Raw genomic sequence first — 57,671 nt, forward strand, 5'->3', positions numbered from 1 at the left:
ATGGAGAATATTGAGGATTTGTGGAATAAAGCGCTTGCCAGTATTGAAAAAAAGATCAGCAAGCCAAGCTTCGAAACATGGCTAAAGTCAACCAAAGCCCATGCGCTTCAAGGCAACACACTAATCATTATCGCTCCCAATGAATTTGCTAGGGATTGGCTCGAAGGACGCTATTCGCAATTAATTGCGGGAGTCATCTATGAGTTGATTGGCGAAGAACTCGATATTAAATTTATCATCCCTCAAAATCAGGAAGAAAATGATTATGACATACCCGTTCCCAAAAAAGTCCAATCTAAAGATGAAGAGTATGACTTTCCTCATAGCATGTTAAATCCGAAGTATACATTTGATACATTTGTTATTGGATCCGGAAACCGGTTTGCTCATGCCGCTTCTCTTGCAGTAGCGGAAGCGCCGGCTAAAGCATATAATCCTTTGTTTATCTATGGGGGAGTGGGGTTGGGAAAAACCCACTTAATGCATGCGATCGGACATTACGTTCAAGAGCATAATCCGTCAGCAAAAGTTCTTTACATTACATCCGAAAAATTTACAAATGAATTTATCAATTCCATTCGCGATAATAAATCTGATGAATTTCGCAATAAATATCGTAATGTCGACGTTCTTTTAATTGATGATATTCAGTTTTTAGCGAAAAAAGAACAAACACAAGAAGAATTTTTCCATACCTTTAATACATTGCATGAGGAAAGCAAACAAATTGTCATCTCCAGTGACCGTCCTCCTAAAGAGATCCCAACTTTGGAGGATCGGCTGCGATCGCGTTTTGAGTGGGGATTAATCACGGATATTACTCCGCCTGATTTGGAGACAAGAATTGCCATCCTCCGCAAAAAAGCGAAAGCAGAAGGATTGGACATCCCTAATGAAGCCATGCTTTATATAGCCAATCAAATAGATACAAATATTCGGGAGCTGGAAGGAGCTCTTATTCGTGTTGTTGCTTACTCTTCCCTTATCAATAAAGACATTAATGCTGATTTAGCGGCAGAAGCATTAAAAGACATTATTCCAAGTTCTAAGCCCAAAGTAATTACTATCCAGGAAATTCAGCGAGTAGTGGGCGAATACTATAATGTGAAGTTAGAAGACTTTAAAGCCAAAAAAAGAACAAAATCCATTGCGTTTCCTCGGCAAATTGCCATGTATTTGTCAAGGGAGCTCACGGATTCCTCTCTTCCAAAAATAGGGGAAGAGTTTGGCGGCCGCGACCATACAACCGTTATTCATGCGCATGAAAAAATTTCCAAGCTGCTGCAAACGGATGAGCAATTGAAAAGAAGCATTGCTGAAATTAAAAATAAACTTAAATCCTAAATGGGAGTACTGTGAATAACATGACTAGGGCTAGCCACAGTCTGTCCACATGTGGATAGGCTGTGTTTTCGTATAATTAACAGGTTTATCCACATATCCACAGCCACTATTATTACTACTACGACTTTTTAAAATAATAATATATGTTTTTGAACATAAAATTATTCTCATTGGAGGCAATGAAAATGAAATTTGTCATTCAAAAAGATCGTCTTGTTCAAAGCGTTCAAGATGTAATGAAAGCAGTATCTTCAAGAACAACGATCCCCATATTGACAGGAATTAAAATTGTGGCGGATGACCAAGGAGTTTCCTTAACTGGAAGTGATTCTGACATTTCGATTAAATCCTTTATTCCTACCGTTGAAGAAGATATTCAAATTGCAACCATCCAGGAGAGCGGCGCTGTTGTTCTACAAGCTAAATTTTTCAGTGAAATCGTCAAAAAGCTGCCGCTCGACACAGTGGAAATTGAAGTCACCAATAAAAGCAATTACCAAACTGTCATACGGTCAGGGCAAGCGAAGTTCAATTTAAACGGATTGGATCCTGATGAATACCCGCATTTGCCGCAAATCGAAGATGGGAAAGTCTTTCAATTGCCGGCGGATTTAATGAAAACCATTATTCGGCAAACTGTTTTTGCAGTGTCCACGTCAGAAACACGTCCAATCTTGACAGGTGTCAACTGGAAAGTGGAAGGAAATGAACTTATTTGCGTAGCCACGGATAGCCATAGGCTTGCGCTGAGAAAAGCGGCTGTAGAAACTGAATTTGAAGAAGCATACAGCGTGGTGATCCCGGGAAAAAGTTTAAGCGAATTAAGCAAAATTTTAGATGATTCATCGGATCCAGTAGAAATTGTGTTTATGGAGAATCAAGTTTTATTCAAAATGAAACATATTTTATTCTTTTCAAGATTGCTGGAAGGGAATTATCCGGATACATCTAGACTGATTCCTACCGAAAGCAAAACCACCATTGAATTAAATACAAAAGAGTTTTTGCAAGCTATTGACCGCGCTTCTCTCCTTGCAAGAGAAGGACGAAATAATGTTGTCAAGCTATCCACCGTAGAACAAAATGAAATTGAAATTTCTTCTAATTCTCCTGAAATCGGGAAGGTCATTGAATTGGTAAAAAGCCAGCGAATTGAAGGGGAAGAGCTAAAAATCTCATTTAGCGCCAAATATATGATGGATGCTTTAAAAGCGTTGGAAGGCACCGAAATTCGTATTCAATTTACGGGAGCTATGCGCCCCTTTGTGATAAGACCTATTATGGATGACTCAATTTTGCAGCTTATTTTGCCGGTGAGAACGTATTAATTTCGTAATTAAACTGTTTTCGATCCATTTGAAAGCTGTCCGCTTTGCGGTGCCTCAACGATTACCGCAAGGCGGATCTTTGTTTAAAGCATTATGCTATAGGGTGGCTTGAGATTAAATCACTGCAAACAAAATGTTTAAAGGTTTTGATACAGAGTTTTCACTATTTGCTGGTATCTGACTCTTAAGGTTCTTCCTTCTATAGTGGATTTTATGGCGAAGGCAGGCCTTTAAAAGGGTCAGTTTTTTATTGGATGATCGAAAGAGAAAATCAGTTGCGGCCATCTCTATTTAATTCCATTCTTGGATTTGGGTGTTTTGAGACAAGTATGATTTTGAATTTACCTGATTATTTTAGTAAAATTAAATTTTAGATACTAAAATCGGAAAGCAGTGAGCACGAATGGCAGAAAAGGTTTTTATCGATACAGACACCATTACTCTTGGACAATTTTTAAAATTGATCAATGTGATTTCTACGGGTGGAATGGCTAAATGGTTTTTGAGTGAAAACGAAGTGTATATAAACGGAGAACTGGACCAACGGAGAGGGAAAAAATTAAAACCAGGCGATACCGTTGTCATTCCTTCCGTCGGTGAATTTGTCATTACACGAACTTAAAAAGGGTGTCGCGTAAATGTACATGAAAGAGCTGGTATTGGAAAATTTTAGAAATTACGAATCTTTGCAATTAACTTTTGACAATAAGGTGAATGTGATACTCGGGGAAAATGCCCAAGGAAAAACAAATGTACTCGAAGCGATTTATGTATTGGCGATGGCTAAATCCCATCGCACGTCAAACGATAAAGATTTGATTCGCTGGGATGAAGAGTATGCTAAAATAGAAGGTAGAGTGGAAAAACGGCATACCTCGATTCCATTAGAATTAACGATTTCAAAAAAAGGGAAAAAAGCGAAATCCAATCATATTGAGCAGCAAAGATTAAGTCAATATGTTGGAAATTTGAATGTCGTGATGTTTGCTCCTGAGGATCTTCATTTAGTCAAAGGAAGCCCGCAAGTTAGACGCCGTTTTATTGATATGGAGATCGGACAAATCTCTCCTGTCTATTTACATGATATTAGTCAATATCAAAAAGTTTTACAGCAAAGAAATCATTATTTAAAACAGCTGCAGGCTAATAAGCAGCACGACAAAACGATGCTGGAAGTTTTGAATGAACAGTTAATTACGTTAGCGGTAAAGATTGTTCAAAAACGTTTTGAGTTTATCCGGCTTTTAGAAGAATGGGCTCAGCCGATTCATTCCGGAATCTCCAGAGGACTTGAAAAATTAAAAATCGATTATCGTCCGTCTATCGATGTATTAGAAGATGACGATTGGTCAAAAATGGTAGAAGTATTCGAAGAAAAAATTTCTTCTCAAAAGGAGCGGGAGATTGAGCGCGGGGTCACGTTGATAGGCCCTCACCGGGATGAATTGGTTTTTATGGTGAATGGAAAAAACGTTCATACCTTTGGATCGCAAGGACAGCAAAGAACGACAGCTCTTTCTGTAAAATTGGCGGAAATTGAGTTAATTTGCTCGGAAATCGGCGAATACCCTGTGCTGCTTTTGGATGACGTTTTATCGGAATTGGATGATTTTAGACAGTCGCATTTGCTGAACACCATTCGCGAAAAAGTTCAGACATTTGTCACTACAACTAGTACAGACGGCATTCATCATCAAACGTTGAAAGAAGCAGATACTTTTCATGTGATGGCCGGCAGGGTGTCAAAACAAGATGGAGGTTAAAAGAATGTATTTGCATGTAGGAGATGATTGCATAATACATGCAAAAGATATTGTGGCAATTTTGGATCGGAAAGGTTCGGATATTCCCAGCCTTTTGCAGTATTGGAATAGAACGGGGAAGATCCCGAAATCATCGGTTTTGCCTCCTGACTGTAAATCGATCGTCATTACAACGGAGCAAATCTATTTTTCACCGTTTGCCTCAGGTACTCTGAAAAAACATTTAACCCGCATAAATGGTCATTCAGTTTTTAATTTTTAATTTCCTTAACAAGAACGGATTCGGGATTTGCTGTCCGGAAAGGTATGTTCAACAAACTTCCGACTTCCGACGAAATGGAGAAATTTCCTCCTGATCCACTCGACCCGGCTCATTTATGCGAAGTATACAGATCTTTAGATCGTTTATATAAATCAACATTGGATGCCCGCTTATGTTGTGTCGGGCTTTTGCGGTTATTTCCCCGTTTTTTGACGGGGCTGTACGAGCAGTGAAAGCAGGAAAAGGCATTGAAGAAAGAGCAGGTGATTGAATTTGGCGATAGATAAGAACGAACAAAATTCTCAATCGTATGATGCTAGCCAAATCCAGGTATTAGAAGGTCTGGAAGCTGTAAGAAAACGACCTGGTATGTATATTGGATCAACAAGCAGCAAAGGTCTTCACCACTTAGTCTGGGAAATCGTTGATAATAGTATTGACGAAGCACTTGCCGGATATTGCAGTGAAATCAATGTCATTGTTGAAGAAGACAACAGTATAACGGTGATTGACAACGGCCGCGGTATCCCAGTGGACATTCAAGAAAAAATGGGCCGTCCGGCAGTAGAAGTCATTATGACCGTTCTTCATGCCGGCGGGAAATTCGGCGGAGGTGGGTATAAAGTATCCGGGGGCCTTCACGGAGTTGGTGCTTCCGTTGTTAATGCCTTATCCACTGAACTGGAAGTGTTTGTCCATCGGGATGGCAATATTTATTATCAAAAATACCGGCGCGGTGTCCCAGTAGAAGATTTGAAAACGATCGGTCATACCAATCGAACGGGAACAACCGTTCATTTTAAGCCAGACCCGGAAATTTTTACGGAAACCACCGTGTTTGATTATGACGTATTAGCGACAAGAATTCGTGAACTTGCTTTTTTAAACCGGAATATCAAGATTACCATCGAAGATCGCCGTGAAGGGCAAAAAAGAAAAAATGAATATCATTACGAAGGCGGAATCAAGTCTTATGTCGCTCATTTAAATCGTACCAAGGAAGTACTTCATGAAGAACCCATTTATGTTGAAGGTTTAAAAGATGATATTCAAGTAGAAATTGCCTTGCAATACAACGAAGGTTTTTCCAGCAATATTTATTCATTTGCCAACAACATTCATACGTATGAAGGCGGAACTCATGAATCTGGTTTTAAAACAGCCTTGACTCGAGTAATCAATGATTATGCCCGCAAAAACGGACTGATAAAAGATTCGGATCAAAATTTATCAGGAGAAGATGTCAGAGAAGGGCTGACCGCCATTGTTTCCATTAAACATCCAAATCCTCAATTTGAAGGTCAAACGAAAACAAAATTAGGAAATTCAGAAGCTCGCACCGTTACGGACGCTCTTTTCTCTGAGCATTTTGAAACCTACCTACTTGAAAACCCATCCGTGGCCAGAAAAATCGTAGAAAAAGGATTGATGGCGGCGAGAGCGCGGCTGGCAGCTAAAAAAGCACGTGAATTGACAAGAAGAAAAAGTGCATTGGAAGTTTCCAGTTTACCGGGAAAACTTGCCGACTGTTCTTCACGCGATCCATCCATCAGCGAATTGTTTATTGTGGAAGGGGACTCGGCAGGAGGATCTGCCAAGCAAGGCCGCGATCGTCATTTCCAAGCCATTTTGCCTTTGAGAGGAAAAATTTTGAACGTGGAAAAAGCGCGGTTGGATAAAATTTTATCCAACAATGAGATCAGAATGATCATTACCGCTTTAGGCACCGGAATCGGGGAAGAATTCGATATTTCAAAAGCCCGCTACCATAAGGTGGTCATCATGACGGATGCCGATGTAGACGGTGCTCATATCCGTACGTTATTATTAACCTTTTTTTATCGTTATATGCGCCAAATCATTGAAGCGGGCTATGTTTATATAGCACAGCCTCCTTTATATAAAGTTTCTCAAGGAAAGCGAATTGAGTATGCATATAATGATCGGCAATTGGACGAAATTTTATCCAGTCTTCCAGAAAGTCCAAAACCAGGCATTCAACGTTATAAAGGTTTAGGGGAAATGAATCCGGAACAATTATGGGAAACAACAATGGATCCTGAAACAAGAGCAATGCTTCAAGTTAGTTTGGAAGATGCCATAGAAGCTGACGAAACATTTGAAATGCTGATGGGAGACAAAGTAGAACCGCGCAGACAATTTATTGAAGAAAATGCTTTGCACGTAAAAAATCTAGATGTTTAATACAGCAGGATAGATGAAAAGTCTATCCTGCCTTCGTAAAGAAAACAGATTCTTACGGCTGACACGCCGGGAACTGTGTGTATGAAGGAGGTTCTTAATAAATGGCAGATATGCCTAGTTCTAGAGTACAAGAAGTGAATATCAGCCAGGAAATGCGTTCTTCCTTTCTTGATTATGCCATGAGCGTCATCGTCTCCCGTGCTATCCCCGATGTCCGCGATGGTCTTAAGCCGGTGCATCGCCGTATTTTATACGCGATGAACGATCTTGGAATGACGCCGGATAAAGCATATAAAAAATCGGCTCGTATTGTCGGCGAAGTCATTGGGAAGTACCATCCTCACGGTGATGCCGCCGTTTATGAAACGATGGTCCGTATGGCTCAAGATTTCAGCTACCGCTATATGCTTGTGGACGGACATGGAAATTTCGGTTCCATTGACGGTGATCCCGCTGCCGCTATGCGTTATACGGAAGCCCGTATGTCCAAAATTTCGATGGAATTATTAAGGGACATAAACAAAGACACGATTGACTATAAAGATAACTATGATGGATCTGAAAAAGAGCCTGAAGTGTTACCATCCCGATTCCCCAACCTGCTTGTAAACGGATCATCAGGAATTGCGGTTGGAATGGCAACCAATATCCCGCCTCATCAGTTGGGAGAAGTCATTGATGGCATTTTAGCATTAAGCAAAAACCCGGACATTACGATTTCAGAGTTAATGGAGTACATTCCGGGGCCTGATTTCCCAACAGCAGGACTTATTATGGGAAGAAGAGGCATTCGTAGAGCGTATGAAACCGGCAGAGGGTCGATTACACTACGGGCGAAAGCGGAAATTGAAACAAAATCCAACGGAAAAGAAGCCATTATCATCACTGAAATTCCTTATCAAGTCAATAAAGCCAAATTAATTGAAAAAATCGCAGAACTCGCTCGTGATAAAAGAATAGATGGCATTACGGATTTAAGAGATGAATCAGACCGTCGCGGTATGAGAATTGTCATCGAAGTGCGCAAAGATGCCAATGCCAATGTATTGCTTAATAATTTATATAAACATACAGCTTTGCAAACAAGTTTTGGCATCAATTTGTTGGCTCTTGTAGACGGTCAACCTAAAGTATTGAACTTGAAGCAATGCCTGCATTATTATCTCGAGCACCAAAAAGTTGTCATTCGCAGAAGAACGGAATTTGATTTGCGAAAAGCAGAAGCGCGTGCACATATTCTGGAAGGATTGCGCATTGCACTCGATCATATTGATGAAATTATTAATCTTATCCGCTCCTCTCAAACAACGGATATTGCCCGGCAAGGCTTAATGCAACGTTTTTCTTTGACCGAAAAACAAGCCCAAGCCATTCTTGATATGAGGCTGCAGCGGTTGACAGGTTTGGAACGGGAAAAAATTGAAGAAGAATATCAAAATCTGATTCGTTTAATCGCTGAACTAAAAGCGATTCTTGCCGATGAAGAGAAAGTACTGCAAATTATCCGCGACGAACTTTTAGAAATTAAAGAACGTTTTAATGATAAACGCCGTACAGCGATCATGGATAGCGGAGTCGACGAAATTGAAGATGAAGACCTGATTCCCGAGGAAAATATCGTGATTTCGCTCACTCATAACGGTTATATTAAACGCCTTCCACTTTCTACTTACAAAAGCCAAAAGCGCGGCGGCAGAGGCATTCAAGGCATGGGAACGAACGAAAATGATTTTGTGGAACATCTCATTACGACGTCGACCCATGACACGATTTTATTTTTCACTAACAAAGGAAAAGTGTATAAAACGAAAGGGTATGAGATACCGGAATTAGGAAGAACCGCAAAGGGAATTCCAATCATCAATGTGCTTGGAATTGAGAAAGATGAATGGATTAATACCATGATAGCCGTGGAAGAATATCATGAAAATTGGTATTTAGTCTTTACGACCAAGCATGGGATTACAAAACGAACGCCGCTGAGAGAGTATGCTCATATTCGTACGAACGGCTTGATTGCTTTGACATTAAGGGAAAATGACGAACTCATTTCGGTTAAATTGACAGATGGAAACCAAGATATTGTCATTGGAACAAAGAACGGCATGATGATTCGGTTTAAAGAAACGGAAGTTCGGTCGATGGGTAGAACTTCTACTGGTGTGAAAGGAATTACGTTGGATGATGACGATGAAGTTATTGGAATGGAATTGCTGCATGATGGCGAAGAAGTTCTGATCGTTACTCGAAACGGTTATGGAAAACGAACGCATGAAGCTGAATATCGAATTCAAGGGCGCGGAGGAAAAGGATTGCGCACTTGCAGAATCACTCCGAAAAACGGTCCTCTTGTCGCTATAAAAACGATTTCTGGTGAAGAAGACATCATGCTCATGACTGCTGGCGGTGTTTTAATTAGGATGGATGTTCAAGACATTTCTCGAACGGGAAGAAATGCACAAGGAGTAAAATTAATTCGCCTTGACGAAGATGAATATGTCGCCACCGTAGCCGTTGTTGAAAAAGAAGAAAGCGACAAAGAAGAAGATCAAGAAACGGAAGAATAGGTCAAATTTCTTCTTCAGGACACTTCATTAAATTTCCCGCTAACTGTAATGATGTGAGAAACATATAAGCTAATCGATTTATATATGTTCATTAGGTGGTCTTAAAAATGGTGTATCTTCTCTCTCAATTGAAGAAAGAGAAGATAGACCTTTTTCTTTTGTATAAATTCCTTGATACTGGGAGGCTAGTTGTATAATCAAATGCAACAAGCATAAAAAATGAAAAACCATAGATAAACCACGTATGATTAAGTCGACTAAAACAATATCGATACGGAGGATTTATCTATGGCAATTACTAATTCTACCATAGGAGCTCGGCATTTCAAACACTTAACGGCTTATGACCGTGGGAAAATTGCGGCCTTACACGCTGCTGGTAAGACTCAACAGGAGATTGCAGATTATGTTGGTTGTCACAAAAGCACCATCTCCCGTGAGTTAAGAAGAGGTACAGTGCCACAAAGAAAAAGCAACGGGAAAATTGTTCATGTCTATTTTCCAGACACAGGTCAACTTCTCTATGAGAGAAACAGGAAAGCCTGTGGCCGCAAGCTAAAACTAGACGATGCCATCGAGTTTATTAAGTATGCCGAAACTCAGATCCTTGATAAGAAATGGTCTCCTGATGCGGTATGTGGGAGAGCCAAACGTGATGGGAAATTCAAAGACAAAATGGTTTGCACCAAGACCCTTTATAACTATATTGATCTAGGACTTATAGGCGTTAAAAACATTGACCTACCTATGAAAATTACCCTGAACACCAAGAAAAAACGTAACCGGAAGAATAAGAAGATCTTAGGACGCAGTATCGATGAGCGACCAATTGAAGTCAATGAACGCCAAGAGTTTGGTCACTGGGAAATTGATACGGTTATAGGCAAGAAGACTAAAGATCAGGCCTTATTGACTCTTACTGAGCGCAAAACCCGTAAAGAAATAATTTTGAGAGTGACAGCCAAGGATAGTCTATCCGTTTCAGAAGTCATATCTCAGTTGAAAGTGTCTTATGGTAATCGGTTCTCTAAAGTGTTTAAAACCATTACGGCTGATAACGGTTCTGAATTTGCTGACCTCGGCCTTAGTGTTGAAAAAGATCTAACAGAGGTTTATTTTACACACCCTTACACATCCTGTGAACGAGGAACCAACGAGCGTCATAATGGCCTTATTAGGCGCTTCATACCAAAGGGGAGACCCATTTCCTCTGTGGCAGACGAAACCATTACCTATGTTGAAAATTGGTGTAACCATCTTCCAAGGAAGATCCTCAATTATCGTACACCTGAGGAGTGTTTCCAAATAGAGTTAGCTGGCTTAGCTTCTTAACCTTAAGCCAGCTAACCCAAAGGGTTGGTTTTTAGCAACTTGACAAAGAGCCTCTGCGGGCATGGCTACCAGCCATGAAGCCAGGTATACGGTACTGGCTGGGCCAACCAGGCTACCATGCCCGCCACTCCACGTCAAGTTGCGCAGAGTGTCCCGATTCTACTTAATCATGGGTTATCTGGTCTTTCAATACTTGTTGCATTTAATATTGCAATTTAAGCTTGATACTGGGATTAAAAAAAGAACTATTTTAGATTGATTAGAAATGAATGGAAAAATTGAAAAAATTGATAATTTTTTGCAATATTTTTTTTAATTCCCTCTTCATTTTGGAGTTTTTTTGGTAAATTGGTAATAGATAATGATGGAGGGATTCTTAATGGAGGTAAGAGTGGAAGAGCTGGAAGCGGGTCTGACTTTAAACAGCGATGTTTTAGGTCTTTCAGGCTACCCTATTATTCCTAAAAATACAGTACTAACAGATGAGCATATCGAGATCTTGAAAGCCTTTTCCGTATCATCTGTCGATGTAAAAGGCAAGGAACGGAAGAATTCATTCACTAAATCCAAAAATCAATCGCCAGTGTCAGCCGTTCGAACGCAAGAATTTGAAAAAAATACGAATAAGCAAACAAACCTTTTTGATTTGTATATGAATGGGGTAGTGTCGTACGAAAGAGAATTCAAAAAATGGCAGTCCGGATTGGGAATTGACATAAATGCTGTGAGAAAGATTATTCTGCCTTTAATAAAAACGATCGAATTTCAAAAAGATAAATTGATTGAAATTCTTGATTTTACCACAAAAGAGAAATATTTATTTCATCATGCAGTATCTGTAGGCATGATCAGCAGTTCCTTAGCCCAAGAAATGAAGCTTGGAAATGGGACGTCCATTCAAGTGGGACTGGCGGGTTTATTAGCGGATTGCGGCATGGCTAAAATCAATGGTACTCTTTTGAAGCCGGACAAACAATTATTTTCTCAATATAATGACATTAAGCAGCATGTCATGCATAGCTATAATATGGTCAAAAACATTAATCTATTGAGGACGGAAACGAAGCTTAGCATTCTCCAGCATCATGAAAGACTAGATGGAAGCGGTTATCCTCTTGGTGAAAAAGGTAAGAGAATCCATTTACTTTCACAAATAGTAGGTATTGCGGATCTTTTTCATCATATGGTTTCAGAAAGAGTTCATGAGAAAAAACAACCGTTATTTAAAGTGCTCGAAACGATTCGTCATGATTTGTTCGGACAATTTGATATTCAAGTTGTTAATGCTCTTTTAAGTGTTTTCGCTCGTCTATCGATTGGCACAAGAATCCAGCTGATGGATCAAAGGATCGCAACGGTTCTATTTGTAAATGACAATGAAAAAACAAGACCGATTATTAAAATAGAGGGTACAAACGAAGTGATTGACATGGCGGCTAAAAGAGATTTGGTCATTGATAAGGTTCTTTAAAAGAGTTTAAAGCTCAATCACGGAGGCCTATATTCTTTTATGTTATTTTAATCAAATTACATTTAATGGATGATTGAAATTCGAGCTGTTTCGCAGTTCATTGAAAATAGGAGTTTAACTATTGTTTTAAACTATACTTTTGAAAAAACAAAAAAACAAAAACAGACATTATACGAAAATAGGGGTTGAAATCTTTCAAGATCATTGTTATCATATCTAGCGGAAAGTTTTTTGGTCATGTTTTTTCTTTTAAAAAAATATTGACTCACTAATTTGAATGTGATAATATATAAAAGTCGCTTAATTGATCTTTGAAAACTGAACAAAACGAAGCGTAAACCAATGTTTCGATAGAAACAAGCCAAGTCAAATTTCTTTTTGGAGAGTTTGATCCTGGCTCAGGACGAACGCTGGCGGCGTGCCTAATACATGCAAGTCGAGCGGACTTTCAAGAAGCTTGCTTTTTGAAAGTTAGCGGCGGACGGGTGAGTAACACGTGGGCAACCTGCCTGCAAGACGGGGATAACTCCGGGAAACCGGGGCTAATACCGGATAATATCTTCCTTCGCATGAAGGAAGGTTGAAAGGCGGCGCAAGCTGCCGCTTGCAGATGGGCCCGCGGCGCATTAGCTAGTTGGTGAGGTAACGGCTCACCAAGGCGACGATGCGTAGCCGACCTGAGAGGGTGATCGGCCACACTGGGACTGAGACACGGCCCAGACTCCTACGGGAGGCAGCAGTAGGGAATCTTCCGCAATGGACGAAAGTCTGACGGAGCAACGCCGCGTGAGCGAAGAAGGTCTTCGGATCGTAAAGCTCTGTTGTCAGGGAAGAACAAGTACCGTTCGAACAGGGCGGTACCTTGACGGTACCTGACCAGAAAGCCACGGCTAACTACGTGCCAGCAGCCGCGGTAATACGTAGGTGGCAAGCGTTGTCCGGAATTATTGGGCGTAAAGCGCGCGCAGGCGGTCTCTTAAGTCTGATGTGAAAGCCCACGGCTCAACCGTGGAGGGTCATTGGAAACTGGGAGACTTGAGTGCAGAAGAGGAGAGCGGAATTCCACGTGTAGCGGTGAAATGCGTAGAGATGTGGAGGAACACCAGTGGCGAAGGCGGCTCTCTGGTCTGTAACTGACGCTGAGGCGCGAAAGCGTGGGGAGCGAACAGGATTAGATACCCTGGTAGTCCACGCCGTAAACGATGAGTGCTAAGTGTTAGAGGGCTTCCACCCTTTAGTGCTGCAGCTAACGCATTAAGCACTCCGCCTGGGGAGTACGGCCGCAAGGCTGAAACTCAAAGGAATTGACGGGGGCCCGCACAAGCGGTGGAGCATGTGGTTTAATTCGAAGCAACGCGAAGAACCTTACCAGGTCTTGACATCCTTCGCTACCTCTAGAGATAGAGGGTTCCCCTTCGGGGGACGGAGTGACAGGTGGTGCATGGTTGTCGTCAGCTCGTGTCGTGAGATGTTGGGTTAAGTCCCGCAACGAGCGCAACCCTTGACCTTAGTTGCCAGCATTCAGTTGGGCACTCTAAGGTGACTGCCGGTGACAAACCGGAGGAAGGTGGGGATGACGTCAAATCATCATGCCCCTTATGACCTGGGCTACACACGTGCTACAATGGATGGTACAAAGGGTCGCGAAACCGCGAGGTGGAGCTAATCCCAAAAAACCATTCTCAGTTCGGATTGCAGGCTGCAACTCGCCTGCATGAAGCCGGAATCGCTAGTAATCGCGGATCAGCATGCCGCGGTGAATACGTTCCCGGGCCTTGTACACACCGCCCGTCACACCACGAGAGTTTGCAACACCCGAAGTCGGTGAGGTAACCCTTACGGGAGCCAGCCGCCGAAGGTGGGGCAGATGATTGGGGTGAAGTCGTAACAAGGTAGCCGTATCGGAAGGTGCGGCTGGATCACCTCCTTTCTAAGGAAGAAGAAAAGCAGAGGCGACTGTTCAGGTGCGACAAGCACAAGACAGCTTGCGAGGAGGTAGTATTTCAACCACCGCAGCAAGATGGATTGTGACCTCGAGCACCTAGGAGCCGGAGCTGGACAGATATCAATTGTACGCTTTCGTTTTGTTCAGTTTTGAAGGATCAATCCTTCCTGGTGGGGGCCTGTAGCTCAGCTGGTTAGAGCGCACGCCTGATAAGCGTGAGGTCGATGGTTCAAGTCCATTCAGGCCCACCATGTGAAAACCCAATAGAAATGAAGGGGCCTTAGCTCAGCTGGGAGAGCGCCTGCTTTGCACGCAGGAGGTCAGCGGTTCGATCCCGCTAGGCTCCACCAAATCTGATTGTTCCTTGAAAACTAGATAGAAGAAAGAAGCAGCATAAACCGAGTATCGCCATCTAGGATAGAACCAACATGGTTAAGTTAGAAAGGGCGCACGGTGGATGCCTTGGCACTAGGAGCCGATGAAGGACGGGACTAACTCCGAAAAGCTCCGGGGAGCTGTACGTAAGCGTTGATCCGGAGATTTCCGAATGGGGAAACCCGCTGCCCGTAATGGGGCAGCATCCTTGCCTGAATCCATAGGGTAAGGAAGGCAACCCGGGGAACTGAAACATCTAAGTACCCGGAGGAAGAGAAAGCAACAGCGATTCCCTGAGTAGCGGCGAGCGAAACGGGAACAGCCCAAACCAGAAGGCTTGCCTTCTGGGGTTGTAGGACACCAATCGTGGAGTTACAAAGGAACGAGGTAGACGAAGAGGTCTGGAAAGGCCCGTCAGAGAAGGTAACAACCCTGTAGTCGAAACTTCGTTCCCTCCCTGGTGGATCCTGAGTACGGCGGGACACGAGGAATCCCGTCGGAAGCTGGGAGGACCATCTCCCAAGGCTAAATACTCCCTAGTGACCGATAGTGAACCAGTACCGTGAGGGAAAGGTGAAAAGCACCCCGGGAGGGGAGTGAAAGAGAACCTGAAACCGTGTGCCTACAAGTAGTCAGAGCCCGTTTACGGGTGATGGCGTGCCTTTTGTAGAATGAACCGGCGAGTTGCGATCTCATGCGAGGTTAAGTCGGAAAGACGGAGCCGTAGCGAAAGCGAGTCTGAACAGGGCGCATGAGTATGGGGTCGCAGACCCGAAACCAGGTGATCTACCCATGTCCAGGGTGAAGGTGAGGTAACACTTACTGGAGGCCCGAACCCACGCACGTTGAAAAGTGCGGGGATGAGGTGTGGGTAGGGGTGAAATTCCAATCGAACTTGGAGATAGCTGGTTCTCTCCGAAATAGCTTTAGGGCTAGCCTCAAGGGAAGAGTCTTGGAGGTAGAGCACTGTTTGGACTAGGGGCCCTCATCGGGTTACCGAATTCAGACAAACTCCGAATGCCAGTGACTTATCCTTGGGAGTCAGACTGCGAGTGATAAGATCCGTGGTCAAAAGGGAAACAGCCCAGACCGCCAGCTAAGGTCCCAAAGTATACGTTAAGTGGAAAAGGATGTGGAATTGCTTAGACAACCAGGATGTTGGCTTAGAAGCAGCCACCATTTAAAGAGTGCGTAATAGCTCACTGGTCGAGTGATTCTGCGCCGAAAATGTACCGGGGCTAAACGTATCACCGAAGCTGCGGGTGGACACCTTCGGGTGTCCGCGGTAGGAGAGCGTTCTAAGGGCAGAGAAGCCAGACCGGAAGGACTGGTGGAGCGCTTAGAAGTGAGAATGCCGGTATGAGTAGCGAAAGAAGGGTGAGAATCCCTTCCACCGAATGCCTAAGGTTTCCTGAGGAAGGCTCGTCCTCTCAGGGTTAGTCGGGACCTAAGCCGAGGCCGACAGGCGTAGGCGATGGACAACAGGTTGATATTCCTGTACCACCTCTTTTCCGTTTGAGCGATGGGGGGACGCAGGAGGATAGGGTAAGCGCACTGTTGGATGTGCGTCCAAGCAGTGAGAGGGGCAGCGAGGCAAATCCCGTTGCCACTAACCTCAAGCTGTGACGGCGAGGGAAATATAGTACCGAAGTTCCTGATTCCACACTGCCAAGAAAAGCCTCTAGCGAGGAAAAAGGTGCCCGTACCGCAAACCGACACAGGTAGGCGAGGAGAGAATCCTAAGGTGTGCGAGAGAACTCTCGTTAAGGAACTCGGCAAAATGACCCCGTAACTTCGGGAGAAGGGGTGCTTTTTGGGGTGCATAGCCCCGAGAAGCCGCAGTGAATAGGCCCAGGCGACTGTTTAGCAAAAACACAGGTCTCTGCGAAGCCGTAAGGCGAAGTATAGGGGCTGACGCCTGCCCGGTGCTGGAAGGTTAAGGGGAGCGCTTAAAGCTTTGCTTGAAGGTGCGAACCGAAGCCCCAGTAAACGGCGGCCGTAACTATAACGGTCCTAAGGTAGCGAAATTCCTTGTCAGGTAAGTTCTGACCCGCACGAAAGGCGTAACGATCTGGGCACTGTCTCAACGAGAGACTCGGTGAAATTATAGTACCTGTGAAGATGCAGGTTACCCGCGACAGGACGGAAAGACCCCGTGGAGCTTTACTGCAGCCTGATATTGAATTTTGGTACAGCTTGTACAGGATAGGTAGGAGCCTTGGAAACCGGAGCGCCAGCTTCGGTGGAGGCGCCGGTGGGATACTACCCTGGCTGTACTGAAATTCTAACCCGCACCCCTGATCGGGGTGGGAGACAGTGTCAGGTGGGCAGTTTGACTGGGGCGGTCGCCTCCTAAAAGGTAACGGAGGCGCCCAAAGGTTCCCTCAGAATGGTTGGAAATCATTCGCAGAGTGCAAAGGCAGAAGGGAGCTTGACTGCGAGACCTACAAGTCGAGCAGGGACGAAAGTCGGGCTTAGTGATCCGGTGGTTCCGTATGGAAGGGCCATCGCTCAACGGATAAAAGCTACCCCGGGGATAACAGGCTTATCTCCCCCAAGAGTCCACATCGACGGGGAGGTTTGGCACCTCGATGTCGGCTCATCGCATCCTGGGGCTGTAGTCGGTCCCAAGGGTTGGGCTGTTCGCCCATTAAAGCGGTACGCGAGCTGGGTTCAGAACGTCGTGAGACAGTTCGGTCCCTATCCGTCGCGGGCGCAGGAAATTTGAGAGGAGCTGTCCTTAGTACGAGAGGACCGGGATGGACGCACCGCTGGTGTACCAGTTGTCTCGCCAGAGGCATCGCTGGGTAGCTATGTGCGGAAGGGATAAGTGCTGAAAGCATCTAAGCATGAAGCCCCCCTCAAGATGAGATTTCCCATTTCTTCGGAAAGTAAGATCCCTGAAAGATGATCAGGTAGATAGGTCCGAGGTGGAAGCGTGGTGACACGTGGAGCTGACGGATACTAATCGATCGAGGACTTAACCAAAAGAAAGCGCGAAATCGGTGAAACTGCTTCTTCTATCTAGTTTTGAAGGAACAATCGTTCCGACAACTTCATACCGTCTGGTGGCGATGGCGAAGAGGTCACACCCGTTCCCATCCCGAACACGGAAGTTAAGCTCTTCAGCGCCGATGGTAGTGAGGGGATTCCCCTTGCGAGAGTAGGACGCTGCCAGGCAATAGAGAAGGACTTGTTGAACAGATCCCTGTTGATCAAGTCCTTTTTTGTTTGAAGAAAGCGATATACCGTTTTGGCTTGTTGTGATGCCGCTTGAATGAGAGGAACTAATGTGGCTCTTTTTCTAAATAAAACAATCGACTGCGTTTACTTTTGATCGACTGTTCCATTTTTTTAATCAGGCATGTTTCCCAAGTTGCTCGCACTTAGCATAGCGGGATTTCAAGGTGAAATTGAAAAAAGAAGAAATCGAGTAAAGATGTGAAAAAAAGAATGGTATGCTAAATATTTCAATAAAAAATCTTAAGAAGATAATCCTATTTTTCCATTGGCCATTGCTGCAAGTAGTGAGCAATAAAAATTGGCACCTTGTGAGAAGATACTGACATGAATTGGGTAATAAAGGGATAGTCTTCATTGGGGTTGGTTTTTATCAGTTCAAGCCACCACTCTGTTTCATATCTCGCGATCATACTAAGATTGTACAACAAGGCATAGTGAACCATTAGTTCTGGTAGAAAAAAGTTCCTTTTTTCTATAGGGAAGGCGAGTGTTTGATTTTCAAAGTGGTATCGCATCGGAGGATACTCTAATTTATTCCCTTGAAAGGTAAGCTGAAAATAATGGTCATCATGTTGTTCAATGTTCATTTCTTCTCTTATTTTACTGTTCAGGTAATCGATGAATCTTGTTTCGGTCATATGAAAACCGTTTAATATATTTTTTGTCAATAAGAAAGATTGGTGCTGTTTCTTTTCAAGAAGAATAAAGCTGTTTTTTCCGAAAAGAAATCTGAAGGCATTCGATAGTTCAGGTACTTCAAGCAATAGATGTTTCATAACAAACTTTTCTCCTTCTAGTTGTTTCACGTGAAACAATTTATTGGCAAAATGCATAAATAAACCGTTTTTTTGGATTTTCACTTCATCATCTAGAAATTGATAATTTTGTTTTTTTCTTTTTCTGGTGGAGAGGCCGTGTGCAAGCACAGATGTATTTTCCGGATAATAAGGGTCTACTGTTAATAAACAAGCTTTGATGAATTGAATGGTGCCGTAAAAAAGCAAAATAGGCTGCAAAGAAACAGGCGACTGTCGTACTTGTTGAAAATAGGATGTTCCATGTTCGATAAAGTGCATAAATCGGGTGCTATTATGAAAACTGAGGGCAGTGGCTTGTTCACGATTTAAGGATTTATAGCATTGATATAGATATTTTTGAGAGGTGGAAGCGGACTGAAAATAATTTAAAATTTGGAATGGATCAAAATGGTTCTCTATCATGATAAACTGCCTCCCAAAATGTTTGAAAAATCAAACTTATTGTGGATATCTTGACAGTATTTTATCCAATTGATAACCTACTAATAATATTTTGGACTAGGAGGGCGAGAAAAAATGTGGGAAACCAAATTTGTAAAAGAAGGACTAACTTTTGACGATGTTCTGTTGATGCCTGCAAAGTCGGATGTATTGCCAAGAGACGTGGATTTAAGTGTTTCTTTAACAGAAACATTGAAGTTAAATATTCCTATTATCAGCGCTGGTATGGATACCGTAACGGAAGCGGAAATGGCGATTGCCATGGCTCGTCAAGGCGGATTGGGGATTATTCATAAAAATATGAGCATTGAACAGCAGGCGGAGCAAGTTGACAAGGTGAAACGGTCAGAGAGCGGCGTCATTACGGATCCTTTCTTTTTAACGCCTGAACATCAAGTGTATGATGCTGAACATTTGATGGGCAAGTATAGAATTTCCGGGGTCCCGATTGTAAACAATGAACAAGAACAAAAATTAGTCGGCATTATTACGAACCGGGATTTACGGTTTGTACAAGATTATTCCATCAAGATTTCTGAAGTGATGACAAAAGAGAATTTAGTAACGGCTCCGGTTGGGACGACATTAGAAGAAGCTGAAAAAATCCTTCAGAAGCATAAAATTGAAAAACTGCCATTGATTGATGAGAACGGTGTATTAAAAGGATTAATTACGATTAAAGATATTGAAAAAGTGATTGAGTTTCCGAACTCTGCGAAAGATAAGAAAGGACGGCTTTTAGCGGGTGCTGCTGTAGGTGTTACGAAAGACACGATGAAACGTGTGGAGATGTTGGTAAAGGCGAATGTCGATGTCATTGTCATTGATACCGCGCATGGCCATTCGCAAGGAGTTATTAATACCGTGAAAGAAATACGGGCCGCTTATCCGACACTCAATATTATTGCCGGTAACGTTGCAACTGCAGAAGCGACAAGAGCTTTAATTGAAGCAGGGGCAGACATTGTGAAAGTTGGGATCGGACCTGGTTCGATTTGTACGACGCGCGTTGTGGCTGGAGTAGGCGTGCCGCAAATAACAGCGATATATGATTGTGCAACGGAAGCAAGAAAATACGGAAAAGCGATTATTGCGGACGGTGGAATCAAATATTCCGGAGACATTGTCAAGGCGTTGGCTGCCGGAGGGCATGCTGTTATGCTAGGAAGCTTGCTGGCTGGAACTTCCGAAAGCCCTGGAGAAACGGAAATTTATCAAGGACGACGTTTTAAAGTGTATCGAGGAATGGGTTCGATCGGTGCGATGGAAAGTGGTTCAAAAGACCGTTATTTCCAAGAAGATGCCAAAAAATTAGTTCCGGAAGGGATTGAAGGTCGTGTTCCTTATAAAGGACCGCTTGCTGACACGATTTATCAGCTGGTTGGCGGAATCCGTTCGGGCATGGGATACTGTGGAACCAAAAATTTGGAAGAATTGAGAGAAAATGCTCAATTTATCCGGATGACAGGTGCTGGATTAAGAGAAAGCCATCCGCATGATGTCCAAATTACGAAAGAAGCCCCAAATTATTCTTTGTCTTAATGATTGAAATCTGCTTTTGATGTCAACATGACAAATCTCGAGGCGGTAGGGAAATAGCCCTGCCGCCGTTTATTTTTTCTGGTCTAAAAGTAGGTCACAATGAAAGGGAGTCCTTTAGTAATCTAATAGAATTCAAGTTTTAAAAATCATAAAATCAGTTTTCATTCTTGCCGTAAAACGAAATGAACCAGATTACTTAATACATTTCAAATAAGCTGAAAGGAAAAAAGATTCTACGGATATAGTCATGCCTATGGGCCCATTGTGATCGTTTCGAAAATAAAAAGTAGTCCAATCCTCTGTCTACTTTTTGTCTTGAGAGTATGATAAAATATCGAAGGTGTACATATAAAGATGGAGGGCTATTGAGTGAGAAAGAAGAAGGTTTACAAAAGTATCGCCTGTTTAGTCAGCTTGTTGCTATTGACCGTTTTACTTCAATCTCCCGTTCAAGCTCAAGCGGAAGAAACTCCAAATATTAACGCTGCAGCTGCAATTCTAATAGATGGAGATACCGGGAAAATTTTATACGAAAAAAATGCTGATAAAATGTTGGGAATTGCAAGTATGACTAAAATGATGACAGAATACTTGCTTTTGGAAGCGATTAAAGAAAAAAAGGTCAGCTGGGATACGGAATATCGAGTAAGTGATCGTGTTTATAAAATTTCCCAGGAAAGAAATTTTTCAAATGTCCCACTGCGATTAGGAGAAAAGTATAAAATACGAGAATTATATGAAGCCATGGCAATTTATTCTGCCGATGCTGCTTCAATAGCTATCGCCGAAACCATTGCTGGCTCCGAAGAAAACTTTGTGAAATTAATGAACCAAAAAGCGAAAGAACTTGGCTTGCAGTGCAAATTTGTGAATGCAACCGGTTTAAGCAACAAAGATTTAAAAGGAATGTATCCGAAAAATTCAGGGCCAAACGATGAAAATTTGATGACAGCAAGATCTACTGCAAAATTAGCTTATCGACTTATAAAAGATTATCCGGAAGTGTTAAAAACAGCCAGCATTCCCAAAAAGAAATTTCGCCCTGGAACAGCCGATGAAATCAATATGGAAAATTGGAACTGGATGTTGCCGGGATTAGTTTTTGCTTACAAAGGAATGGATGGTTTAAAAACAGGGACAACCGATTTTGCTGGATATTGTTTTGCAGGTACGGCCAAGCGAGGAAATGTACGTCTTATTTCTGTTGTGATGAATGCAAAGGATCCAAGTGGAAAAGGTTCTTATAATGCCAGATTTACCGAAACGAAAAAACTGTTGGATTATGGGTTTAATGAGTTCTCTCGACAAAAAATTTATCCGGCTAAATTACAATTAAAAGGATACGAAACGATAAAGGTTGAAAAAGGAAAAGACAAAGAAGTGACCATTTATACAAACAAGCCTTTTTATGACCTCGTAAAAAAAGGTGAACCTAAAAAATATACCGCTTCTTTCACGCCAGATAGGTCAAAGATTGATAAAAACGGCGCTTTGAAAGCACCTGTTCAAAAAGGTGAAACAGTCGGCTATTTAACCTTCCATTCTGAAACCAACAATCCGTTGGGATACTTGTCAAAAGAGGAAGAAAAAAAGGCTAGCATCCCGGTTGTAACGGCAAAAGCGGTGGATAAAGCGAACTGGTTCATCCTTTCACTACGAAGTATTGGGGATCTTTTCGATGGAATGTTTTCCACAGTTAAAAGCTGGTTTTGATAGTTTTTGACCTCCTTGTATTGACAGGAGGTTTTTTTTGTTGTTTATTTAAATTCAAGGGAATCATATGATCCTCCAATCATATCGGAAAACCCGGATATTTCAAAATTTTTAACAAATAATCATATAGACGTCCTTGTCTGAAGGGGGAATTACAAGTGAGTACAGGTACAGATCGGGTTAAAAGAGGAATGGCCGAAATGCAAAAAGGCGGAGTCATTATGGACGTTGTCAATGCTGAACAGGCCAAAATTGCTGAAGCAGCAGGAGCAGTGGCTGTTATGGCATTGGAAAGAGTCCCTGCTGATATCCGAGCAGCCGGTGGAGTAGCAAGAATGGCAGATCCGCGCGTTGTGGAAGAAGTTATGAATGCTGTTAGCATTCCAGTCATGGCAAAAGCAAGAATTGGTCATATTGTGGAAGCTCGTGTGCTGGAAGCGATGGGTGTAGACTATATCGATGAAAGTGAAGTATTGACACCGGCAGATGAGGAATTTCATATTAATAAAAAAGAATTTACGGTTCCATTTGTATGCGGATGCCGTGATCTTGGAGAAGCTGCCCGTCGAATTGGGGAAGGAGCGTCTATGTTAAGGACAAAAGGAGAACCTGGTACCGGAAATATTGTGGAGGCAGTTCGCCATATGCGCAAAGTCAACGCGCAAGTTCGAAAAGTAGTTCATATGAGCGAAGACGAGCTCATGACGGAAGCCAAGAAATTAGGAGCTCCTTATGAAGTATTGCTTCAAATTAAAAAAGAAGGTCGTCTTCCAGTTGTCAACTTTGCGGCTGGTGGGGTTGCTACACCTGCTGATGCAGCGCTTATGATGGAATTGGGAGCGGACGGAGTATTTGTCGGTTCTGGTATCTTTAAATCTGAAAATCCGGAAAGATTTGCAAAAGCGATTGTAGAAGCAACGACTCACTACCAAGATTATGAATTAATTGCAGAATTATCGAAGAATTTAGGAATTCCGATGAAAGGAATGGAAATCTCCACGCTTTCTCCGGAAAACCGGATGCAAGAGCGCGGTTGGTAAGGGGTTAAACAACATGAAAATTGGAGTACTAGGACTTCAAGGTGCTGTTCGTGAACATATTCGATCTGTCGAAGCATGCGGCGAAGAAGCGTTTGAAATTAAAAAAGTCGATCAGTTGAAAGATTTGGACGGGCTGATTCTTCCTGGGGGAGAAAGCACTACAATGAGACGGCTGATCGACCGCTATGGATTTTTAGAACCTATTAAAGAATTGGCCAATAGCGGAAAACCGATTTTTGGAACATGTGCCGGCCTTATTTTACTGGCGAAAGAAATTGTCGGTTATCAACAACCGCACTTAGGACTCATGGATGTGACGGTGGAACGAAATTCATTTGGTAGACAGCGGGAAAGCTTCGAAGCTGAACTTGATATTAAAGACGTTGGCGAGTCTTTCCCGGCAGTATTTATTCGTGCTCCGCATATTGTGAAAGTCGGCCCTAATGTCGAAGTGCTCGCAAAACATGAAGATCGGATTGTAGCGGCACGGGAAGGCAATCTATTAGGATGTTCTTTCCACCCGGAATTAACGGATGATTATCGGTTTACGAAGTATTTTTTGAACATGGTAAAAGAAGCCAAACAAGCTCGCGTATAAACAACTTGCGAGAGAACAAAAATTATAGTAAATTGGTCTTGAAAATTAAAGAAGATCAAAGCAATGACAGGAAATAGTAGCAGGACATCCCTGGCATAGAGAGTCGATGGTCGGTGGAAATCGAACCGGGATGCTTGTGAATCCATCCTGGAGTGGAATGCTGAAAAAATGAGTAGGCATTTCCGGTTCTCGCCGTTATCCAGATGAAGTGGAAAGTGTGCAACTTTCAATTAGGGTGGCAACGCGGGTTACTCTCGTCCCTTATACAGGGATGAGAGTTTTTTTGTGGATTCAGAGAAACCGGTTGAGCCTGGAAGCTTCAACGTCTAGTTGATTGTTCGAATTCATGGATATAAAAACGTTGGAAAGGAAGTGGCGATAATGTTAGACATCAAGTATTTACGCAATCATTTTGAAGAAGTAAAAGAACGTCTGCAGCACCGTGGAGAAGATTTATCTGATTTTGAAAAGTTTGAAACGCTAGATCAAAAGCGGAGAGAGCTTCTTACGAAAAGCGAACAATTGAAAAGCAAAAGAAATAATGTGTCCCAACAAATTGCTCAAATGAAGCGAGAAAAGCAAAATGCTGACCATTTGATTCAAGAGATGCGAGAAGTCGGGGACGAAATTAAAGAGTTGGACCATCAATTGAAAACTGTAGAAGAAGAACTTCAGCAGTTGTTGTTATCCATTCCGAATATTCCACATGAAAGCGTACCGGTTGGCGATTCTGAGGATGACAACGTGGAAATCCGCAGGTGGGGAGATATCAAAACCTTTGATTTTGAACCGAAACCGCATTGGGATCTTGCTGATCAATTAGGTATTTTAGATTTTGAAAGAGCGGCTAAAGTGACAGGAAGCCGGTTTGTGTTTTATAGAGGGTTAGGCGCCAGACTGGAACGAGCGTTAATCAGTTTTATGCTCGATCTTCATGTGGAAGAGCACGGATACGAAGAGATTCTCCCTCCTTATATGGTCAATCGCGCCAGTATGACAGGTACTGGACAATTGCCGAAATTTGAAGAAGATGCCTTTTTAATTGAAAAAGAGGATTATTTCCTCATTCCTACAGCTGAAGTGCCTGTCACCAATTACTTCCGGGATGAAATTTTGGATGGCGACCAGCTGCCCATTGCATTTGCTGCATACAGTGCATGCTTCCGGTCTGAAGCGGGTTCGGCGGGAAGAGATACGAGGGGATTAATCCGTCAGCACCAATTTAATAAAGTCGAACTTGTCCGCATCGTCAAACCTGAAGATTCTTATGCAGAATTGGAAAAATTGACAGGGCATGCAGAAAAAGTTTTGCAGCTTTTAGGACTTCCGTATCGAGTCATGAGCATGTGTACGGCGGATTTAGGATTTACAGCGGCTAAAAAATATGATATTGAAGTATGGCTTCCAAGCTACAATACGTTCCGCGAAATTTCTTCTTGCAGCAATTTTGAGGCCTTCCAAGCGAGAAGAGCGAATATCCGCTTCCGCAGAGAAAAAAATGCAAAGCCGGAACATGTCCATACGTTAAATGGATCTGGCTTGGCTATTGGACGTACCGTAGCAGCCATTTTAGAAAATTATCAGCAAGCGGACGGAAGTGTGATCATTCCGGAAGTACTCCGTCCTTATATGGGAGGAAAAGAAGCGATCCGCCCGGAAAAATAAAGGAAAGGGACCTGATTGAAAAGATGCTTTCAACGGGTCATCGGAACTTTATAGGCAGAAGGAAAAAAACTTCTGCCTTCTTCTTATATTTTTGGTTATTGACACTATTCATTGATTGTGATAAATTATTTTTTGTCCGTATGGAGGAGTACCCAAGTCTGGCTGAAGGGATCGGTCTTGAAAACCGACAGGCGGGTTACACCGCGCGGGGGTTCGAATCCCTCCTCCTCCGCCATCACTCACAAGCGCATAATATTGGAGATATTGTACAAAATTCGTTACAACTATGTAGCGAATTTTTTTATGTCTTTTTGTCCCGCTCTTGAAACAGAATCTTTCATCCGTTTAGACTTTTATTGGAGGCACAGCTGATCTGTACCGAAGAATGCAGGCAGCCACACTTTCAATGACGCTTTTATTTTTTGACGGGATTGAAATTGTCAGCTAGAAGCAGCCAATTTTGAGGGAAAGAAAGACCTAGTTTCCAATAGCTCATGCCTCTTAAATTGAGTTCTTTCACTAAATCAAATTTTGCTTGAATGGAACGAGCGTCTTCAAACCATACTTTATGCCTTCGATTTTGTTCATCGATGTAGTCGATATACGGGGCTTGAGCTTGTTGGTCATATTGAATGGCGGCGTTGTATTTCACTGCCAAGAGAATAGCCTGCTGCGGGCTAATGGCTTTTGCCGTATCTCTTCCCGGCACAAACGGCAAAGTCCAATCATAACCGTACAAGTTCTGCCCCATTAAAATTTTTTGCGAAGGAATTAATGAAACAGCATATTGAAGAACTTGACGTACAGGTTCAATAGGTGATACGGCCATTGGAGGGCCGCCGCTGTATCCCCATTCATATGTCATAATGACGACAAAATCAACGATGGCTCCGTGGGCTTTATAGTCGTGTCCTTCGTACCATCTCCCTTTTTGGTCTGCACTTGTTTTTGGAGCAAGAGCAGTGGAAATGAACCATCCTTGGCGAGAAAAGAGGTCTTTTGCTTTTCTTAAAAATTGATTATAGGCTTCCCGATCTTCGGGGCGAAGGTATTCAAAATCAAAGTGGATGTCTCGAAAGTGGTATCTGTTGGCAAGGGAGATAATATTTTGGAGAAAGCGGTTTTGAATTTGTTGATCGTTCAACAAAATCTGACCCAACTCGGCACTGAATTGGCCCTGTTCTTGATTCGTAATGACCATCACGAGAATATTGCGGTATTGTGAAGCAATGGCCGCCAAATTGCCCAGGGGAGGCGTGTCCAAAGTTCCATCCCTTTTTGCTCGAAAACTAAAAGGAGACAAAAAAGTCAAATAAGGAGCGGCTTCTCTTGCGCTGGATTCGAGTTCTGGCGATACAGAGGTTCCAAAAGGCTCAACATAGGCGTTAAATTCTGCATTTCGTTTCCGCGATGGGGGGATAAACAGGCGCAATCCTTCTCTTAGCACTGTGTTTACTGAAATTCCGTTTACGCGAGCAAGTTCTTCAGGAGATAAGCCATATCTGCGGGAAATGGACCAAAGGCTGTCCCCCCTACGAACAGTATAAAAGCTCCCAGAAGTAGGAATGACAATCGCTTGCCCGATTACCAGATGATCGGGATTCGGCAATTGATTGGCCGTTTCAATAGCATTTGCGTTTATGTTATACTCTCGGGCAATGCTAGTTAATGTCTCATTTTGTCTAACCACATGAATTTGCAATCCGATTCCCCCTCTAGATGTATTCATTAGTAAATGTTTATGACAGAGACGAGCAAGATATTCGAAAGTTTTGGCTATTCATTCGGATCCGCTTTTCCTGTGCAATATAAAATATGATTGACTGTACATATGTTCATTTTTCTGTGCGAAAAGAAGATTCTTCCTCGCGCCGCTTATTGGGTTTTGCCTTTCGTATTTTATGAGGATGTGATTTTTCCCTGTTTAAGGTGAAAAGTGTTTATGATCGAAATGATTGTCCCTCGAAAACGAATATGAGGAGTTGTTCCACATGAAAGAACAAGATCTTTTTTTTATGAAAATAGCGATCGAAGAAGCAAAAAAGGCGGAAGAAATCGGCGAGGTTCCGATAGGCGCAGTCATTGTTATGAACAATCAAGTCATAGCCAAAGCTCATAACAAAAGGGAAACGTCCCAAAATGCTGTTGCCCATGCAGAGGTGTTAGCGATTCAAGAAGCTTGCAGAAACGTTGGCTCTTGGAGGTTGGAGGGAGCGACATTGTATGTTACGTTGGAACCATGTGCCATGTGCAGCGGGGCGATTGTATTGTCACGGATAGAACGTGTGGTATACGGAGCTAAAGATCCAAAAGGAGGCTGCGCAGGCACGCTGATGAATCTATTGACGGAAGATCGCTTTAATCATCAATGCGACGTGACCGCCAGAGTGCTTGAACAAGAGTGCGGGGCAATATTGACGGATTTTTTTCGAAAATTAAGAGAAGAAAAAAAGAAAAATAAGGGATAAATATAAAATATCAATGATAGGATGAAAATCTTAACATCGGTTGCTTTTTTATAGTCGACCTAGTATACTAATATATGCACCAATAAGGTGCTTAATATGGTATCAACTATGCCGTGCTAGGTGGGGAGGTAGCGGTGCCCTGTACCCGCAATCCGCTCTAGCGGGACTGAATCCCTTCCCCCGGTCGATATTCTGCAGGGTCTGCCTTAAGCAAGTGGTGTTGACGTTTGGGTCCTGCGCAATGAGAATCCACGAACCATGTCAGGTCCGGAAGGAAGCAGCATTAAGTGGACCATCTCATGTGCCGCAGGGGTGCCTGAACCGAGCTAACTGCTTAAGTAACGCTTGTGGGAGTCGGTCAAAGGAAGGTGCACGGCAGTTTCATACATAATAAAAAAAGTCCATCCTTTCATGGGGTGGGCTTTTTCGCTTTTGATTACCTAATCGTCTCTTTGTATTGGTGTAAAAAGTTTTTTCTATAGGTTATAATAAAGTGAAGCTTTTATTATTTGGAAATCGTATATTGTAGTGGCGATTCGTTGGCTCAATCAGACATACTCAGGCAGAAAATTTATGTTTTTTTCATTTGGGGCCAGTAAGACTCCTGCATTAAGGATTCGAAGCAAAAATGATCGTTTGGCGGTGCTGACTGTCTCTAAATGTCTGATAGGTTCATTAATCATCAGTGGAGATGATAGAACTCTTTTGCTGGAAATTTCATTTCAATCGATAAGAGAGATTCTTCTGCCTGATCAGATAATGGAATCATAACTTTACGGAGGGGGAATCATGAGTTATCAAGCTTTATACCGTGTCTGGCGTCCGCAAACTTTTGCTGATGTCGTAGGCCAAGAACATGTGACGAAGACATTGCAAAATGCCCTCCTTCAACAAAAAATTTCTCATGCTTATTTGTTCACGGGCCCGCGAGGAACGGGAAAAACGAGCGCGGCTAAAATTTTGGCAAAAGCCGTCAATTGTGAGCATGCACCAACTATGGAGCCTTGTAATCAATGCAGCGCATGCAAAGGAATTACGGATGGATCGATACCGGACGTAATAGAAATTGACGCCGCTTCCAATACGGGAGTGGATGATATTAGGGATATTCGAGATAAAGTCAAATATGCGCCGAGTGCGGTTCCTTTTAAAGTATACATTATTGATGAAGTTCACATGTTGTCGATTGGCGCTTTCAATGCTTTGCTGAAAACGTTGGAAGAACCGCCGAAACATGTTATTTTTATTTTAGCTACAACGGAGCCTCATAAAATTCCGCTGACCATTATTTCAAGATGTCAGAGATTTGATTTTAAGCGTATTACAACCCAAGCGATTGTGGAAAGAATGAAGCTGATCGCAGATGAGTCTGGCGTTTCGTACGAAGAAAATGCTCTGCGGATCATAGCTCGGGCAGCGGAAGGCGGAATGAGGGATGCTTTAAGTTTATTGGATCAGGCGATTTCCTTCAGCAATGAAAAGTTGACGGAAGAGGATGCCCTTGTAGTCACCGGATCCGTTGGACATAGCACATTGAATCATCTTGGGCGGGCTATTTTGGAAAAAGATATTGCAGCAGCAATGGAAGGGTTGGAAAGTCTATTCATGAAAGGGAAAGACCCTTCAAGATTTACGGAAGATTTCATTCATTATTTTCGAGATCTCCTTTTATATAAAACAGCCCCTCAGCTCGAAGATACTTTAGAGCACCCTGCTGATGAAGAATTTATTTCTTTGGCTCGAGAGTTTCCGACTGATTTCATCTATGATTGCATAGAGATTTTAAATCAAACTCAACAAGAAATGAAATTCACGAATCATGCTAGAATATATTTGGAAGTAGCTTTCGTGAAAATGTCTCAAGCGGAAACGAAACCAGTCACATCGCAAGTTCAGCCGGACTTGTCGAAACTGCTTAGCAGGATCGAAACACTAGAGCAAGAGTTGCATGAATTGAGAAGCAGAGGACTTTCCCCGGAAGAAACTTCCCCTGTGAAAACACCGCCAAAGAATCCAATACGGTCGCACCATGACTATAAAGTGCCAGTGAAGAAGATCGAGCATATTTTAAAAGAGGCGACCAAACAGGATTTGCAATTATTGAAAAGCCGGTGGGGAGAAATGCTCGAAATTCTCAATCAACGCCAAATGCGGTCACAGGCGGCATTACTGAACGATGCGGAACCAGTAGCTGCTTCGCCGGATTCGTTTGTATTAAAATTTAAATATGACATTCATTGTAAAATGGCGATGGAAAATGCAAAATTTGTAGAAGCGATTTCTTCGGTGTTTGGGGAATTGACGGGAGTTCGCTATGTGCCGGTGGGTATTCCGGAAGAAAAATGGCATATCATTCGCGAAAATTTTATCAGACAACAAAAGGAGAACATCGCCGATGACGGCAGCCGTAATGAGGAAGATCCTCTAATTGCCGAAGCAGTGAAGCTTGTGGGAGAAGACTTGCTAGAGATTAAAGATTAATATTCATGGTATATCACATCCTGGCTTAGTCTTTTTAAGAAATATGTATTTTGGTCAGCTTATTTTTAGTGATAGGAATGCTCCTGCTCATTGAATAATTACCTTTCTAAAGCAGGTCATGGAGCAGATAAAAATGGAGGATGATAAAAATGATGCGTGGAATGGGCAATATGCAGAATATGATGAAGCAAATGCAAAAAATGCAAAAGAAGATGCAGCAAGCACAAGAAGAACTCGGTGAAAAAAGAGTAGAAGGTACGGCAGGCGGCGGCATGGTAAAAGTGGTTGTTTCTGGCCATAAAGAAGTGCTGGACGTAATCATAAAAGAAGAAGTAGTGGATCCGGAAGATGTTGAAATGCTGCAAGATTTAGTGCTTGCTGCTACAAATGACGCACTCAAGAAAGTAGATGAATTGACGAATGAAACAATGGGGCAATTTACAAAAGGGTTAAACATCCCAGGGTTGTTCTAGGAGGAAATTATGCATTATCCAGAACCGATTACAAAACTCATCGATAGTTTTATGAAACTGCCAGGAATCGGGCCGAAAACTGCCGCCCGACTGGCATTTTTTGTTCTCGACATGAAGGAAAATGAAGTATTGGATTTTGCCAAAGCGCTTGTCGACGCTAAACGAAATCTTGGATATTGTTCCATCTGTGGGCACATCACGGATCAGGATCCGTGTTATATTTGTCAGGATGAAAGAAGAGACCGAAGTGTAATCAGCGTTGTCCAAGATCCAAAAGACGTGATTGCCATGGAGAAAATGAAAGAATATAACGGATTGTATCATGTACTTCACGGGGCTATTTCTCCTATGGATGGCATCGGACCGGAAGATATCAATATTCCTAGTTTGCTAAAAAGGCTGCAAGATGAAACGGTTCAAGAAGTGATTCTTGCCACCAACCCCAATATCGAAGGAGAAGCAACGGCAATGTATATTTCTCGTCTTCTAAAACCGACCGGTATCAAAGTAACGAGAATTGCTCACGGACTTCCGGTTGGAGGAGACTTGGAGTATGCGGATGAAGTAACGTTGTCGAAAGCACTGGAAGGAAGAAGAGAGATATAGGCGGTGAAGGTAAGTGCTGATTCGGAAGAAACATAAATTAAAAGCGGAATTTGACAACAAACTTATTGAACAGATGGAAGCGGCGCGGCAAGAATGGCTGCAGCAAAGCAATTTTTTAAAACTAAGCATGGAGCAAAGCCTCGATTTGATCACGCGAAAGAAAATCGCTGAAGCCAAATATTTTTTTCTCTATCGAGAAGCTAAAAAAAGAAAAATTATCATAAAAAGATAGCCTGGTTCATAAGATCTCCTAAGTGGACAAACTTATGAGATTGGAGGGGCTTTTTTGGAATTTGCTTATTCATTGGGGATATTGGCGATCTTGCTTTTGTTGTGGATTGCTTTTAAAGCAAATGTCAAACCGTTAAAATTTTTAGGCAACATTGTTATAAAGGGGGCCATCGGTGCTCTATTCTTATTTCTTCTGAATTTGTTCGGCAACCAGTATAGTTTGCATGTCCCTATTAACCTAGCAACTTCTTTTATAGCCGGTCTTTTGGGAATTCCTGGAGTTTGCGCCCTTGCCGCCATTCAGTTATGGATTCTTTCGTAATGTTTGTACGATGATTGAATCGATACCTGCTTTTCAGCTGAGCTGTTTGCAGGGCGGGTATGTTGGAATTTGAGATATTTTCTTTTCGTAATGGAAATCATCATTTATTTGGAATTTCTTTAAATGTTTTTGAAAGGTATGTTGAACCAGACAGAGACGTCCAACAAGGGCGACTCTGTTTTGTTATGACTTTAGTAAGTTGAGCTCGCGATAGCGTGCGAAACAATAAACCACCTGCTATGCGGGTGGCGCTGATTTGCTTTTTCATTTTGCTTATCCCAATTGTTTTTTACGATTATCTTTTTGTTACACGGCTTCTTGTTCAAAGTGAAGGCATGCTTTTGAAAAATCTTTTGGATATGATCGAATGGACTTGTGAAACTAGATTTCATTCTCTTTGTTTTCGTTATTAAGAGCTGTAACTTAAGTAAGATGATGATATTACCATATTGGACCGAATAATTTTCTTTACACTTTAAAAAAATGTAGTATTAGTATTGACAGCTATATTTAATGGTGATAATATATATCTCGTCGCTGTTAGTTCTTGAAAAAAAGAAAAAACAGTAGACATAAATTTAGATTTGTGATATTCTTTAAAAGTTGACAGGAAATTGATCTTTGAAAACTGAACAAAACGAAGCGTAAACCAATGTTTCAATAGAAACAAGCCAAGTCAAATTTCTTTTTGGAGAGTTTGATCCTGGCTCAGGACGAACGCTGGCGGCGTGCCTAATACATGCAAGTCGAGCGGACTTTCAAGAAGCTTGCTTTTTGAAAGTTAGCGGCGGACGGGTGAGTAACACGTGGGCAACCTGCCTGCAAGACGGGGATAACTCCGGGAAACCGGGGCTAATACCGGATAATATCTTCCTTCGCATGAAGGAAGGTTGAAAGGCGGCGCAAGCTGCCGCTTGCAGATGGGCCCGCGGCGCATTAGCTAGTTGGTGAGGTAACGGCTCACCAAGGCGACGATGCGTAGCCGACCTGAGAGGGTGATCGGCCACACTGGGACTGAGACACGGCCCAGACTCCTACGGGAGGCAGCAGTAGGGAATCTTCCGCAATGGACGAAAGTCTGACGGAGCAACGCCGCGTGAGCGAAGAAGGTCTTCGGATCGTAAAGCTCTGTTGTCAGGGAAGAACAAGTACCGTTCGAACAGGGCGGTACCTTGACGGTACCTGACCAGAAAGCCACGGCTAACTACGTGCCAGCAGCCGCGGTAATACGTAGGTGGCAAGCGTTGTCCGGAATTATTGGGCGTAAAGCGCGCGCAGGCGGTCTCTTAAGTCTGATGTGAAAGCCCACGGCTCAACCGTGGAGGGTCATTGGAAACTGGGAGACTTGAGTGCAGAAGAGGAGAGCGGAATTCCACGTGTAGCGGTGAAATGCGTAGAGATGTGGAGGAACACCAGTGGCGAAGGCGGCTCTCTGGTCTGTAACTGACGCTGAGGCGCGAAAGCGTGGGGAGCGAACAGGATTAGATACCCTGGTAGTCCACGCCGTAAACGATGAGTGCTAAGTGTTAGAGGGCTTCCACCCTTTAGTGCTGCAGCTAACGCATTAAGCACTCCGCCTGGGGAGTACGGCCGCAAGGCTGAAACTCAAAGGAATTGACGGGGGCCCGCACAAGCGGTGGAGCATGTGGTTTAATTCGAAGCAACGCGAAGAACCTTACCAGGTCTTGACATCCTTCGCTACCTCTAGAGATAGAGGGTTCCCCTTCGGGGGACGGAGTGACAGGTGGTGCATGGTTGTCGTCAGCTCGTGTCGTGAGATGTTGGGTTAAGTCCCGCAACGAGCGCAACCCTTGACCTTAGTTGCCAGCATTCAGTTGGGCACTCTAAGGTGACTGCCGGTGACAAACCGGAGGAAGGTGGGGATGACGTCAAATCATCATGCCCCTTATGACCTGGGCTACACACGTGCTACAATGGATGGTACAAAGGGTCGCGAAACCGCGAGGTGGAGCTAATCCCAAAAAACCATTCTCAGTTCGGATTGCAGGCTGCAACTCGCCTGCATGAAGCCGGAATCGCTAGTAATCGCGGATCAGCATGCCGCGGTGAATACGTTCCCGGGCCTTGTACACACCGCCCGTCACACCACGAGAGTTTGCAACACCCGAAGTCGGTGAGGTAACCCTTACGGGAGCCAGCCGCCGAAGGTGGGGCAGATGATTGGGGTGAAGTCGTAACAAGGTAGCCGTATCGGAAGGTGCGGCTGGATCACCTCCTTTCTAAGGAAGAAGAAAAGCAGAGGCGACTGTTCAGGTGCGACAAGCACAAGACAGCTTGCGAGGAGGTAGTATTTCAACCACCGCAGCAAGATGGATTGTGACCTCGAGCACCTAGGAGCCGGAGCTGGACAGATATCAATTGTACGCTTTCGTTTTGTTCAGTTTTGAAGGATCAATCCTTCCTGGTGGGGGCCTGTAGCTCAGCTGGTTAGAGCGCACGCCTGATAAGCGTGAGGTCGATGGTTCAAGTCCATTCAGGCCCACCATGTGAAAACCCAATAGAAATGAAGGGGCCTTAGCTCAGCTGGGAGAGCGCCTGCTTTGCACGCAGGAGGTCAGCGGTTCGATCCCGCTAGGCTCCACCAAATCTGATTGTTCCTTGAAAACTAGATAGAAGAAAGAAGCAGCATAAACCGAGTATCGCCATCTAGGATAGAACCAACATGGTTAAGTTAGAAAGGGCGCACGGTGGATGCCTTGGCACTAGGAGCCGATGAAGGACGGGACTAACTCCGAAAAGCTCCGGGGAGCTGTACGTAAGCGTTGATCCGGAGATTTCCGAATGGGGAAACCCGCTGCCCGTAATGGGGCAGCATCCTTGCCTGAATCCATAGGGTAAGGAAGGCAACCCGGGGAACTGAAACATCTAAGTACCCGGAGGAAGAGAAAGCAACAGCGATTCCCTGAGTAGCGGCGAGCGAAACGGGAACAGCCCAAACCAGAAGGCTTGCCTTCTGGGGTTGTAGGACACCAATCGTGGAGTTACAAAGGAACGAGGTAGACGAAGAGGTCTGGAAAGGCCCGTCAGAGAAGGTAACAACCCTGTAGTCGAAACTTCGTTCCCTCCCTGGTGGATCCTGAGTACGGCGGGACACGAGGAATCCCGTCGGAAGCTGGGAGGACCATCTCCCAAGGCTAAATACTCCCTAGTGACCGATAGTGAACCAGTACCGTGAGGGAAAGGTGAAAAGCACCCCGGGAGGGGAGTGAAAGAGAACCTGAAACCGTGTGCCTACAAGTAGTCAGAGCCCGTTTACGGGTGATGGCGTGCCTTTTGTAGAATGAACCGGCGAGTTGCGATCTCATGCGAGGTTAAGTCGGAAAGACGGAGCCGTAGCGAAAGCGAGTCTGAACAGGGCGCATGAGTATGGGGTCGCAGACCCGAAACCAGGTGATCTACCCATGTCCAGGGTGAAGGTGAGGTAACACTTACTGGAGGCCCGAACCCACGCACGTTGAAAAGTGCGGGGATGAGGTGTGGGTAGGGGTGAAATTCCAATCGAACTTGGAGATAGCTGGTTCTCTCCGAAATAGCTTTAGGGCTAGCCTCAAGGGAAGAGTCTTGGAGGTAGAGCACTGTTTGGACTAGGGGCCCTCATCGGGTTACCGAATTCAGACAAACTCCGAATGCCAGTGACTTATCCTTGGGAGTCAGACTGCGAGTGATAAGATCCGTGGTCAAAAGGGAAACAGCCCAGACCGCCAGCTAAGGTCCCAAAGTATACGTTAAGTGGAAAAGGATGTGGAATTGCTTAGACAACCAGGATGTTGGCTTAGAAGCAGCCACCATTTAAAGAGTGCGTAATAGCTCACTGGTCGAGTGATTCTGCGCCGAAAATGTACCGGGGCTAAACGTATCACCGAAGCTGCGGGTGGACACCTTCGGGTGTCCGCGGTAGGAGAGCGTTCTAAGGGCAGAGAAGCCAGACCGGAAGGACTGGTGGAGCGCTTAGAAGTGAGAATGCCGGTATGAGTAGCGAAAGAAGGGTGAGAATCCCTTCCACCGAATGCCTAAGGTTTCCTGAGGAAGGCTCGTCCTCTCAGGGTTAGTCGGGACCTAAGCCGAGGCCGACAGGCGTAGGCGATGGACAACAGGTTGATATTCCTGTACCACCTCTTTTCCGTTTGAGCGATGGGGGGACGCAGGAGGATAGGGTAAGCGCACTGTTGGATGTGCGTCCAAGCAGTGAGAGGGGCAGCGAGGCAAATCCCGTTGCCACTAACCTCAAGCTGTGACGGCGAGGGAAATATAGTACCGAAGTTCCTGATTCCACACTGCCAAGAAAAGCCTCTAGCGAGGAAAAAGGTGCCCGTACCGCAAACCGACACAGGTAGGCGAGGAGAGAATCCTAAGGTGTGCGAGAGAACTCTCGTTAAGGAACTCGGCAAAATGACCCCGTAACTTCGGGAGAAGGGGTGCTTTTTGGGGTGCATAGCCCCGAGAAGCCGCAGTGAATAGGCCCAGGCGACTGTTTAGCAAAAACACAGGTCTCTGCGAAGCCGTAAGGCGAAGTATAGGGGCTGACGCCTGCCCGGTGCTGGAAGGTTAAGGGGAGCGCTTAAAGCTTTGCTTGAAGGTGCGAACCGAAGCCCCAGTAAACGGCGGCCGTAACTATAACGGTCCTAAGGTAGCGAAATTCCTTGTCAGGTAAGTTCTGACCCGCACGAAAGGCGTAACGATCTGGGCACTGTCTCAACGAGAGACTCGGTGAAATTATAGTACCTGTGAAGATGCAGGTTACCCGCGACAGGACGGAAAGACCCCGTGGAGCTTTACTGCAGCCTGATATTGAATTTTGGTACAGCTTGTACAGGATAGGTAGGAGCCTTGGAAACCGGAGCGCCAGCTTCGGTGGAGGCGCCGGTGGGATACTACCCTGGCTGTACTGAAATTCTAACCCGCACCCCTGATCGGGGTGGGAGACAGTGTCAGGTGGGCAGTTTGACTGGGGCGGTCGCCTCCTAAAAGGTAACGGAGGCGCCCAAAGGTTCCCTCAGAATGGTTGGAAATCATTCGCAGAGTGCAAAGGCAGAAGGGAGCTTGACTGCGAGACCTACAAGTCGAGCAGGGACGAAAGTCGGGCTTAGTGATCCGGTGGTTCCGTATGGAAGGGCCATCGCTCAACGGATAAAAGCTACCCCGGGGATAACAGGCTTATCTCCCCCAAGAGTCCACATCGACGGGGAGGTTTGGCACCTCGATGTCGGCTCATCGCATCCTGGGGCTGTAGTCGGTCCCAAGGGTTGGGCTGTTCGCCCATTAAAGCGGTACGCGAGCTGGGTTCAGAACGTCGTGAGACAGTTCGGTCCCTATCCGTCGCGGGCGCAGGAAATTTGAGAGGAGCTGTCCTTAGTACGAGAGGACCGGGATGGACGCACCGCTGGTGTACCAGTTGTCTCGCCAGAGGCATCGCTGGGTAGCTATGTGCGGAAGGGATAAGTGCTGAAAGCATCTAAGCATGAAGCCCCCCTCAAGATGAGATTTCCCATTTCTTCGGAAAGTAAGATCCCTGAAAGATGATCAGGTAGATAGGTCCGAGGTGGAAGCGTGGTGACACGTGGAGCTGACGGATACTAATCGATCGAGGACTTAACCAAAAGAAAGCGCGAAATCGGTGAAACTGCTTCTTCTATCTAGTTTTGAAGGAACAATCGTTCCGACAACTTCATACCGTCTGGTGGCGATGGCGAAGAGGTCACACCCGTTCCCATCCCGAACACGGAAGTTAAGCTCTTCAGCGCCGATGGTAGTGAGGGGATTCCCCTTGCGAGAGTAGGACGCTGCCAGGCAATAGAGAAGGACTTGTTGAACAGATCCCTGTTGAACAAGTCCTTTTCTGTGTGCGCCCGGCATGGGTGTAATCTATAGGGTGAAAGTCCCGAGCTGCGAAGGCAGAAGTAGCAGTTAGCTTAACGCAAGGGTGTCCGTGGTGACGCGGAATCTGAAGGAAGCGGGCGGCAAACTTCCGATCTGAGGAACACGAACTTCATAGGAGGCTAGGTATCACTGGGTGAGTTTGCACAACAAAACAAAGCCCTTTCTGCCGAAGGTGATACAGAGTAAATGAAGCAGATGGATGGAAGGAAAGATTACACTCTTACCCGGGGAGGTCTGATGGATACGTGAAGTAGCCTTCATAACCTACTTAGTGATAAGTAGCTGAGCCATCAGAAGTCAGCAGAGGTCATAGTACGAATTGGTCTAGAACAATTCGGAAGGACTGAACAATTAAGAGAGAATAGCCCTTTGCATTCAGTGTGTCATGTTGAACACAGAAAACGTAGTACCTCACTTGAGGAAGGAAACGGTGAATCCCGTGGGGGACCTCTTGGAGGGTGGAGTGACCACTGGCATAAGAAGATAAGCTATTCACGGAAGGAAGAATAACAATGCTTTTGAATCAAATCCTGTCACGGGAGAATATGCTTTTAGCTTTACAAAGAGTAGAAAAGAACAAAGGTAGCCATGGAGTAGATATGATGCCCGTACAAAACCTACGTCAGCACATAGTCGAAAACTGGATATCCATTAAAGAAGCTATTCTCAAGGGTACCTATGAACCAATGCCTGTTCGAAGAGTCGAAATCCCGAAACCTGATGGCGGTGTTCGGTTACTAGGTATTCCAACCGTAACAGACCGTTTGATTCAACAAGCAATTGCCCAAGTATTATCGAGGATATATGACCCTATGTTCTCCGAACATAGTTATGGGTTTCGTTCAAATCGAAGTGCTCATGACGCAGTTAGGAAAGCAAAAGGCTATATCAGAGATGGTTATAGATGGGTAGTAGACATGGATTTAGAAAAGTTCTTCGATCGAGTGAATCATGACAGGCTGATGAGTACATTAGCCAAGACTATTAAAGAAAAGCCACTATTGAAGCTAATCCGCAAATATCTACAAGCTGGTGTCATGATTAATGGTGTGATATCTAGGACAGAAGAAGGGACGCCGCAAGGTGGCCCCCTAAGCCCTTTACTTTCGAATATTGTACTAGATGAACTAGACAAAGAATTAGAGAAAAGAGGGCATAAATTTGTTCGTTATGCCGATGACTGTAATATTTACGTGAAGTCAAAACGGGCTGGTGAAAGAACCATGGCTAGTGTCAAACGATTTATTGAGGGAAAACTTCGTCTAAAAGTCAACGAGAAGAAATCTGCGGTTGACCGACCATGGAAACGAAAGTTTCTAGGATTTAGTTTTACACCTTCAAAAGAGCCAAAAGTTCGGATTGCCAAGCAAAGTCTAAAACGAATGAAGAAAAAGGTGCGAGAAATCACGTCAAGAAAAATACCATACCCAATGGAATATCGGATTAAGAAACTTAACCAATATCTACTTGGATGGTGTGGATATTTTGCATTAGCAGACACAAAGAGTATCTTTGAAGATTTGGATGGCTGGATTCGACGAAGACTCCGGATGTGTTTATGGAAAAACTGGAAGACCTCAAAGACCAGGATACGCAACCTCATAAAACTAGGAGTTCCTGAATGGAAAGCTTATGAATGGGGGAACAGTCGCAAAGGTTATTGGCGAATCTCAAAAAGTCCCATATTACACAGAACCCTTGGAAACTCCTATTGGAGTAACCAAGGGCTTAAAAGTCTACAGAAACGTTATGAATTCTTGCGTCATTTATCTTGATTGAACCGCCGTATACGGAACCGTACGTACGGTGGTGTGAGAGGACGGGGGTTAATCACCCCCTCCTACTCGATTTGAAAGAAGCGATATACAGTTTTGGCTTGTTATGGTGTGCTTTAACGGATGGCTGTTAAGATTCTTTTCTTATTTTAATGAATGAAAGGGACATCATTTCTGAAAAAATCTACTTCGTCTAATTAGTGATCTTTCGTCAAAACAATCTTTCTTAGAAGATCAAAGTCTCTTTTTTCTTGAACGCTTTTCTATAAAGGTGTTGTTAGAAATAAAAGCTGTTCTCTTAAAGTAGAGGCTTTAACCGTGTTTGAATCAACAATGACAGCAAATAGTCCTAGAAGGTTTAAATTCCGTCCCAAAAAAGCAAATGGAAGCGGCGCGATTCTTTGGATTAAAACGCTAAGGTTTGAAAAAATGATGACCCTTGGTCGCCCAGTTCCTTTCACTATAAAAAAGACCATCGCTAGATATGCTTTATCAGAACGATTGCATAATGCGAAAGTGATCCACAACGGAAGTATATTCTATTTTCGTATAAAAAGGGAGAAAAAGGGCAGAATGATAGAGAAGGGGAGGTGGATGAAATGAAGAATCAGAGAGACAGCGGGGAGATTTGTATCATTTGCGAAAATCAAAAAACGGAAGGCATTCATATATTGGAGTCTTTTATTTGTACGGATTGCGAAAAAAAGATGACTTCTATTGAAACGACACATTCGGATTACTCCTACTATGTACAAAAATTAAAAAAAATAAAATCATCCAATGTCTATTCATAAGTACCGTTATGTTGCTATTTTCATTGAAAATAACATTCTGTTTATAGTATGAGGATTGGAATCAATTTTTCAGCAGCAAGTGTTCTTTCTATCGCCGGCTAGTCCAATAGAGTGGAACGGTCGATATACCAATTTGCTATTTTAAGATGGATTATTTCAAATATTTCGGAGTCCCGTGGTTGATTTTTTGCACGGGGTCTTTTTGTATAATGGTGAGTAGAAAACAAGAAAGGACAAAAAGACAAGATGGAACAAGAAAAAATGCCTATTATGGATGCGTTAATCAAACATCAACAAAAACGGCCTGTTTCTTTTCATGTACCCGGTCATAAATTTGGAACAGTAATAGGAGAGATTCCAGACGATTTTCGGACGATTTTATCTTATGATGCTACCGAAATTACCGGCCTTGACGATTTTCATTCTCCCGAAGGAGCGATCCTGGAGGCTCAGACTCTTTTAACCAAACTATACGGTTCTAAGAAAAGCTATTTTTTAGTAAACGGAAGCACCGCCGGCAACCTTGCCATGATTGCCAGTTCTTTTCAGAAAGAGGATATTGTATTGGTGCAAAGAAACTGCCATAAATCCATCATCCACGGATTGATGCTGGCCAACATTCGCCCTGTTTTCCTGGAGCCGGAATATGATGAAAAAACAAAAAGCCCTGCAGGTGTTTCTTTGGATACATTGAAGCTTGCATTGGAGCGGTTTCCAAATGCCAAAGGACTGATTCTAATCTATCCCAGCTATTACGGCGTATCTTACCCGATCAAGGAACTGATCGATTATGCCCATCAAAAGGATTGTATCGTATTGGTCGATGAAGCTCACGGGCCTCATCTCGTTCTCGGGGATCCATTTCCTCCATCGGCTTTGAGCATGGGAGCAGATATGGTCGTTCAATCGGCGCATAAAATGCTTCCGGCGATGACAATGGGTTCTTTTTTTCATGTCGGCACGGAGAGACCTTCGTTAGAAAAAGTGGAATTCTACTTATCGCTTTTTCAATCGAGCAGTCCCTCTTATCCGATTATGGCTTCCTTAGATGCTGCCAGACAGTATTTAGCATTGATAAAGGAAGAAGATGTGGCTTTTACGTTGGAGGAAAGAGAGCGTTTTGTGGAATGGCTTCAAAAAGAAAAGGACTTGCAAGTAGCGGTGTCTGAGTTCCCGTATGATCCATTGAAGCTAATAGTGCGGAGTCCAAACAGCGATGGTTTTCAGCTGAAAAAGGATATTGAAACGGCAGGAGTTTTTCCTGAACTGGCCGATCCTTATCAAATTCTTTTTACGCTGCCATTACTAAAGGAAGGAAATCGTATTTTTTATCAGCAAGCAAAAGAAGCAATCGCCAGAGTGACAATAACAGAACGAAATGTACGACCTGTGGAGTTGCCGGCACTTTCCCATTCTAAAGTATCATCTGTTCCCGTTTCTTTCGAAAATTGGAAGGAAAATGATAAGAGGTGGGTAAAGCTTTCCGAAGCGGAAGGAAGCATATCCGCCGCCATGATCATTCCTTATCCACCGGGGATACCGCTCTTAATGATGGGAGAAAGAGTGACGAAGGAAAAAATCGATTTTATTGAAGAATTAGTAGCAAGAGGTGCTCATATACAAGGAGATCATCAGCTGAATGAGGGATTCATCGCTGTATATTAGTGAGAAAACATGGCGGCAAATCCTTTTCTTAGTGAAAGCTAAATTTCTTTTCGGTTTTCCTTATCTTTTGCTATTTTCCTAACATATGAAAACCAGTAGAATAGAAAGGACGATATTTATGTTGAAAAAGCTTCGTCTACAAATTAGAGTTCCTGTAGAGAAGCTTTTGTTTTTTATAAATTAACATCATGAAGCCCTTTGAAAAGCGTGATTCATCTCACTATTGAGATCGTTTTGGTTGGATCAACTGGAAAAATAAACGCGGTACGATACCTTCCTGTTTTCCGGTTCGATCAGGTATACTTAAGTACGTGTTTGGAGGTATAAGAATCCGGAGGTTCGAAAGATGATAAATAATGGTATTTTTATTACGGTAGAAGGTCCTGAAGGCGCCGGAAAAACGACGATCGCCCAAAGGATCGTAGAAAATTTAAAACGAGAAGGCTACCAGGCTATGTACACAAGAGAGCCAGGAGGCATTTCCATTTCTGAACAAATTCGACAAATTCTTTTAAATAGCCAAAATACTGCAATGGATGGCCGTACAGAAGCGCTTCTTTATGCAGCGGCCAGACGTCAGCACTTGGTAGAGAAGGTGATTCCAGCGCTGGAAGCAGGAACCATTGTAGTATGCGATCGATTTATTGACAGTTCTCTTGCCTATCAAGGGTATGCCAGAGGGCTTGGCGTAGAGGAAGTATATAAAATCAATGAATTTGCCGTAGATGATGCCATGCCCCATTTAACGCTATACTTCGACATTTCTCCTGAAATTGGTTTGCGTCGAATTCAACAGAACAAAGGGAGAGAAGTGAATCGGCTTGATCTTGAAACGCTCGATTTCCATCAGAGAGTGAGAAAAGGATATTGGCAGTTGCTTGATCAGTTTCCGGAAAGAATGGTCAAAATTAATGCTGAACAGCCAATTGAATCAGTGTTTCAAGACAGCTGGAAAACGGTTCTGAAGTTTCTCCTCAATCGTTGAGAATCTCCTCCCCACATTTCTCAAAATTACCAGCGTTTCTTGCTGATTCTTTATACTCAAAAGTTCAATGGAACGGAAAGGCGGCCTAACACCGTATGTTGGTCCCTTTCAGTCGTTCCAATACGGTTTGGTTTTCAAAGATTTTCTGCTTTTTCCAGCAAGCGCACCCCCATTCTCCGCGTTTGTATCTTTTCTCTCTGTTCGTTTATTCTACAAGCATGATCAATCTTGGTATAATAAAAGAAAATGCTTTTTAAAGAGGCCTCTTGATGAAACTTGCTTTAGCTGATGAAAATCGGAAAAGCCATTCATGAATGACGCTTTCTTGTTATATCCTTTTCGGCAGATGAGTTTCATCAATTTGAACGGAGGTTGTACAGGATGAAAATAAATCAAGATCTTCGGATCGGAGCGGAAAATTTTCGAGGAGACATAAAGAGAACACCAGCTGTTCATGGCCAGTTTTTAAATCTGGTACAACAATATGATCAAAAATTAAAAGATGAGCAGCTCAAACAGCTAATGGCCAATATTGATGAAGCTGGAGAACGGTTGGCTAAATCCAGAAATCTTCAAGATTTAGTAAAATATAAAACGTTAATTAAAAAATTTATAAAGGAAACAGTCGATTATGGAATGGAGTTGAGCAGTTCCCATTCCTGGAACTTATACGGCGAAGGCAGGCAGCTGAAAGTAGTCAAGACGATAGATGAAAAATTAGTGGAATTGGCCGAGGATCTAGTGAATAAAGAAAAGTTGACGATTGATATTTTGGGCAAAATAGGGGAAATTAAAGGCTTGCTTATCAATTTATATGCGTAGGAAGGGATTAGTGTTGTTGAAAAATTGGGATGAGTGGAAAAACATACAGCCACAGGCAGCCAATATGCTGCACAATAGTTTGAAAAAAGAACGCATAGCCCACGCTTACCTTTTTGAAGGAGAAAAAGGGACCGGCAAAAAACAAGCTGCCCTATTTTTGGCCAAAAGCCTATTATGTGAACAGCCTCTTCCTGATTATACGCCTTGCGGACAATGCAGCAATTGCCGCAGAATTGAAAATGGCAACCATCCTGATCTTCATTTGATTGAAACAGAAACGGACAGTTTATCGATTAAGAAACAACAAATTGAAGCACTGCAAAGGGAATTTGCCAAAACGGCGGTAGAATCAAAACGCAAGATTTATATAATCGAACATGCAGATCGAATGACGACAAGTGCCGCGAACAGTTTATTGAAATTTTTGGAAGAACCTCATCCAGGAACAACTGCCATTTTGTTGACTGAACAGTATCATCGAGTACTTCCAACCATTATATCCCGCTGTCAAACGATTACGTTTAAACCATTGCCGATTGATTATCTTGAAACTCGTCTGAGGGAAGAGCAGGTAGGTGCCAATATGGCTGCTTTAGCCGCTCGTCTTACGAATAACCTTCAAGATGCGCTGGAGTTGAGCGCAGATGAGTGGTTTGCGCAAGCGCGTAAAATAGTGTTAAAATTATATGAAGCGCTTAATAAACAACCTCTAGAAGCCATGATCAAACTTCAAGAAGAGTTTCATCAACATTTTAAAGATAAGCAGCAGATAGAAAGAGCCTTGGATTTATTGCTCCTTATATATAGAGATTTATTATCCATCCAAATAGGCAAAAGTGACCATTTAGCCTATCCTGATCAACGTGCACATTTTGAAAGCAGGTCCCTTCAACTATCGATCAAGCGTCTTACGGAATGTATGGAAGCCATTTTTGAGGCGAAGCGCAAGCTGCAAGCCAATATGAATTCTCAGCTGTTAATGGAACAGCTTGTGCTAAAATTACAGGGAGGGTTCACCTTTGTATGATGTAGTAGGTGTCCGATTTAAAAAAGCGGGCAAAATATATTATTTTGATCCGGGCGATTTTTCGATTGAAAAAGGAGACCCGGTTATTGTAGAGACGGTTAGAGGGATCGAATATGGCCATGTGGTAGTAGGCCGCAAAACGGTGGATGAAAATGACGTTGTTCTGCCGTTGAAAAAAGTCATTCGGCCGGCGGATGAAAAAGATCATCATATTGTGGAAGAAAATAAAAAAGCTGCCCAGGAAGCGTACCATATTTGTAATGAAAAAATTATGGATCATCAGCTGGAAATGAAGCTGGTCGATGTAGAATATACGTTTGACCGCAATAAAGTGATTTTTTATTTTACGGCTGACGGCAGAGTGGACTTTCGTGAACTTGTAAAAGATTTAGCGGCAGTGTTCCGGACGAGAATCGAGCTTCGGCAAATTGGAGTTCGGGACGAGGCCAAGATGTTGGGCGGGATCGGGCCGTGTGGAAGAATGCTTTGCTGTTCCACATTTTTAGGAGATTTTGAACCGGTGTCCATTAAAATGGCAAAAGATCAAAATCTTTCTTTAAATCCAACAAAAATTTCCGGTTTGTGCGGACGGTTGATGTGCTGCCTAAAATATGAAAATGATGAGTACGAAACGGCGAAAGAAGAACTCCCTGACTTGGGGGAAGTCATTAAGACGCCACGTGGAGTCGGCAAAGTAGTGGGACTAAACATTTTGGAACGGGTGCTTCAAGTAGAGCTGGCTGAACACGATCGGGTGTTGGAGTTTACTTTGGAAGAAATTTTTAATGAAGGTGCCTTTTCATCGCAAGCCACAGAGTAATTGAGGTGGAACCAGTGGATAAAAAAGAGTTCTTTGATTCAGTCAGCCATATGGAAATTCAAATCGGAAATTTGTATCAACAACTGGGGGAATTGAAACAAAAACTGGCAGAGTTATTGGAGGAAAACAATTCCCTTAAACTGGAAAATGAACATTTGCGCCGGAGACTGGAGCAAATGGAGAACTCTGGTGAACAAACCGCATCGTCTGAAAAAAACAGCCGTTTTTCTCCCAAAACAATGGATATCGGGGAAGGATACGATAACCTTGCCCGACTTTATCACGAAGGTTTTCATATTTGCAACGTCCACTTTGGAAGCCCTCGTCAAAATGAAGATTGTTTATTTTGTTTATCCTTTTTGAATAAAAAATAAATCAAAGCTTTCGTTGTACGTTGTCTTTTATAACCAGTATAATGGGGACAGACTGCCAATATATAAAGAAGCGAATTTCCTCTGAGGAATTTTTCCAAAGATGAATGTCGATTTAAGCTTTGCATGGCAGCATTGATTTAATAAGTTTTAACAATTGAAATAAGCGATGCTCTCAAAAATTTAACGGTCAGTGATCTTTCCATTTGGATTTCATCCCCCGATAAAATAAGACATTAGAACGGCATTCGATTGGTGCTGTTTTCTTTTTTTGTGGAGATGATCGTGTGGCCTTCTGGTTTGGAATATGAGTTTATTTGAGATACTACTTGGAAGCGGAGGTTTTTCATTGATGTTAAAAGAGGACGAACGCTTGGACTTTTTGCTTGCTGAGGATATGCGGATCATCCAGAGTCCAAATGTGTTTGCCTTTTCCCTTGATGCTGTGTTGCTTGCCCGCTTCGTATACGTTCCCATTCAAAAAGGAAGTTTGGTTGATTTATGTTCGGGGAATGGAGTTGTTCCTCTGTTGTTAAGCAAGCGGACGAAAGGAACGATCGTTGGTGTCGAAATTCAAGAAAAGTTATACGACATGGCGGTGCGAAGCATTGAATACAACCACCTGGAACATCAAATTCAAATGGTGCACGGCGATTTAAAAGATGCTCCTCGAGTGCTTGGATATGAAAAACATGATGTTGTCACTTGCAATCCTCCTTATTTTTCAACTCCTCCTTCTGGGGAAACGAACCTCAATGAACATTTCGCCATTGCCCGCCATGAAATTATGTGCACGCTTGATGACTGTGTGAAGGCGAGCAGCGAGCTTTTGAAACAAGGCGGAAAAGCAGCTTTTGTCCATCGGCCTGAAAGGCTGCTCGATTTGGTGACAGCTATGCGCAAGTATCGATTGGAGCCGAAACGATTGCAATTTGTCTATCCTAAACCGGGAAAAGATGCGAATACCATTTTGCTTGAGGCGATTAAGGACGGAAAACCGGGAATGAAAATTTTGCCGCCTTTGACGGTTTATCACGAAAATAATGAATATACGGAAGAAGTTAGGAAGATTTTATATGGAGAAAGCAAATGAACATTATTTTTACGTTTTAAAATGCGGCGATGGTTCGTTTTACGGCGGGTATACGACGGACGTTCAAAGAAGAGTTCGCCAGCACAACGACGGAAAAGGGGCAAAATATACGAGAAGCAAAGGTCTGGTTAAGCTTATTTATACGGAAGCTTTTGAGACAAAAGGAGAAGCGTTGAGGGCGGAATATCGTTTTAAGAAGTTGACGAGAAAACAAAAGGAAAAGTTTTTGGGGCTGGCAGGTGATCGAGATGATCAGTAAACAACGCAGTTATGTCGAACAAGAGAATCGGGGAATTCTTTATTTAGTGCCGACGCCAATCGGCAATTTGGAAGACATTACGTTTCGGGCGCTTCGCATTTTAAAAGAAAGCAGCGTCATTGCTGCCGAAGATACAAGGAATACAAGAAAACTTTGTCATTATTATGACATCCACACTCCTCTCATGAGCTACCACGAACATAATAAAGAAGCGAGCGGACGCCAAATCATAGAACGGTTAAAACAAGGAGAGCAAGTTGCATTAGTGAGCGATGCCGGTATGCCAACGATATCCGATCCGGGGTATGAACTGGTAAGAGCAGCCGTTGCTGAAAAGATTCCTGTTGTGCCGCTGCCCGGCGCCAATGCTGCTCTTACTGCATTAATTGCTTCAGGGCTTCCAACACAGCCGTTTTATTTTTTTGGGTTTCTGAGCCGGCAAAAAAAAGAAAAAAAAGAAGAGCTGAACAGGTTAAAAAATATCACGGATACGATTATTTTGTATGAATCTCCACATCGTCTTAAAGAAACGTTGGAATACATGCTTGATATTCTTGGCAACCGTCCCATTACATTATGCAGAGAGTTGACCAAAAAATTTGAAGAATTTTTGCGCGGAGACATAAAAGCAGCGTTGAATTGGGTAGAAAACGAAAAAGTCATGGGAGAATTTTGTCTAATTTTAGAAGGGGCAAAAGAACAAGAGGCTGAAACAGGGGAAAAATGGTGGGAGTCGCTGTCGATTGTGGATCATGTCAATTTTTACATTGACGCAAAGAAAATGGATGCAAAAGAAGCGGTGAAACAAACGGCAAAAGACAGAAATATGCCAAAGCGGGAAGTATACCAAATGTATCATAATACATAAAAATAGGAAGCGAATCAGGCAAAATAAAAGAGGCTGTATCGGCATAATCCAGTGTCGATACGGCCTCTTTGCATTTTCTAATAAAAATTATTTATTCGCTGCGGACAGGTGAAAAGCTTCTTCGATTTCTTTTAACAACAATTCGGCGCCTTCACGGCTTAAAATTAATTTTCCGCCTGCCAATTTTACGTTGTCATCAGAAACTTCTCCAGTGATTTGGCAGGTCATGCTCGGTTTATATTTTTTTAGAATAATCTTATCATCATCTACATAAATTTCCAAAGCGTCTTTTTCAGCAATGCCTAATGTACGACGAAGCTCTATAGGAATAACCACGCGGCCTAGTTCATCAACTTTACGAACAATGCCAGTTGATTTCATTTGTCAATTCTCCTCTCATTTCATTTTTTGTTCTCTATATTTCTCTCTGATTCGTCAAATTTCGACAAATTTTGTTTATGTTTTAATAATACCAATGCTGCCAAAAGTAGTCAACAAGAAAAATGAAATTTTTCTAATAAATGTCAGACTTCTAGTAACTACTATCATTTGTAAATAAAGGGGATTTGATAAATGCTGTTTTTAAGTAAGAATTTTTAAAATCTCGGGACGAAATCATGGAAAACTTTTGTCCCTTTGTATTTACATTAAGGAAAGAATGCGAGAAAATAAAAAGAGGATTCGATTATTTGCAGAAGCTTATCAGATTATGTATATTTTGATGTTATAAGAGGAAATGATGTAGCATAAATGGTCTTTTCATGCAAATGGAATGGACTGATCGGATGCTATTACCGTGTTAGGAATTTCCGCTTCGGTTTTTTTCAGCTTCTGTGAGATCAGCGTACGGCAAGCAAAAATCGTGACGATTGATTATGAAGCATTTTGATGGGAGAGATGGACGACCCCGCTTTTTATGCAGGATGCCCTATCGATCTCGAATGCAATCGGTAGGAGGCAACCTCTTCTCTCATGGCAAGGTGCACATTTTATGTTGTTAAAGGGGGTTATATGAATGAAAAAAACTTTTTATTTGACAACGCCAATTTATTACCCAAGCGGAAATTTACATATTGGGCATGCTTATACAACGGTAGCCGGTGATGCGATGGCACGTTACAAAAGGATGCGCGGCTATGACGTGATGTTTTTAACGGGGACGGATGAACACGGGCAAAAAATTCAAAGAAAAGCGGAAGAAAAAGGGGTTACCCCTCAACAATATGTCGATGAAATCGTTGCCGGCATCCAAGAATTATGGAGAAAACTCGACATTTCATATGATGACTTTATTCGCACGACACAAGACCGCCATAAAAAAGTGGTTGAAAAGATATTTAAAAAATTATTAGATCAAGGCGATATTTATCTTGATCAATATGAAGGCTGGTATTGTACACCGTGTGAATCTTTCTTTACTGAAAGACAGCTTGTAGACGGTAAATGCCCTGATTGCGGCCGGCCGGTTGAAAAAGTGAAAGAAGAATCCTATTTCTTCAAAATGAGCAAATATGTCGACCGTTTGTTGCAGTTTTATGAAGAAAATCCTGATTTTATCCAGCCTGAATCCCGAAAAAATGAAATGATTAATAACTTTATTAAGCCGGGATTGGAAGATCTAGCAGTTTCCCGCACTACCTTTGATTGGGGGATTAAAGTGCCGGGAGATCCAAAGCATGTCATTTATGTTTGGATTGATGCTTTGACCAATTATATTACCGCCATTGGATACGGAAGCGAAAATGAATCAAAATTCAAAAAATATTGGCCTGCTGATGTCCATCTAGTCGGAAAAGAAATTGTCCGCTTCCATACTATTTACTGGCCGATCATACTAATGGCGCTGGATTTGCCGCTGCCGAAGAAAGTATTTGCCCATGGCTGGCTGCTGATGAAAGATGGAAAAATGTCTAAATCAAAAGGGAATGTTGTCGATCCGGTAACATTGATCGACCGTTACGGACTTGATGCGCTGCGCTACTATTTGCTGCGCGAAGTTCCTTTTGGATCAGACGGCGTCTTTACACCAGAAGGGTTTATAGAACGGATCAACTATGATTTGGCAAATGACCTCGGAAACCTGCTCAATCGGACAGTTGCTATGATCAATAAATATTTTGATGGGCGGATTCCGGCTTATAAAGGATCCGAAAGCGAGTATGAACGTCAGTTGCTGGAAGCCAATAAGGAAACGGTAGAAAAATACGAAGAAGCGATGGAAAACATGGAATTTTCCGTTGCATTGACGGTCGTATGGCAGCTGATTAGTCGAACGAATAAGTTTATTGATGAAACTCAGCCTTGGATTTTGGCAAAAGAGGAAGATAAACGCGAAGAGCTGGCCAGTGTCATGGTTCACTTGGCAGAATCTTTACGTCGTGTAGCTGTTCTGCTTAAGCCATTTTTAACAACGGCTCCGAAAAAAATCTTTGAGCAGCTGAACCTTTCTACGGAACAGTTTACATCTTGGGAAAGCTTAGAAACATTCGGCGTCATTCCAGATGGCACAAAAGTAGTGGAAAAAGGAGAGCCGATTTTTCCGCGGCTGGATATTGACGAAGAAGTGAAATTTATTAAATCGAAAATGCAAGGCGGTTCGCAACCCGCTGAAGTGAAAAAAGAAAAAACAAATGACTCTTCTGCAGAAATTTCAATTGATGATTTTATGAAAATTGATTTAAGAGTCGCTCAAGTCATTGAGGCTGAACCGGTTAAAAAAGCGGATAAGCTGTTAAAACTGCGCCTTGATTTAGGAGACCATAAGCGCCAAGTGATCTCAGGAATCGCTCCATATTATAAGCCGGAAGAGTTGATCGGTAAAAAAGTGATTTGCGTAGTCAATTTAAAACCAGTTAAATTAAGAGGAGAATTATCAGAAGGAATGATTTTAGCCGGAGAAAAAGACGGCGTATTATCATTGGCGAGCGTCGATGAAAATCTTCCAAACGGTGCAAAGGTTAAATAATAAGACTAAGAAACATAGAATGTTTCACGTGAAACAAGATTCGACGGAAACTTCTATGTTTCTTTTTTCTTAGACGTTAAATCCATTCATTAGTAAAACTGTCCAGTATGTATAGTCTTCCGTTTTGGCTATTTTTCTTTTTCCGCTAAACCGCTGATCAAGGAATTTGATTGAAAGGTATATGCTTTAAAAAATAGGAATCGAAAAATATACATGATATTATGATGACAAATGAACCGCTATTGTCATCATTTTGTCATATGGATGGAAGAAAAGGAAAGGATGGACAAAGGACCAGAAGACACATCTTCCTCTGTATTTTGAGGAAAACTACCTATGATGATGGGCGTGTTCTGGATTTTTGGCGTAAAGGGAAAATTGTAATCTATTTGACATGTCTTTTTTGAAAGGAAACAACGTAGAGTAAAGGAGAGAGCAAAAGATGTTGTTTGATACTCATGTTCATTTGAACGATGAACAATTTTCCGATGATTTGGACGAGGTGATAGACAGAGCAAAAGAAGCCGGTGTCGAAAAGATGGTGGTGGTAGGTTTTGACCGGCCTACGATTGAAAAAGCGATGAAACTAGTAGATCAATACGATTTTCTATACGCCAGTATAGGGTGGCACCCGGTGGATGCTATCGATATGACAGAGGCTGATTTGGAGTGGATTGAAAAATTGACCTCTCATCCAAAAGTAGTAGCAATAGGAGAAATAGGGTTGGATTATCATTGGGATAAGTCCCCAAAAGAGGTTCAAAAAGAAGTGTTTCGCAAACAAATTCGACTAGCCAAAAAAGTAAAATTGCCGATTATTATCCATACTCGAGAAGCGACACAAGACACTATAGAAATTTTGAAAGAAGAAGGAGCGCATGAAGTAGGAGGAATTATGCACTGCTTCAGCGGCAGCGTTGAAACAGCACGAGAATGTATCAATATGAATTTTTATATTTCTTTGGGCGGTACGGTAACATTTAAAAATGCGAAAAAGCCAAAGGAAGTTGCTGCTGAAATTCCTTTAGAAAAACTATTAATCGAAACAGATTGTCCGTATTTAGCTCCGCATCCTTACCGCGGCAAACGAAATGAACCTGCACTCGTAAAACTCGTTGCCGAGCAAATTGCCGAATTAAAGGGCATTCCTTATGAAGAGGTAGCCCGGAAAACGACGGGAAATGCCCAAAAATTATTCGGCATTGTCTGACGGCAAATTTTGTCGCATTGCTTTACAATTTGTTGTCAACTTTCGATTTTCTTGAAAGTTCTACAAGCCTCCTTTCATTCATACACTAAGCCTGTCGATAAGTCTTTCTATCATTTTTTTATCCAGCTATGCATAATAGTTGGAAAAAGAGAGAGGACAGAGCGATAGATTCTCTGTTTGAGGAAAGGATGACAAAGGGGGCCTATTTTGAATGACAGTAAACGAATTTAAACAGGATCGTTCAAGGTTTAAGTCGAGAAAAAGTTTTTTATTGGCAGCTGGAGTTGTTCTTCTATCATCTACAAGTGCTTATTCTTATTATGAAAGCACAGAGAAAACGGTTGAGGTCAAAATCAACAACCGGGAGAAAACGATTGAAACAAGGGCCGACACCGTGGCAGAGGTGGTGAAAGAACTCAAGCTGCCTGTCAAACCAAAAGATTATTTAGTTCCTTCAAAACAGACCAAAATAAAAGACGGAATGAATATTGAATGGAAGCCATCCAAGCAGATCCATCTTACGATCGAAGGCAAGAAAAAGACGGTTTGGACAACTGCCGATACGGTGAAGGACTTTCTGAAGGAAGAACATTTGTCCATTTCTCAATTCGACAAAGTGGCTCCTTCGTTCAATCAAGCCCTTCAAAATCATATGAATGTCAAAATCAATAAGGCGTTTCCGGTGACGTTAGTGGACGGAAACAGGAAAAAAACAGTATGGACTGCTTCGACTACTGTCGGTGATTTTTTAAAACAACAGGGGATCACTTTTGGCAAATGGGACAAGGTAAAGCCTGGATTCGACGACTACTTGCATTCAAACAGCTCCGTGAAAATCGTTCGAGTTAAAAAAACCACCGATGTAGTGGAAAAGTCTAAAGCATTTGCTATCACCATCCAAAAAGACCCAAGTCTTATGGAAGGAGAGAGAAAGGTTCTTCAGGAAGGGCGAAACGGTACAGTGATAAACACATATGAGTCTGTCTATGAAAATGGTCGGCTCATCTCTAAAAAACTTTTAGAGCAAAGGACGATAGTGGAAGGTCGAAATAAAATTATTGCGGAAGGCACGAAAAAGAGAGATGGTCAATTTGCAGCTGAAACGGCGTCGGCTGCTGGCACTAGAGGAAGAGAGCTTTTGGTAACGGCCACTGCCTATACCTCCAATTGCAGCGGCTGTTCAGGAATTACAGCGACAGGCATAAATATACATTCCAGCCCTAATATGAGAATCATTGCTGTCGATCCGGGGCTTATTCCCCTTGGATCTAGGGTATATGTGGAAGGATACGGCTATGCCGTTGCGGCGGATACGGGTGGAGCCATCAAAGGCAACCGGATTGACATTCTTATGCCTTCCCAATCCGCAGCAGCACAATGGGGCCGGAAACAAGTCAAGATTCAGATTATCGATTGATTCTTGATGAAGCGAGGGGAACCTCGCTTTTTCTATTTATATAAAATATAATAGACAAGTATTCATCGGATGATAAAAATACTTAAGCGGCTGACGGAGATGATTTTTTAAGAATATTTTTCATTTCCGCAGCTTTGAAAAATTGGTTTGCCCGCCTCATTTGGATTGGGCGGATAAGAATCATTTTTATGGAGGAAATGCATGAAAATAAAAGAAGTGATCGTTGTAGAGGGGAAAGATGATACAACGGCGATCCGGCGTGCCGTTGACGCCGATACAATTGAGACAAACGGATCTGCTGTTTCGAAAGAGACGATCGAAAAGATTAAACTGGCACAAGAAAAAAGAGGAGTCATTGTTTTTACAGACCCGGATTATCCCGGCGAGCGGATCAGGCACATTATTTCTCAAGCGGTTCCCAATTGCAAGCATGCTTTTTTGCCAAAGGACGAAGCGAAGCCGAAGAATGGAAAAGGAATCGGAGTCGAACATGCCAGTCCTGAAAGTATCAGGGAAGCGCTAAAAGAAGCGCAATGGATGGAAAAAGAAGCAGAAGAGCAAATAAGGAAAGAAGATTTGATCACTGCCGGATTAATCGGTGGAGGAAATGCCAGAGAAAGAAGAGAAAAATTAGGGATTAAGTTAAAAATAGGCTACACAAACGGAAAACAGCTTTATAACAGGCTAAAGATGTTTCAAATTACAAGAGAACAGTTTTTGAAAGCCATGGAGGAAGTGCTGCAGGAGGAAAAACGATGAAAGATATTGCGACACCGTCCAGAACGAGAGAAATTTTAAAAAAATATGGCTTTGCGTTCAAAAAGAGTTTAGGGCAAAACTTTCTCGTCGATCCTAATGTGTTAAATCGGATCACTGAAGCCGCCGGTCTGACGAAGGAAACAGCTGCCATTGAAATCGGCCCGGGTATTGGCGCTTTAACCGAGCATTTGGCGCGAAAAGCGGGAAAAGTGGTGGCATTTGAAATTGACAAGCGGCTATTGCCTATTTTGAAGGACACGCTTTCCCCCTATAAGAACGTAGAAATTATTCACCAAGACGTTTTGAAAGCGAATGTAAAAGAGGTCATTAAAGAAGAGCTTTCCGGATATTCCGATATTATGGTGGTGGCTAACCTCCCTTATTATGTCACCACTCCAATTATTATGAAATTATTGGAAGAATGTTTGCCGATTAGAGGGCTGGTGGTTATGATGCAAAAGGAAGTCGCTGATCGGCTTTCGGCACAACCAGGTACGAAAGAGTACGGCTCTTTATCCATCGCCGTACAATATTATACGGAAGCAAAGACAGCGTTTGTCGTACCTAAAACCGTTTTTATCCCTCAGCCTAATGTCGACTCTGCTGTCATTCATTTAAAAAGACGAACAAAGCCCCTCGTGGAAGTGGATAATGAATCTTTCTTCTTTTCTCTCGTCAAAGCGGCTTTTGCGCAAAGAAGAAAAACGTTAATCAATAACTTAACTTCGCAAATGCCCAATGGCAAAGAAAAAAAAGAACAAATTCTCAACATTCTTGCTGAAGCGGAGATTGATCCTTCCCGCCGGGGTGAATCTTTATCCATACAAGAATTTGCTCGTTTAAGCAATTTGCTTTATCCGTTATTTTCTTAACAAGGAGAACTCATCATTTGGATTTCCAACTCTTGTAAAAGAGGCAAATTTTGTGGCGGTCCCCCTCATACACGCTTCCTTCCGCGATTGCATATGCTGGCAAGGAAATATTTATTTTTGCCTGTGGAGATGACGGTTATGGGGATCAAAATCAATGATATGGTCGGCCGGCAGTCTTACAAATGCGATTTGTTGTTTCGGGTTATCGATTTCACAAATATAAACGGAAAAGAGATGGCGATTTTATACGGTGAGGATTTTCGATTAATGGCAGACGCCCCGATTGAGGATTTGATCGTCATCGAACAAAAAGAACAGCTGGAAGCGGCTCGCCAGATCAGAACGCTGGAAAAACAATCATTTGAGCTTTTTCAACGAGACCTCCATTTGCTGAAGGAAAGGCAAGAATATGAAGTTACAGGGGGCTACAACGAGGAAGGATCCAATATATTTCAGCTACCTGGAAAAGTGTTGCATTTAGACGGAGATCCGGCTTTTTTAAAAAAATGTCTGGCTGTCTATGGTCAATTTGGAGTTCCCGTCAAAGGCGTACATTGCAGTGAGAAAGATATGCCGGTAAAAGTGTTGGAGCTTTTGGAACGGCATCGGCCGGAGATTCTTGTCATTACGGGACATGATTCCTATTCAAAGTCAAAAGGGAAAAAATCGGATTTAAATGCTTATCGAAATTCCAAATATTTTGTTCAAACCGTAAAGGAAGCTCGAAAAAAAATACCGAGTCTTGATCAGTTAATTATTTTTGCGGGTGCTTGTCAATCCCATTTTGAATCATTAATTAGGGCCGGCGCCAATTTTGCCAGTTCGCCGTTTCGAGTCAACATTCATGCCTTGGATCCTGTCTATATTGTAGCTAAAATCAGTTACACCCCTTTTCATCAATCGGTTAATGTGTTAGATGTCCTTAAGAATACATTAACTGGCAATAAAGGGTTAGGCGGTGTAGAAACGAGGGGAGTTTTAAGGACCGGAATGCCGTACCATTGGAATTTAGATGATTAAGCTGTAATGAAGGAGTTTCATTACAGCTTTTTATGTGCGCCCGGCATGTACATGAACTATAGGGTGTAAGTCCCGAACCCCGAAGACAGAAGTAGAGGTTAGCCAAGAGCAAGGGTGTCCGTGGTGACGCGGAATCTGAAGGAAGCTGGAGGCAAAACACCGGTCCGAGGAACACGAACCTCATATAAGGCTAGGTATGATTGAGTGAGTTTGCATAACAAAACAAAGCTCTTTCTGTCGAAGGTCATATCGAGTAAATGAGGCGGATAGATGGTGTGAAAGTGCATGTACTTACCCGGGGAGGTCTGGCGGATATGTGAAGTACTCTTCATAACCTACTTAGTGATAAGTAGCTGAACCGTCAGAAGTCAGCAGAGGTCATAGTATTAGTTGGTCTAGAACAACTAAGAAGGACCGAACAATTAAGAGAGAATAGCCCTTGGTATTCAGTGAGTCATGATGAACACAGAAAACGTAGTACCTCACTTGAGGGAGGAAGCGGTGAATCCCGTGGGAGACCTCTTGGAGGGTGGAGTGACCACTGGCATAAAGAGAACAGCTATTCACGGAAGTTATAAAGACTTGCGTCAATTATCTTAATTGAACCGCCGTATACGGAACCGTACGTACGGTGGTGTGAGAGGACGGGAGTTAATCGCTCCCTCCTACTCGATTGGATGAAAAAATTAAAGCGGTGTTTACATAAAACATCAGTGAAGTGGCATATTAGAACTGTAGAAAAAAGAAATATTTTGAAAAAATAAAAATGTTGACAGTAAGGGTTTTCGTTGATAAAATTATTAATTTATTTGACCACA

At 43.0% G+C, this 57,671-nt stretch carries 40 protein-coding genes, 5 tRNA genes, 6 rRNA genes, 1 other RNA gene and 1 other annotated feature; of the genes, 49 read left to right on the forward strand and 3 right to left on the reverse strand.

Annotation, left to right across the window (positions count from 1 at the left end):
* From dnaA to rrf (NST81_RS00070), 14 genes are all read left to right on the forward strand, one after another.
* Entirely contained in the window at positions 1-1,344 is a 1,344-nt protein-coding gene (gene dnaA / locus NST81_RS00005; protein ID WP_341027590.1) for a chromosomal replication initiator protein DnaA, read from the forward strand.
* A 185-nt stretch (positions 1,345-1,529) separates the two neighbouring features.
* Positions 1,530-2,672: a DNA polymerase III subunit beta gene (gene dnaN / locus NST81_RS00010; RefSeq protein ID WP_328203243.1), complete on the forward strand. Its 1,143-nt coding sequence runs from the start codon at positions 1,530-1,532 to the stop codon at positions 2,670-2,672.
* 403 nt (positions 2,673-3,075) lie between these two features.
* Complete coding sequence (gene yaaA, locus NST81_RS00015) at positions 3,076-3,294, forward strand: S4 domain-containing protein YaaA (protein ID WP_003353420.1); 219 nt, start codon at positions 3,076-3,078, stop codon at positions 3,292-3,294.
* 16 nt (positions 3,295-3,310) lie between these two features.
* Entirely contained in the window at positions 3,311-4,435 is a 1,125-nt protein-coding gene (gene recF / locus NST81_RS00020) for a DNA replication/repair protein RecF (RefSeq protein WP_048622314.1), read from the forward strand.
* A gap of 4 nt (positions 4,436-4,439) precedes the next feature.
* On the forward strand, positions 4,440-4,697 hold the full coding sequence (gene remB, locus NST81_RS00025) for an extracellular matrix regulator RemB (protein ID WP_048622315.1): 258 nt from the start codon (positions 4,440-4,442) through the stop codon (positions 4,695-4,697).
* A gap of 279 nt (positions 4,698-4,976) precedes the next feature.
* Complete coding sequence (gene gyrB / locus NST81_RS00030; RefSeq protein ID WP_048624338.1) at positions 4,977-6,902, forward strand: DNA topoisomerase (ATP-hydrolyzing) subunit B; 1,926 nt, start codon at positions 4,977-4,979, stop codon at positions 6,900-6,902.
* A 101-nt stretch (positions 6,903-7,003) separates the two neighbouring features.
* Positions 7,004-9,469: a DNA gyrase subunit A gene (gyrA, locus tag NST81_RS00035; RefSeq protein WP_048622316.1), complete on the forward strand. Its 2,466-nt coding sequence runs from the start codon at positions 7,004-7,006 to the stop codon at positions 9,467-9,469.
* A 288-nt stretch (positions 9,470-9,757) separates the two neighbouring features.
* Positions 9,758-10,801, forward strand: a complete 1,044-nt coding sequence (locus NST81_RS00040) for an IS30 family transposase (RefSeq protein ID WP_048622401.1) — start codon at positions 9,758-9,760, stop codon at positions 10,799-10,801.
* Between the two features lie 379 nt (positions 10,802-11,180).
* Positions 11,181-12,272 (forward strand): HD-GYP domain-containing protein, encoded by a 1,092-nt coding sequence (locus tag NST81_RS00045; RefSeq protein ID WP_328203237.1) that lies wholly within the window; start codon positions 11,181-11,183, stop codon positions 12,270-12,272.
* Positions 12,273-12,647: 375 nt separating this feature from the next.
* Positions 12,648-14,202 (forward strand): 16S ribosomal RNA (locus NST81_RS00050).
* A 189-nt stretch (positions 14,203-14,391) separates the two neighbouring features.
* A tRNA-Ile gene (locus NST81_RS00055) sits at positions 14,392-14,468 on the forward strand.
* Positions 14,469-14,491: 23 nt separating this feature from the next.
* Positions 14,492-14,567 (forward strand) — tRNA-Ala (locus NST81_RS00060).
* Positions 14,568-14,647: 80 nt separating this feature from the next.
* Positions 14,648-17,580, forward strand: a 23S ribosomal RNA gene (locus tag NST81_RS00065).
* A gap of 76 nt (positions 17,581-17,656) precedes the next feature.
* Positions 17,657-17,772: ribosomal RNA gene (gene rrf / locus NST81_RS00070) — 5S ribosomal RNA — on the forward strand.
* The 16S, 23S and 5S rRNA genes sit together here with 2 tRNA genes alongside, the layout of an rRNA operon.
* A 317-nt stretch (positions 17,773-18,089) precedes the next feature.
* On the opposite strand, the gene NST81_RS00075 is transcribed toward rrf (NST81_RS00070), so the two are convergent.
* Positions 18,090-19,055 (reverse strand): YaaC family protein, encoded by a 966-nt coding sequence (locus NST81_RS00075; RefSeq protein WP_341027602.1) that lies wholly within the window; start codon positions 19,053-19,055, stop codon positions 18,090-18,092.
* 114 nt (positions 19,056-19,169) lie between these two features.
* Between NST81_RS00075 and guaB the strand changes: the two genes are divergently transcribed.
* The 6 genes from guaB to NST81_RS00105 all read left to right on the forward strand — a co-directional run bounded on the left by guaB (position 19,170) and on the right by NST81_RS00105 (position 25,887).
* Positions 19,170-20,636 (forward strand): IMP dehydrogenase, encoded by a 1,467-nt coding sequence (gene guaB, locus NST81_RS00080; protein WP_003352272.1) that lies wholly within the window; start codon positions 19,170-19,172, stop codon positions 20,634-20,636.
* 369 nt (positions 20,637-21,005) lie between these two features.
* The gene (locus NST81_RS00085; RefSeq protein ID WP_003352270.1) at positions 21,006-22,349 is read left to right on the forward strand and encodes a D-alanyl-D-alanine carboxypeptidase family protein; all 1,344 of its coding nucleotides are present in this window, start codon (positions 21,006-21,008) and stop codon (positions 22,347-22,349) included.
* Positions 22,350-22,507: 158 nt separating this feature from the next.
* Positions 22,508-23,389, forward strand: coding sequence for a pyridoxal 5'-phosphate synthase lyase subunit PdxS (pdxS, locus tag NST81_RS00090; protein ID WP_003352269.1), 882 nt, complete (start codon positions 22,508-22,510; stop codon positions 23,387-23,389).
* 13 nt (positions 23,390-23,402) lie between these two features.
* A complete protein-coding gene (pdxT, locus tag NST81_RS00095; RefSeq protein ID WP_003352268.1) occupies positions 23,403-23,987 on the forward strand; it encodes a pyridoxal 5'-phosphate synthase glutaminase subunit PdxT in 585 nt (194 codons plus the stop codon).
* Between the two features lie 54 nt (positions 23,988-24,041).
* Positions 24,042-24,252: a binding site (T-box leader), on the forward strand.
* A 116-nt stretch (positions 24,253-24,368) separates the two neighbouring features.
* On the forward strand, positions 24,369-25,652 hold the full coding sequence (gene serS, locus NST81_RS00100; protein ID WP_003352267.1) for a serine--tRNA ligase: 1,284 nt from the start codon (positions 24,369-24,371) through the stop codon (positions 25,650-25,652).
* Between the two features lie 142 nt (positions 25,653-25,794).
* A tRNA-Ser gene (locus tag NST81_RS00105) sits at positions 25,795-25,887 on the forward strand.
* 180 nt (positions 25,888-26,067) lie between these two features.
* Here the strand turns inward: NST81_RS00105 and NST81_RS00110 are convergent.
* Positions 26,068-27,354, reverse strand: coding sequence for a glycoside hydrolase family 18 protein (locus NST81_RS00110; RefSeq protein WP_340396649.1), 1,287 nt, complete (start codon positions 27,352-27,354; stop codon positions 26,068-26,070).
* Positions 27,355-27,643: 289 nt separating this feature from the next.
* Between NST81_RS00110 and tadA the strand changes: the two genes are divergently transcribed.
* The 23 genes from tadA (at position 27,644) to rsmI (ending at position 48,610) form a co-directional block, all read left to right on the forward strand.
* The gene (tadA, locus tag NST81_RS00115) at positions 27,644-28,120 is read left to right on the forward strand and encodes a tRNA adenosine(34) deaminase TadA (protein ID WP_341027608.1); all 477 of its coding nucleotides are present in this window, start codon (positions 27,644-27,646) and stop codon (positions 28,118-28,120) included.
* Between the two features lie 111 nt (positions 28,121-28,231).
* Positions 28,232-28,496, forward strand: an RNA gene (gene ffs, locus NST81_RS00120) — signal recognition particle sRNA large type.
* A 413-nt stretch (positions 28,497-28,909) separates the two neighbouring features.
* Complete coding sequence (gene dnaX, locus NST81_RS00125; RefSeq protein WP_270584107.1) at positions 28,910-30,601, forward strand: DNA polymerase III subunit gamma/tau; 1,692 nt, start codon at positions 28,910-28,912, stop codon at positions 30,599-30,601.
* A gap of 149 nt (positions 30,602-30,750) precedes the next feature.
* On the forward strand, positions 30,751-31,074 hold the full coding sequence (locus NST81_RS00130; protein ID WP_003352260.1) for a YbaB/EbfC family nucleoid-associated protein: 324 nt from the start codon (positions 30,751-30,753) through the stop codon (positions 31,072-31,074).
* Between the two features lie 9 nt (positions 31,075-31,083).
* Positions 31,084-31,680 (forward strand): recombination mediator RecR, encoded by a 597-nt coding sequence (gene recR, locus NST81_RS00135; protein WP_003352259.1) that lies wholly within the window; start codon positions 31,084-31,086, stop codon positions 31,678-31,680.
* Positions 31,681-31,693: 13 nt separating this feature from the next.
* Complete coding sequence (locus NST81_RS00140) at positions 31,694-31,912, forward strand: YaaL family protein (RefSeq protein ID WP_003352258.1); 219 nt, start codon at positions 31,694-31,696, stop codon at positions 31,910-31,912.
* A gap of 54 nt (positions 31,913-31,966) precedes the next feature.
* On the forward strand, positions 31,967-32,233 hold the full coding sequence (locus tag NST81_RS00145; RefSeq protein ID WP_003352257.1) for a pro-sigmaK processing inhibitor BofA family protein: 267 nt from the start codon (positions 31,967-31,969) through the stop codon (positions 32,231-32,233).
* A 685-nt stretch (positions 32,234-32,918) separates the two neighbouring features.
* Positions 32,919-34,473, forward strand: a 16S ribosomal RNA gene (locus NST81_RS00150).
* A 189-nt stretch (positions 34,474-34,662) separates the two neighbouring features.
* Positions 34,663-34,739 (forward strand) — tRNA-Ile (locus NST81_RS00155).
* Between the two features lie 23 nt (positions 34,740-34,762).
* A tRNA-Ala gene (locus tag NST81_RS00160) sits at positions 34,763-34,838 on the forward strand.
* 80 nt (positions 34,839-34,918) lie between these two features.
* A 23S ribosomal RNA gene (locus NST81_RS00165) occupies positions 34,919-37,851 on the forward strand.
* Between the two features lie 76 nt (positions 37,852-37,927).
* Positions 37,928-38,043 (forward strand): 5S ribosomal RNA (rrf, locus tag NST81_RS00170).
* 600 nt (positions 38,044-38,643) lie between these two features.
* Positions 38,644-39,906: a group II intron reverse transcriptase/maturase gene (gene ltrA, locus NST81_RS00175; RefSeq protein ID WP_327805004.1), complete on the forward strand. Its 1,263-nt coding sequence runs from the start codon at positions 38,644-38,646 to the stop codon at positions 39,904-39,906.
* Between the two features lie 599 nt (positions 39,907-40,505).
* Entirely contained in the window at positions 40,506-40,700 is a 195-nt protein-coding gene (locus NST81_RS00180; protein WP_048622321.1) for a sigma factor G inhibitor Gin, read from the forward strand.
* A gap of 246 nt (positions 40,701-40,946) precedes the next feature.
* Positions 40,947-42,365 carry an aminotransferase class I/II-fold pyridoxal phosphate-dependent enzyme gene (locus NST81_RS00185; protein ID WP_341027618.1) on the forward strand — a complete coding sequence of 473 codons (1,419 nt, stop codon included), beginning with the start codon at positions 40,947-40,949 and terminating at the stop codon, positions 42,363-42,365.
* Between the two features lie 346 nt (positions 42,366-42,711).
* Positions 42,712-43,350 carry a dTMP kinase gene (tmk, locus tag NST81_RS00190; protein WP_003352338.1) on the forward strand — a complete coding sequence of 213 codons (639 nt, stop codon included), beginning with the start codon at positions 42,712-42,714 and terminating at the stop codon, positions 43,348-43,350.
* A gap of 381 nt (positions 43,351-43,731) precedes the next feature.
* Positions 43,732-44,172: a YaaR family protein gene (locus NST81_RS00195; RefSeq protein ID WP_048622323.1), complete on the forward strand. Its 441-nt coding sequence runs from the start codon at positions 43,732-43,734 to the stop codon at positions 44,170-44,172.
* Between the two features lie 13 nt (positions 44,173-44,185).
* The gene (gene holB, locus NST81_RS00200; protein WP_445662315.1) at positions 44,186-45,199 is read left to right on the forward strand and encodes a DNA polymerase III subunit delta'; all 1,014 of its coding nucleotides are present in this window, start codon (positions 44,186-44,188) and stop codon (positions 45,197-45,199) included.
* Entirely contained in the window at positions 45,192-46,019 is an 828-nt protein-coding gene (locus tag NST81_RS00205; protein ID WP_003352335.1) for a PSP1 domain-containing protein, read from the forward strand. Before holB ends, NST81_RS00205 begins: the two co-directional genes overlap by 8 nt.
* Before the next feature lie 14 nt (positions 46,020-46,033).
* Positions 46,034-46,393 carry a DNA replication initiation control protein YabA gene (yabA, locus tag NST81_RS00210; protein WP_003352334.1) on the forward strand — a complete coding sequence of 120 codons (360 nt, stop codon included), beginning with the start codon at positions 46,034-46,036 and terminating at the stop codon, positions 46,391-46,393.
* 349 nt (positions 46,394-46,742) lie between these two features.
* Complete coding sequence (locus NST81_RS00215) at positions 46,743-47,483, forward strand: tRNA1(Val) (adenine(37)-N6)-methyltransferase (RefSeq protein ID WP_327805823.1); 741 nt, start codon at positions 46,743-46,745, stop codon at positions 47,481-47,483.
* Positions 47,467-47,742 carry a GIY-YIG nuclease family protein gene (locus tag NST81_RS00220; RefSeq protein WP_341027625.1) on the forward strand — a complete coding sequence of 92 codons (276 nt, stop codon included), beginning with the start codon at positions 47,467-47,469 and terminating at the stop codon, positions 47,740-47,742. The genes NST81_RS00215 and NST81_RS00220 overlap by 17 nt, the downstream gene beginning before the upstream one ends.
* The gene (gene rsmI, locus NST81_RS00225) at positions 47,732-48,610 is read left to right on the forward strand and encodes a 16S rRNA (cytidine(1402)-2'-O)-methyltransferase (RefSeq protein WP_048622327.1); all 879 of its coding nucleotides are present in this window, start codon (positions 47,732-47,734) and stop codon (positions 48,608-48,610) included. Before NST81_RS00220 ends, rsmI begins: the two co-directional genes overlap by 11 nt.
* An 87-nt stretch (positions 48,611-48,697) precedes the next feature.
* Here the strand turns inward: rsmI and NST81_RS00230 are convergent, their stop codons facing one another.
* The gene (locus NST81_RS00230) at positions 48,698-48,991 is read right to left on the reverse strand and encodes an AbrB/MazE/SpoVT family DNA-binding domain-containing protein (RefSeq protein WP_003352328.1); all 294 of its coding nucleotides are present in this window, start codon (positions 48,989-48,991) and stop codon (positions 48,698-48,700) included.
* 634 nt (positions 48,992-49,625) lie between these two features.
* Between NST81_RS00230 and metG the strand changes: the two genes are divergently transcribed.
* The 6 genes from metG (at position 49,626) to yabG (ending at position 56,853) form a co-directional block, all read left to right on the forward strand.
* Positions 49,626-51,575, forward strand: coding sequence for a methionine--tRNA ligase (metG, locus tag NST81_RS00235; protein WP_270584467.1), 1,950 nt, complete (start codon positions 49,626-49,628; stop codon positions 51,573-51,575).
* 442 nt (positions 51,576-52,017) lie between these two features.
* Positions 52,018-52,785: a TatD family hydrolase gene (locus NST81_RS00240; RefSeq protein ID WP_048622329.1), complete on the forward strand. Its 768-nt coding sequence runs from the start codon at positions 52,018-52,020 to the stop codon at positions 52,783-52,785.
* Positions 52,786-52,996: 211 nt separating this feature from the next.
* Complete coding sequence (locus tag NST81_RS00245) at positions 52,997-54,202, forward strand: ubiquitin-like domain-containing protein (RefSeq protein WP_341027629.1); 1,206 nt, start codon at positions 52,997-52,999, stop codon at positions 54,200-54,202.
* A gap of 201 nt (positions 54,203-54,403) precedes the next feature.
* The gene (rnmV, locus tag NST81_RS00250) at positions 54,404-54,961 is read left to right on the forward strand and encodes a ribonuclease M5 (RefSeq protein ID WP_048622331.1); all 558 of its coding nucleotides are present in this window, start codon (positions 54,404-54,406) and stop codon (positions 54,959-54,961) included.
* The gene (gene rsmA / locus NST81_RS00255) at positions 54,958-55,833 is read left to right on the forward strand and encodes a 16S rRNA (adenine(1518)-N(6)/adenine(1519)-N(6))-dimethyltransferase RsmA (protein ID WP_003352322.1); all 876 of its coding nucleotides are present in this window, start codon (positions 54,958-54,960) and stop codon (positions 55,831-55,833) included. The genes rnmV and rsmA overlap by 4 nt, the downstream gene beginning before the upstream one ends.
* Before the next feature lie 138 nt (positions 55,834-55,971).
* Positions 55,972-56,853, forward strand: a complete 882-nt coding sequence (gene yabG / locus NST81_RS00260) for a sporulation peptidase YabG (protein WP_341027631.1) — start codon at positions 55,972-55,974, stop codon at positions 56,851-56,853.
* Positions 56,854-57,671 lie beyond the last annotated feature (818 nt).

This window comes from Bacillus sp. FSL W8-0223 (genome assembly GCF_038006805.1).
GTDB lineage: Bacteria > Bacillota > Bacilli > Bacillales > DSM-4216 > Bacillus_O > Bacillus_O smithii.

Bases quoted from the DNA above. Each gene is read 5' to 3' on its own strand.
- NST81_RS00195 (WP_048622323.1), top strand. From the start codon at position 43,732: ATGAAAATAAATCAAGATCTTCGGATCGGAGCGGAAAATTTTCGAGGA.
- recR (WP_003352259.1), top strand. From the start codon at position 31,084: ATGCATTATCCAGAACCGATTACAAAACTCATCGATAGTTTTATGAAA.
- NST81_RS00240 (WP_048622329.1), top strand. From the start codon at position 52,018: ATGTTGTTTGATACTCATGTTCATTTGAACGATGAACAATTTTCCGAT.
- guaB (WP_003352272.1), top strand. From the start codon at position 19,170: ATGTGGGAAACCAAATTTGTAAAAGAAGGACTAACTTTTGACGATGTT.
- NST81_RS00245 (WP_341027629.1), top strand. From the start codon at position 52,997: ATGACAGTAAACGAATTTAAACAGGATCGTTCAAGGTTTAAGTCGAGA.
- yaaA (WP_003353420.1), top strand. From the start codon at position 3,076: ATGGCAGAAAAGGTTTTTATCGATACAGACACCATTACTCTTGGACAA.
- NST81_RS00130 (WP_003352260.1), top strand. From the start codon at position 30,751: ATGATGCGTGGAATGGGCAATATGCAGAATATGATGAAGCAAATGCAA.
- pdxT (WP_003352268.1), top strand. From the start codon at position 23,403: ATGAAAATTGGAGTACTAGGACTTCAAGGTGCTGTTCGTGAACATATT.
- metG (WP_270584467.1), top strand. From the start codon at position 49,626: ATGAAAAAAACTTTTTATTTGACAACGCCAATTTATTACCCAAGCGGA.
- rsmA (WP_003352322.1), top strand. From the start codon at position 54,958: ATGAAAGATATTGCGACACCGTCCAGAACGAGAGAAATTTTAAAAAAA.
- NST81_RS00230 (WP_003352328.1), bottom strand. From the start codon at position 48,991: ATGAAATCAACTGGCATTGTTCGTAAAGTTGATGAACTAGGCCGCGTG.
- NST81_RS00185 (WP_341027618.1), top strand. From the start codon at position 40,947: ATGGAACAAGAAAAAATGCCTATTATGGATGCGTTAATCAAACATCAA.
- dnaX (WP_270584107.1), top strand. From the start codon at position 28,910: ATGAGTTATCAAGCTTTATACCGTGTCTGGCGTCCGCAAACTTTTGCT.
- NST81_RS00045 (WP_328203237.1), top strand. From the start codon at position 11,181: ATGGAGGTAAGAGTGGAAGAGCTGGAAGCGGGTCTGACTTTAAACAGC.
- NST81_RS00180 (WP_048622321.1), top strand. From the start codon at position 40,506: ATGAAGAATCAGAGAGACAGCGGGGAGATTTGTATCATTTGCGAAAAT.
- tadA (WP_341027608.1), top strand. From the start codon at position 27,644: ATGAAAGAACAAGATCTTTTTTTTATGAAAATAGCGATCGAAGAAGCA.
- yabG (WP_341027631.1), top strand. From the start codon at position 55,972: ATGGGGATCAAAATCAATGATATGGTCGGCCGGCAGTCTTACAAATGC.
- NST81_RS00220 (WP_341027625.1), top strand. From the start codon at position 47,467: ATGGAGAAAGCAAATGAACATTATTTTTACGTTTTAAAATGCGGCGAT.
- ltrA (WP_327805004.1), top strand. From the start codon at position 38,644: ATGCTTTTGAATCAAATCCTGTCACGGGAGAATATGCTTTTAGCTTTA.
- NST81_RS00215 (WP_327805823.1), top strand. From the start codon at position 46,743: ATGTTAAAAGAGGACGAACGCTTGGACTTTTTGCTTGCTGAGGATATG.
- serS (WP_003352267.1), top strand. From the start codon at position 24,369: ATGTTAGACATCAAGTATTTACGCAATCATTTTGAAGAAGTAAAAGAA.
- recF (WP_048622314.1), top strand. From the start codon at position 3,311: ATGTACATGAAAGAGCTGGTATTGGAAAATTTTAGAAATTACGAATCT.
- tmk (WP_003352338.1), top strand. From the start codon at position 42,712: ATGATAAATAATGGTATTTTTATTACGGTAGAAGGTCCTGAAGGCGCC.
- dnaN (WP_328203243.1), top strand. From the start codon at position 1,530: ATGAAATTTGTCATTCAAAAAGATCGTCTTGTTCAAAGCGTTCAAGAT.
- gyrA (WP_048622316.1), top strand. From the start codon at position 7,004: ATGGCAGATATGCCTAGTTCTAGAGTACAAGAAGTGAATATCAGCCAG.
- rsmI (WP_048622327.1), top strand. From the start codon at position 47,732: ATGATCAGTAAACAACGCAGTTATGTCGAACAAGAGAATCGGGGAATT.
- rnmV (WP_048622331.1), top strand. From the start codon at position 54,404: ATGAAAATAAAAGAAGTGATCGTTGTAGAGGGGAAAGATGATACAACG.
- dnaA (WP_341027590.1), top strand. From the start codon at position 1: ATGGAGAATATTGAGGATTTGTGGAATAAAGCGCTTGCCAGTATTGAA.
- NST81_RS00040 (WP_048622401.1), top strand. From the start codon at position 9,758: ATGGCAATTACTAATTCTACCATAGGAGCTCGGCATTTCAAACACTTA.
- remB (WP_048622315.1), top strand. From the start codon at position 4,440: ATGTATTTGCATGTAGGAGATGATTGCATAATACATGCAAAAGATATT.
- NST81_RS00075 (WP_341027602.1), bottom strand. From the start codon at position 19,055: ATGATAGAGAACCATTTTGATCCATTCCAAATTTTAAATTATTTTCAG.